This is a genomic window from Micromonospora echinospora (assembly GCF_900091495.1).
Classification (GTDB): domain Bacteria; phylum Actinomycetota; class Actinomycetes; order Mycobacteriales; family Micromonosporaceae; genus Micromonospora; species Micromonospora echinospora.
The window spans coordinates 7016968-7074638 of record NZ_LT607413.1 but is presented as its reverse complement, the minus strand read 5'-3'; the positions used below and the strand labels follow the sequence as shown (position 1 = coordinate 7074638).

At 72.2% G+C, this 57671-nt stretch carries 50 protein-coding genes and 1 pseudogene (2 of these 51 only partly in view); 28 read left to right on the top strand and 23 right to left on the bottom strand.

Translation table 11 applies throughout. The features are described from left to right. The 6 genes from GA0070618_RS30025 to aztA form a co-directional block, all read right to left on the bottom strand. Window positions 1–542, bottom strand: the 5' portion of a protein-coding gene (locus GA0070618_RS30025; RefSeq protein ID WP_088984640.1) for a helix-turn-helix domain-containing protein. Its footprint begins 349 nt before the window's first position; the window shows 542 of its 891 coding nt (coding positions 1–542); it begins with the start codon at window positions 540–542; its stop codon lies beyond the left edge, outside the window. A 131-nt stretch (window positions 543–673) separates the two neighbouring features. Next, window positions 674–4036 (bottom strand): ATP-binding protein, encoded by a 3363-nt coding sequence (locus tag GA0070618_RS30020; RefSeq protein ID WP_088984639.1) that lies wholly within the window; start codon window positions 4034–4036, stop codon window positions 674–676. Beyond that, window positions 4033–4800, bottom strand: a complete 768-nt coding sequence (locus tag GA0070618_RS30015) for a hypothetical protein (protein ID WP_088984638.1) — start codon at window positions 4798–4800, stop codon at window positions 4033–4035. Before GA0070618_RS30015 ends, GA0070618_RS30020 begins: the two co-directional genes overlap by 4 nt. Next, complete coding sequence (locus tag GA0070618_RS30010; RefSeq protein WP_157749040.1) at window positions 4787–5926, bottom strand: endonuclease domain-containing protein; 1140 nt, start codon at window positions 5924–5926, stop codon at window positions 4787–4789. Before GA0070618_RS30010 ends, GA0070618_RS30015 begins: the two co-directional genes overlap by 14 nt. A gap of 196 nt (window positions 5927–6122) precedes the next feature. Continuing rightward, entirely contained in the window at window positions 6123–7256 is a 1134-nt protein-coding gene (locus tag GA0070618_RS30005; RefSeq protein WP_088984636.1) for a peptidoglycan recognition protein family protein, read from the bottom strand. A 268-nt stretch (window positions 7257–7524) separates the two neighbouring features. After that, complete coding sequence (gene aztA / locus GA0070618_RS30000) at window positions 7525–8319, bottom strand: zinc ABC transporter ATP-binding protein AztA (protein ID WP_231931516.1); 795 nt, start codon at window positions 8317–8319, stop codon at window positions 7525–7527. On the opposite strand from aztA, the gene aztB reads away from it, so the two are divergent. From aztB to aztD, 4 genes are all read left to right on the top strand, one after another. After that, the gene (aztB, locus tag GA0070618_RS29995) at window positions 8294–9172 is read left to right on the top strand and encodes a zinc ABC transporter permease AztB (protein WP_088984634.1); all 879 of its coding nucleotides are present in this window, start codon (window positions 8294–8296) and stop codon (window positions 9170–9172) included. The genes aztA and aztB overlap by 26 nt on opposite strands. Further along, window positions 9169–10359 (top strand): PQQ-binding-like beta-propeller repeat protein, encoded by a 1191-nt coding sequence (locus GA0070618_RS29990; RefSeq protein WP_088984633.1) that lies wholly within the window; start codon window positions 9169–9171, stop codon window positions 10357–10359. The genes aztB and GA0070618_RS29990 overlap by 4 nt, the downstream gene beginning before the upstream one ends. Further along, window positions 10356–11270: a zinc ABC transporter substrate-binding protein AztC gene (gene aztC / locus GA0070618_RS29985; RefSeq protein WP_088984632.1), complete on the top strand. Its 915-nt coding sequence runs from the start codon at window positions 10356–10358 to the stop codon at window positions 11268–11270. Before GA0070618_RS29990 ends, aztC begins: the two co-directional genes overlap by 4 nt. A 77-nt stretch (window positions 11271–11347) precedes the next feature. Next, window positions 11348–12529: a zinc metallochaperone AztD gene (gene aztD / locus GA0070618_RS29980; protein WP_088985943.1), complete on the top strand. Its 1182-nt coding sequence runs from the start codon at window positions 11348–11350 to the stop codon at window positions 12527–12529. A gap of 156 nt (window positions 12530–12685) precedes the next feature. Here the strand turns inward: aztD and GA0070618_RS29975 are convergent, their stop codons facing one another. Further along, a complete protein-coding gene (locus GA0070618_RS29975) occupies window positions 12686–12991 on the bottom strand; it encodes a hypothetical protein (RefSeq protein WP_088984631.1) in 306 nt (101 codons plus the stop codon). Window positions 12992–13375: 384 nt separating this feature from the next. Between GA0070618_RS29975 and GA0070618_RS29970 the strand changes: the two genes are divergently transcribed. Together GA0070618_RS29970 and GA0070618_RS29965 are read left to right on the top strand one after the other, a co-directional pair. Beyond that, complete coding sequence (locus tag GA0070618_RS29970) at window positions 13376–14083, top strand: hypothetical protein (RefSeq protein WP_088984630.1); 708 nt, start codon at window positions 13376–13378, stop codon at window positions 14081–14083. 90 nt (window positions 14084–14173) lie between these two features. Next, window positions 14174–14758 (top strand): annotated as a pseudogene (locus GA0070618_RS29965) (SPFH domain-containing protein); the annotation flags it as partial. Window positions 14759–14812: 54 nt separating this feature from the next. On the opposite strand, the gene GA0070618_RS29960 reads toward GA0070618_RS29965, so the two are convergent. Continuing rightward, window positions 14813–15232 (bottom strand): YchJ family protein, encoded by a 420-nt coding sequence (locus GA0070618_RS29960; RefSeq protein WP_088984628.1) that lies wholly within the window; start codon window positions 15230–15232, stop codon window positions 14813–14815. 77 nt (window positions 15233–15309) lie between these two features. On the opposite strand from GA0070618_RS29960, the gene rnhA reads away from it, so the two are divergent. Beyond that, a complete protein-coding gene (gene rnhA / locus GA0070618_RS29955) occupies window positions 15310–15810 on the top strand; it encodes a ribonuclease HI (protein WP_088984627.1) in 501 nt (166 codons plus the stop codon). A 34-nt stretch (window positions 15811–15844) separates the two neighbouring features. Here rnhA and GA0070618_RS29950 read toward each other — a convergent pair whose 3' ends face one another. The 3 genes from GA0070618_RS29950 to GA0070618_RS29940 form a co-directional block, all read right to left on the bottom strand. Beyond that, on the bottom strand, window positions 15845–16075 hold the full coding sequence (locus GA0070618_RS29950; RefSeq protein ID WP_088984626.1) for a hypothetical protein: 231 nt from the start codon (window positions 16073–16075) through the stop codon (window positions 15845–15847). Between the two features lie 69 nt (window positions 16076–16144). After that, complete coding sequence (locus GA0070618_RS29945; RefSeq protein ID WP_088984625.1) at window positions 16145–16429, bottom strand: hypothetical protein; 285 nt, start codon at window positions 16427–16429, stop codon at window positions 16145–16147. A gap of 349 nt (window positions 16430–16778) precedes the next feature. Continuing rightward, window positions 16779–17588 carry an SDR family oxidoreductase gene (locus tag GA0070618_RS29940; RefSeq protein ID WP_088984624.1) on the bottom strand — a complete coding sequence of 270 codons (810 nt, stop codon included), beginning with the start codon at window positions 17586–17588 and terminating at the stop codon, window positions 16779–16781. A gap of 189 nt (window positions 17589–17777) precedes the next feature. Here GA0070618_RS29940 and GA0070618_RS29935 point away from each other — a divergent pair, with 189 nt between their 5' ends. The 5 genes from GA0070618_RS29935 to GA0070618_RS29915 are packed head-to-tail and all read left to right on the top strand — an operon-like array spanning window position 17778 to window position 24738. Continuing rightward, complete coding sequence (locus GA0070618_RS29935) at window positions 17778–20585, top strand: beta propeller repeat protein (RefSeq protein ID WP_088984623.1); 2808 nt, start codon at window positions 17778–17780, stop codon at window positions 20583–20585. 28 nt (window positions 20586–20613) lie between these two features. After that, on the top strand, window positions 20614–21465 hold the full coding sequence (locus GA0070618_RS29930; protein WP_088984622.1) for a carbohydrate ABC transporter permease: 852 nt from the start codon (window positions 20614–20616) through the stop codon (window positions 21463–21465). Next, window positions 21462–22787 (top strand): ABC transporter substrate-binding protein, encoded by a 1326-nt coding sequence (locus GA0070618_RS29925; protein WP_088984621.1) that lies wholly within the window; start codon window positions 21462–21464, stop codon window positions 22785–22787. Before GA0070618_RS29930 ends, GA0070618_RS29925 begins: the two co-directional genes overlap by 4 nt. After that, on the top strand, window positions 22784–23833 hold the full coding sequence (locus GA0070618_RS29920) for an ABC transporter ATP-binding protein (protein ID WP_088984620.1): 1050 nt from the start codon (window positions 22784–22786) through the stop codon (window positions 23831–23833). The genes GA0070618_RS29925 and GA0070618_RS29920 overlap by 4 nt, the downstream gene beginning before the upstream one ends. 35 nt (window positions 23834–23868) lie before the next feature. Further along, a complete protein-coding gene (locus GA0070618_RS29915; protein ID WP_088985942.1) occupies window positions 23869–24738 on the top strand; it encodes a carbohydrate ABC transporter permease in 870 nt (289 codons plus the stop codon). 105 nt (window positions 24739–24843) lie between these two features. On the opposite strand, the gene GA0070618_RS29910 is transcribed toward GA0070618_RS29915, so the two are convergent. Continuing rightward, complete coding sequence (locus GA0070618_RS29910) at window positions 24844–25404, bottom strand: MarR family winged helix-turn-helix transcriptional regulator (protein WP_088984619.1); 561 nt, start codon at window positions 25402–25404, stop codon at window positions 24844–24846. Window positions 25405–25511: 107 nt separating this feature from the next. Here GA0070618_RS29910 and GA0070618_RS29905 point away from each other — a divergent pair, with 107 nt between their 5' ends. The 4 genes from GA0070618_RS29905 (at window position 25512) to GA0070618_RS29890 (ending at window position 29636) form a co-directional block, all read left to right on the top strand. Continuing rightward, entirely contained in the window at window positions 25512–26075 is a 564-nt protein-coding gene (locus GA0070618_RS29905; RefSeq protein ID WP_088984618.1) for an NADPH-dependent FMN reductase, read from the top strand. A 376-nt stretch (window positions 26076–26451) separates the two neighbouring features. Continuing rightward, complete coding sequence (locus GA0070618_RS29900; protein ID WP_088984617.1) at window positions 26452–28710, top strand: EAL domain-containing protein; 2259 nt, start codon at window positions 26452–26454, stop codon at window positions 28708–28710. Then, window positions 28637–28963, top strand: coding sequence for a hypothetical protein (locus GA0070618_RS29895; RefSeq protein ID WP_088984616.1), 327 nt, complete (start codon window positions 28637–28639; stop codon window positions 28961–28963). Before GA0070618_RS29900 ends, GA0070618_RS29895 begins: the two co-directional genes overlap by 74 nt. Window positions 28964–29255: 292 nt before the next feature. Further along, on the top strand, window positions 29256–29636 hold the full coding sequence (locus tag GA0070618_RS29890) for a nuclear transport factor 2 family protein (protein WP_088984615.1): 381 nt from the start codon (window positions 29256–29258) through the stop codon (window positions 29634–29636). A gap of 31 nt (window positions 29637–29667) precedes the next feature. On the opposite strand, the gene GA0070618_RS29885 is transcribed toward GA0070618_RS29890, so the two are convergent. Further along, window positions 29668–30387 (bottom strand): TetR family transcriptional regulator, encoded by a 720-nt coding sequence (locus tag GA0070618_RS29885; protein WP_088984614.1) that lies wholly within the window; start codon window positions 30385–30387, stop codon window positions 29668–29670. A gap of 110 nt (window positions 30388–30497) precedes the next feature. On the opposite strand from GA0070618_RS29885, the gene GA0070618_RS29880 reads away from it, so the two are divergent. Then, window positions 30498–31415, top strand: a complete 918-nt coding sequence (locus GA0070618_RS29880) for an ABC transporter ATP-binding protein (RefSeq protein WP_088984613.1) — start codon at window positions 30498–30500, stop codon at window positions 31413–31415. After that, window positions 31412–33037, top strand: coding sequence for an ABC transporter permease (locus GA0070618_RS29875; RefSeq protein WP_088984612.1), 1626 nt, complete (start codon window positions 31412–31414; stop codon window positions 33035–33037). Before GA0070618_RS29880 ends, GA0070618_RS29875 begins: the two co-directional genes overlap by 4 nt. A 69-nt stretch (window positions 33038–33106) precedes the next feature. Here the strand turns inward: GA0070618_RS29875 and GA0070618_RS29870 are convergent, their stop codons facing one another. Then, entirely contained in the window at window positions 33107–33838 is a 732-nt protein-coding gene (locus GA0070618_RS29870) for an HD domain-containing protein (RefSeq protein WP_088984611.1), read from the bottom strand. Between the two features lie 438 nt (window positions 33839–34276). Here GA0070618_RS29870 and GA0070618_RS29865 point away from each other — a divergent pair, with 438 nt between their 5' ends. Continuing rightward, on the top strand, window positions 34277–34582 hold the full coding sequence (locus GA0070618_RS29865) for a hypothetical protein (RefSeq protein WP_088984610.1): 306 nt from the start codon (window positions 34277–34279) through the stop codon (window positions 34580–34582). A gap of 122 nt (window positions 34583–34704) precedes the next feature. Here the strand turns inward: GA0070618_RS29865 and GA0070618_RS35030 are convergent, their stop codons facing one another. From GA0070618_RS35030 to GA0070618_RS29825, 8 genes are all read right to left on the bottom strand, one after another. Beyond that, a complete protein-coding gene (locus GA0070618_RS35030) occupies window positions 34705–37233 on the bottom strand; it encodes a pectate lyase family protein (RefSeq protein WP_231931515.1) in 2529 nt (842 codons plus the stop codon). A 244-nt stretch (window positions 37234–37477) separates the two neighbouring features. Beyond that, window positions 37478–39103, bottom strand: a complete 1626-nt coding sequence (locus tag GA0070618_RS29855) for a pectate lyase family protein (protein WP_088984609.1) — start codon at window positions 39101–39103, stop codon at window positions 37478–37480. Between the two features lie 120 nt (window positions 39104–39223). Next, window positions 39224–40576 (bottom strand): pectate lyase family protein, encoded by a 1353-nt coding sequence (locus GA0070618_RS29850; protein WP_088984608.1) that lies wholly within the window; start codon window positions 40574–40576, stop codon window positions 39224–39226. Between the two features lie 253 nt (window positions 40577–40829). Then, on the bottom strand, window positions 40830–42038 hold the full coding sequence (locus GA0070618_RS29845; protein ID WP_088984607.1) for a Gfo/Idh/MocA family protein: 1209 nt from the start codon (window positions 42036–42038) through the stop codon (window positions 40830–40832). Continuing rightward, on the bottom strand, window positions 42035–43519 hold the full coding sequence (locus tag GA0070618_RS29840; RefSeq protein WP_088985941.1) for a mannitol dehydrogenase family protein: 1485 nt from the start codon (window positions 43517–43519) through the stop codon (window positions 42035–42037). Before GA0070618_RS29840 ends, GA0070618_RS29845 begins: the two co-directional genes overlap by 4 nt. Next, window positions 43516–44820 carry an enolase C-terminal domain-like protein gene (locus GA0070618_RS29835; RefSeq protein ID WP_088984606.1) on the bottom strand — a complete coding sequence of 435 codons (1305 nt, stop codon included), beginning with the start codon at window positions 44818–44820 and terminating at the stop codon, window positions 43516–43518. The genes GA0070618_RS29840 and GA0070618_RS29835 overlap by 4 nt, the downstream gene beginning before the upstream one ends. Beyond that, window positions 44817–46241, bottom strand: a complete 1425-nt coding sequence (uxaC, locus tag GA0070618_RS29830) for a glucuronate isomerase (RefSeq protein ID WP_088984605.1) — start codon at window positions 46239–46241, stop codon at window positions 44817–44819. Before uxaC ends, GA0070618_RS29835 begins: the two co-directional genes overlap by 4 nt. 32 nt (window positions 46242–46273) lie before the next feature. After that, complete coding sequence (locus GA0070618_RS29825; RefSeq protein WP_088984604.1) at window positions 46274–47602, bottom strand: Gfo/Idh/MocA family protein; 1329 nt, start codon at window positions 47600–47602, stop codon at window positions 46274–46276. 240 nt (window positions 47603–47842) lie between these two features. Between GA0070618_RS29825 and GA0070618_RS29820 the strand changes: the two genes are divergently transcribed. Genes GA0070618_RS29820 through GA0070618_RS29785 form a run of 8 tightly spaced genes read left to right on the top strand, consistent with a single transcriptional unit; the run spans window position 47843 to window position 55344 of the window. After that, window positions 47843–48961, top strand: a complete 1119-nt coding sequence (locus GA0070618_RS29820) for a LacI family DNA-binding transcriptional regulator (RefSeq protein WP_088984603.1) — start codon at window positions 47843–47845, stop codon at window positions 48959–48961. A 19-nt stretch (window positions 48962–48980) separates the two neighbouring features. Further along, complete coding sequence (locus GA0070618_RS29815) at window positions 48981–50321, top strand: ABC transporter substrate-binding protein (RefSeq protein ID WP_088984602.1); 1341 nt, start codon at window positions 48981–48983, stop codon at window positions 50319–50321. Window positions 50322–50349: 28 nt separating this feature from the next. Further along, entirely contained in the window at window positions 50350–51333 is a 984-nt protein-coding gene (locus GA0070618_RS29810; RefSeq protein ID WP_088984601.1) for a carbohydrate ABC transporter permease, read from the top strand. Then, window positions 51330–52208: a carbohydrate ABC transporter permease gene (locus GA0070618_RS29805; RefSeq protein WP_088984600.1), complete on the top strand. Its 879-nt coding sequence runs from the start codon at window positions 51330–51332 to the stop codon at window positions 52206–52208. The genes GA0070618_RS29810 and GA0070618_RS29805 overlap by 4 nt, the downstream gene beginning before the upstream one ends. Before the next feature lie 4 nt (window positions 52209–52212). After that, window positions 52213–52824, top strand: a complete 612-nt coding sequence (locus GA0070618_RS29800) for a hypothetical protein (protein WP_088985940.1) — start codon at window positions 52213–52215, stop codon at window positions 52822–52824. Then, a complete protein-coding gene (locus GA0070618_RS29795) occupies window positions 52821–53747 on the top strand; it encodes a DUF6807 domain-containing protein (protein WP_231931514.1) in 927 nt (308 codons plus the stop codon). The genes GA0070618_RS29800 and GA0070618_RS29795 overlap by 4 nt, the downstream gene beginning before the upstream one ends. Then, window positions 53744–54739: a sugar kinase gene (locus tag GA0070618_RS29790; protein WP_231931513.1), complete on the top strand. Its 996-nt coding sequence runs from the start codon at window positions 53744–53746 to the stop codon at window positions 54737–54739. Before GA0070618_RS29795 ends, GA0070618_RS29790 begins: the two co-directional genes overlap by 4 nt. Continuing rightward, complete coding sequence (locus tag GA0070618_RS29785) at window positions 54736–55344, top strand: bifunctional 4-hydroxy-2-oxoglutarate aldolase/2-dehydro-3-deoxy-phosphogluconate aldolase (protein WP_231931512.1); 609 nt, start codon at window positions 54736–54738, stop codon at window positions 55342–55344. The genes GA0070618_RS29790 and GA0070618_RS29785 overlap by 4 nt, the downstream gene beginning before the upstream one ends. Before the next feature lie 106 nt (window positions 55345–55450). On the opposite strand, the gene GA0070618_RS29780 is transcribed toward GA0070618_RS29785, so the two are convergent. Next, window positions 55451–56467, bottom strand: coding sequence for a LacI family DNA-binding transcriptional regulator (locus tag GA0070618_RS29780; RefSeq protein WP_088984597.1), 1017 nt, complete (start codon window positions 56465–56467; stop codon window positions 55451–55453). Window positions 56468–56660: 193 nt separating this feature from the next. Here GA0070618_RS29780 and GA0070618_RS29775 point away from each other — a divergent pair, with 193 nt between their 5' ends. After that, on the top strand, window positions 56661–57671 hold the 5' portion of the coding sequence (locus tag GA0070618_RS29775; protein ID WP_088984596.1) for a Gfo/Idh/MocA family protein. Its footprint extends 141 nt past the window's final position; the window shows 1011 of its 1152 coding nt (coding positions 1–1011); it begins with the start codon at window positions 56661–56663; the stop codon falls past the right edge of the window.

Below are 57671 nucleotides of genomic sequence, written 5' to 3'. Positions count from 1 at the left end.
CGCCGGAGCGCCGCCTCGGAGAGGATCTGGCACACCCGGGGTGCTTCGGGGGTGCGACGGTTCACCAGCGACTGCCGGTGCAGGCGGAACTCGACCGCGCGTGCCCGTTGTTCCTCGCTCGCCTGTGGTCGGTCGAGCCGGTGGACCTCCTGCGCGTACTGGCGGGTCTGGAACAGGTCGGGGATCAGCGACTCCTCGTGGCAGCGCAGGTGGGCGGCGGCGGACTCCAGGCCGACGTACAGCTCGAACCAGCTCGGCACCACGTCGCCGTACGTGTGCCACCAACCCTTGGATCGGGTCTCGACGGCCAGTTCGCGCATCGTCTCGGTCATCTCCGGCGACACTCCGTACAGTTCGCACATCGCCCTGACGTCGAGAACCCGGACCGATCCCATGCCGGACTCGATACGCCAGATCTTCTGCCGGCTGTATTCCAGTGCCTCGGCGGCGGCGTCGAGTGTCACGCCCGCCTCGGTACGGAACTGGCGCAGCAGTCGACCGAGCTGTCGACGCGGCACGGTCGACCCGATGTCTTCCGGCATCCGGATACTCCTTGATTCTGTCTGGCGACACTGCGTGACGTTGCCCTGCAACGTGTATAGGCTCGGGAAAGGTAAGTCAAGACGCGCTGCCACGACGCAGCGACGGAGTGTCGTGCTGCTGCGCCGAGCTGTCATCGCGCGCGGGCGACCACCTCCTCGTGTGTGAGTGGAGCCGGCGGATGGTGGGTGAGGCACATCGGCGTCCGCACCTTCACGAACGAGAAGCCCTCCCCGGCGGCGTAGAACTCCCCGCTGCCCAGCAGCCCGATGTCCGGTAACCGTCCGCCCTTGGCGTGGGCCAGTCCCCGGGCCGCCTCGATCTGCGCGGGAGAGTTCAGGAGCCCGAAGAACTGGGTGGTCGCGTTGCCGGAGATCTGGTTGTGCAGCCCCTTCGGCGCCTGGGTGGCGAAGACCAGCCCCAGCCCGTACTTACGGGCCTGCGAGGCGAGCGCGATCGAGCTGGCCGTGCACGGTGTGTGCCCGGTCGACGGGGCGAGCGTCTGCGCCTCGTCCATGACGAACAACCCACCCAGCGGCCGGTCCCCGGCCGGGTGGCGGCGGATCCACGCGAACAGCGCCATCTGGAGCTGGTTGACGAAGCTCTGCCGCTGCGCGTCCGAGACGAGCCCGACGAAGCTGATCACCGACACCCGGGCCCGCCGACCCGCCGACGGCGTGAGCAGCGTGCCCGGATCGGCCGGGGTACCGGCACCCCCGAACAGCGGGTCGGTCACCATGGCCGCCTTCAAGGTCTCGGCCACCTCGTGGGCCAGCTTGTCGGCCCGGGCCATCCGGCTCACCCCGTCGGGCAGGGCGGCGAGGAACTCGGTGAAGCCGGGCAACCCCACCAGACCGCTGCGCGCGTACGCCTGCAACGCCTCGGTCAGCACCGCCCTGCCCTGCTGGGCGAGCTTCGTCGTGCCGGCCACCCCGGCGCGGGGCGCGAGTGCCTCGACGGTCGAGCGGATCGCCTGGTCGAACTCGTCGGGGGAGTCCCGCAGCGGGGCGAAGTCGGGCAGCGGCTGGAAGCTCAACGGTCGCCCGGCGGTGACCCGGGGCGTCCAGACGACCACCTCGGTCTGCTCCAGGTAGTCCCGGGCCCGTTCCCGGTCACCGGGCAGCCAGCCGGCCGGCGGGTGCGGCCAGGGGTCACCCAGCCGGGCCAGGTCGTTGTTCGGGTCCAGCACGATCGCCGAGACCCCCTGCCGGGCACACTCCTCCACCAGGCGGCGGATCAGCACCGTCTTGCCGGATCCGGAGCCGGCGAAGACCACACTGTGCCGCCGCAGTGAGGCGAGGTCCACCTCGAACGGACGTGCGCCGTCCGTCGTGTGTCCGAGCCGGACGGCACGGGCAGCCCGGACGTGCGTCCCCGTCCGGCCGCTGTCGGCCGGCACCGGTCCGTCCCCGCCGGTGACCGGCCCGCCGGGGTCGGCCGCCTGCGCGGTGTCCGCCGGGCCGCCGCAGTCCGCCGGCTCTGCGGTGTCCGTCGACTCCGCGGTGTCCGTCGGCCGGTCGGGGTCGACCGGCCCGGCGGCATCCGACGTCGCCCCGGCAGCGTCCGGCGAACCGACGACATCCGGCGGCCCTGTCGCGTCGGCCGGCCCGCCGCCGTCCACCGACCGCTCGGGGGCGGGCGGTCCTTGCGGGTGGTCCGGTCGGCCGCCGCCCGGGTCGCCCAGCACCGCGCCGAACAGCGCCGTGCCGCTGGCCGGTCGCCGGGCGAGCAGCCAGTCCGGGTACGCCGGGTCCGCCTCGGCGGCCAGTGTCCGCAGCGCGGCCAGGACCCGCAGGTCGGCCTCACCGACCGGGTGCGTGACGCCACCGGCGGCGTGGAACGCGTCGAGCACCTCGCCGGTGCGCCGGCCGCTCGGCCACGGACCGTTGCGCAGCAGCACCAGTCGCCGCTGCGGCACCGCCCGGTCCAGCCCCGCCAGGGTGCAGGCGGCCCGGATCCGGCTGAGCACCGCGATCGCGTTGCCGCTGCCGATCGCCCGGAAACACCAGTGCGCCTCGTTCTCGGTGGCCTCGTCGAGCACCTCGACCAGCCGGCCGTGCAGCGCCGGTTTCCGTCCCGGTGGCGGGTCGTACCGGTACGTCGCGCCGGTCGTCGCCTGCTCGCCGATCCAGGCGGCGAGCCCGGCCCCCAGCAGCTCCGGCATCCGGATGTCCTCGGTGGCCGGGTCCAGCGCGCCGTCGACGCCGGCCGTCCGCACCAGCTCGGCGAAACGTTCGTCGAGCCGGTGCAGTCCGACACGGGCGACCCGCGTGGGGGCCGGCGGCGGAGTGGGTCCGGCCGCCGGCACGTCGATCAGCCGGGTCAGCTCGGTGACCTCGTCGCGGTCCCGGCAGGCGGTGACGTGCCGGTCCACCCGGCGCAGCAGGGCCCGTGGGGTGAGGTTCGGCGCGTCCGCGAACGCCTCCGGCGCGATCGGCCAGGTCGGGTGGGGCGGGGTGAAGCGCACGTCCCGGTACGCGGCGGTGAACCGCTTCTCGACCAACGCCCGCCCGATCTCCGGGCTGGGGATGCGGTCGGGCAGGACGGCGGTGCGGAACCGGTCGGCGACCGGGGTCGGCGCGCTGCGGGTCAGCAGTTCCCACGTGTCGGGCAGGCAGGAGAGCACGGTCAGGGTGCGACGGGTGACGTCGCGCAGGGTCAGCAGCCCGTCGGCGACCGGCCCGACCGTCCGGGCGTGCGCGTCCTCCAGCCCCTCGTGCCGGGCGAACAGCGAGGTGCTGGTCTGCGCGAAGAGCGTGTCGAGCTGGTCGACGGCGATGACCGTCGGCTCCAACGTCAGGGCGGCCAGCCGGGAGATGTCCTGCACGATCTGCTGGGGCGAGCGGACCGCTCCGCCGAACCCCCAGAACGCCCGCGCCGCCGGATCCCCGGGCTCGGAGATCAGGTGGGCGTACCCGACGTCCTGGGCCTCGTAGTCGAGGGAGCCGTGCAGCACCAGCGCCCGGGCGGTGTCCTGGGTGTCCCGACCCACCTCCCGGTCGTAGGCCCGCAGGGCCCGGACGAACGTGTCCAGGTCGGCGCGGGTGACCGGCCGCCGCCCAGCGACCGCGTCCCGCACCTCGGCCGGGATGCCGAACTGGGCGGTGAGTCGGCGCAGGAGGGTGGTGAGCTGGGTTCCCCAGCCGAAGGCGTCGCGGCCCATCCCCTCCACCAGGGCGAGCGCGACGCTCTCCCAGAACGTCCTTCCGTTGATCATGCTGACCAGGAAGAAGTAGCCGCCCCGGCGCTGGATCTGGTCGCGTACCGCACCGAGCAAATGGGTCTTGCCCGAGCCGGCGCGTCCCTGCATCGCCACGCCGAGGGGCTGGCCGACGTCGGCGGTGCGCGCCCGACCCACGCCGTGCAGGATTTCCCGGACCACCCGTTCGTGCAGTTCCGGCACGTCGTAGGGGGAGGGCCGCCAGACGTCGTCGGGGGTGGCCGCCGGATTGAAGCTCAGGGCCTCCAGGGCGGCCTGTTCCGCCGCGCCGATCATGCCGGCCCGATCGACAGCGCGTGGTTCGCCTCGTTCCCGATGAGCACGGCCGCCGCCCGGTCCCGGGCGGTCAGCGACTTGGAGTTGGCCACCGGGATGATCCGGACGTCGTCCTGGCGCACCAGGGCGCGCAGCGCGGCGTCCACCGTCTCCCGGTCGTACTCGTCGAGCAGCTCGCGCAGGTCGGCCAGGCCGACCCAGGCCCCCGGGGTGACCGCCAGCTCCCGGTAGGCCGTCCGGACCAGGGTCTGCGCGTCGTCGGCGGCCGACTCGGGCCCGGCGGTCGCGGCCGGGTCGGCGGCGTGCGGGGCCGGCACGGTGTCGGTCGACGTGGTGGTGCCCGCCGGTGGCGTCGTGGTGGAGTCGTCGCCCCGGGCCGGGTCGTCGGCGCCCACGTCGGGGGCGTCCTGGCGGAAGAAGTCGGCCTGGCTGGTCCGCAACCGGTTCAGCCCCCGGTCGACGTTGGCCAGGACGGTGAGCAGTGACCGGGTGGCCGACCCGCTCTGGCGGGGCGGACGTGCGGTGTGCAGCCGTCGGGCGACGTGCCAGCCGTGCTCGGTCAGCTCGTGGGAGAAGGGCCGCTGCGACCGGTCGGTGCTGACCAGGCCGAGCTTCACCAGTTTGGTGTTGTCCGCGCCGGTGAGCGGGAAGCCGGCCAGCTCCCGCAGCTCGGTGTTGGTCAGCTCGCGCGCCTCGACCATGAGCACGACCAGGGCGTTGATCTGGTTCGGCGTCAGGTGGGGCAGGGCGTCAGCGGTGGACATGGTGCCTCGTCTCCTCGTTTCGCACTCCGGCCGGGCGTCGTCCGGCCAGCAGGTCGCGGATGGTGCCCACGACGGCGTCCACGTCGGAGAGCACCTGGTCGTTGGTGAACCGGAGCACGTCGTGCCCGAGCAGTTGCAGCTGGGCGTCCCGGTGGCGGTCGTCGGCGTAGCGCAGTCGTTCCCGGTGCTCCGGGCCGTCCACCTCCACCACCAGGCCCTCCACCGGCCAGAACAGGTCGAGCCGGTACGGTCGGGCCAGGGTGTGCCAGGTCAGGGTGTGGTTCCAGCGGCGTCCACCCGCCCAGCGGTGCCGGGCCAGGGCACGCTCCAGCGCCTGTTCGGCGGCGCTGTCGGCGCGGGGCAGGCCGGAGGTCGGCGGCACCCGCAGCATGGGCGCCGACGGTGGGACGGTCGGGCCCGGCGGGTCCGACCACCGGCCGGCGGGGCCGGTCGGCGGGTCGACGGGCGCGGCGGCGAGCCGGGTCAGCACGTCGGGCAGGGTGATCCGCACCGTGCGGACCCGGTCCACCGTCCGCAGTGGTGCCCCGGTCAACCAGACCGCGCACCGGCCGTGCTGCGCGAACCACTCGGCGGCGGCGGTGACGGCCCGCTCGTCGGCGGGGGTGAGTCCGTCGGGCATCCGGGCCAGCAGGACGACCGACCGGCGGTGGTAGGCGTCGGCGAGGACCCGCACGAGCCCGGCGGCTCGCACCTCCGCCGGGAAGCGGGTGCCGGCGTCGAATCGCCGGTCGGTCGTCGCGCCGTCGAGGGCGCGCTCGGCCAGTTCGGTCAGGAACGGACCGAATCCGCGGGAGCGGGCGGCCACCCGGGCGGTCAGGGCGCGGACCGCCCCGGCCCCGAGCGCGCCGGGACCGTCGAGCCGGTCGGCCCCGGGCAGCCAACGGGGGAACAACGCGACGGCGGCCCGGTCGGCCGCGTCGAGCAGCGTCGCCACCTGCGCGGCGGCGGACACCCCGGTCACCGGACGGAACCGCAGGACCGCCGGGGCGTCGGCGGGCAGCGGGTCCAGGGCGAGGTCGACCAGTTGCGGGTCCGCCCCGGCCAACTGGCTGACCCGGTACGCCGGCAGCGCGGTCCACCATGGACCATCCACCGTGTACGTCATGTCGTGACGATACGTCCGCGTCCGGATGCGTGCGGTGGCACCCCGGTCGTCGGTGCGTGCCCGGCGGCGGACGTCTGCGTCCCGTCCACCGCCGGGCGTTCCCCCACCGCCGGACGGGCGCTCCAGGGCCGCCCGGCAGGACCGAGGCCGCCCCGGGCCGGTCATGCCGGTCCGGGACGGGTCGGGCGTCGGCCGGTCAGCCCTGCCGGAAGGACTGGCGGACGACGCCGCCGACCACCGCGCACCAGGTGCCGGTGTCGACCTTGCCGTGGCTGGGCAGGCCGTGCAGTCGCTGGAGGTCCTGGAGCGCCTTCTTGGTCACCCAGTCGTACTCGCCGGTGACGGTGACGTCGGCGTACCCCTTGACGTTGAGGATGTACTGCACCGCGCTGATCGGCAGGCCGGTCGCGTCCCGGCCCAGTTCCGGGGCGAGGGTCTCCCAGGTCGGGCCGGTCAGGGTGGCGTCGACGTCGACCGGGATGCCGTTGCGGGCCTGCCAGTCCTGCACGGCGGCCACGGTGGCGGCGTCGAAGGTGCCGGTGACCGTGACCGGGTAGCCCCGGTGGCCGAGCAGGTACTGCGCGACCCGGACCACCGGCCCGCCGACGAACCGCCAGATGTCCGGCCACCGCCGGGCCGGCACGTCGGCCAGGTCGGTGCCGAGCGCGGTGAAGACCCGCCGGCGCAGGGTGGGGAACTCGCGGTAGAACATCGCCCCGGGGCAGAGGGTGGCGCGGAAGTCCCAGTGGCCGAAGATGTCGTGGGCGTGCAGCCCGTACCGCTGGCAGATCGCGGTGCAGAGCTTCACGAGGGAGTCGAGCAGCGCCTGCGGGGGCGTCTCGGTGACGTAGGTGCCCTCGTTCTCGATGCCGATGGACCGGCCGTTCTCGCCCGGGCAGTGGGCGGAGACCATCTGTCGCTCACCGGCCCGCAGGGTGTCCAGGCTGCCGCGCCGTCCCTCCAGGACGTACCCGCCCCGGCTGACGGTGAAGTGCTGGCCGGTGTCGGACCAGCCGTTGCCGTCCATGTGCAGGTCCTGGCAGCTCTTGGCCAGCCGGATGGCCTGCTCCTGGGAGAAGTCCGGGGTGTTCGGGTAGGCCATGTGGTGGACGATGATCTTGTTGGTGGGGATGGCGCTGACCACCAGCGGGTCCTTGGGCGGGCGGGCGCCCCACTCGTCGCAGCCGAGGATCCAGTCCAGGTCGTCGCCGGGAGCGGCCTGCGCGGCGGCCGGCAGCGCGAGTTCGCTCCCGACCACGGCGACCGCTGCCGCGCCGAGGCCGGCCCGGAACAGTGTCCGGCGGTCCAGTTCGGGGTTGTCGAAGTACATGGGCATCTCCCTCGCAGCCGGTGACGGCACGAGGCATGTAAAGGAACTCCACAACCCTCGCGCGAGATGGAGAATATTGCCGGGCCGTCGGCAGCGCTAGTACCTGTTTCGAAGTGGAGATCGCCTGACCCGGCGTCGGCGTGTCGGGGATGGATGGACCGCGAGGTCTCCGGTGGGCGGCCCGACGACCAGCAGGAACCCTTCCGGAGACCTTCGGTGGCGAGTCGCGGGTCCAGTCGCCGGGCAGGGGCGATGACGAACCCGACGGTCACGCCCTGAGGTCCTGGACCCCCGCCCCTGCGGACGAGGGGGTCGATGACTCCGCTCGGCGCTCATCCGTGTCGACCGACAGCGTGGCGACGGCATTCGGCGTGGCGGCCTCGAGGCGTACGGTGCGCTCGGCGAGCGCGGCCTCGGCAGGGTCGTGGCTGGCGATGACCACCGCCGCACCGGTGAGGACGCGTTCGGCGAGCAGTTCGTGGACATGCTGCCGGTTGCGGGTGTCGAGGGCGGCTGTCGGCTCGTCCAGGACGTAGATGTCGGCGTCCTGGACGAGCGCCTGCGCGACGAGGGTGCGCTGCCGCTGGCCGCCGGACAGTTCGCGGAGCCGCCGGCGGGCCAGGTGGGCGATGTCCAGCCGTTGCATGATCCGCGCCACGGAGGCGCGATCGTCGCGGCTGAGGCGGCGGCGCAGCGTGAAGCGTCCGATCTGCACGCATTCGGCGACGGTCAGCGGAAGGGCGTCGATGTCGCTGGTGCGCTGGGGTAGCAGGGCGAGGCGAGCCCCCGGTCGGCGGCGGACGCTGCCTTCGGTCGGTTCCTCGACACCTGCCAGCAGGTGTAGGAGCGTGCTCTTGCCGGAGCCGTTCGCGCCGGTCAGGGCCAGCATGGACCCGGATTCGACGCGCAGGTTCACGTCGTGCAGTACGGGGATGCCGGCGTATCGGAAGCCGACGTGCTCGGCGGCCAGGACGTCGAGGCTCAACCCGCCCCCCTTAATGGTAGTCGTTTTCAGTTTCAGTATAGTCGGCCGAGTGATGCCGTCCCTGGTCGAACCGTTCACCGTGTCCTTCGTCGTCCGTGCGCTCGTCGGCGGCGTGCTGCTGGCCGCGGTGTGCGCGCTGGTCGGCGTGTGGGTGATCGCGCGTGGAATGACCTTCCTCGGGGAGGCGATGAGCCACGGCATGCTGCCGGGAGTCGCGATCGCGTCGATCCTCGGCGGCAACCTCGTCGTCGGGGCTGCCGCCAGCGCGTTCGCCATGGCGGTCGGTGTCAACGCCCTGCGGCACAGCCGCGAGTTCGGGCGGGACACCAGCATCGGGCTGCTGTTCGTCGGGATGCTGTCGGTCGGGGTCATCGTCGTGTCGCACTCGCGGTCGTTCGCGACCGACCTGACGGCCTTCCTCTTCGGCGACGTGCTGGCGATCCGCTGGCCCGACCTGCTGATGCTGGGCGCCGCCGTCGCCGTGGTCGCGGCGGTCTCCGCCGCGTGTCACCGGCCGTTCCTCGCCCTGACCTTCGACGCGCGCAAGGCCCGGACGCTCGGTCTGCGCCCGGGTCTCGCCAACGCGGTGATGCTGGCGCTGCTCACCATCACGATGGCGGTCGCCTTCAGCGTCGTCGGCACCCTGCTCGCCTTCGGCATGCTGATCGCACCGTCGGCGGCGGCCATGCTCGTGGCGCGACGGCTGCCCGCCCTGATGCTGACCAGCTTCGTGATCGGCTCGGCCGCCACCGTGATCGGCCTCTGGATCTCCTGGTACGCCGCGACCGCCGCCGGCGCCACGATCGCCGCTGTCGCCGTACTGATCTTCTTCGTGATCCTCGGGGTACGCCGGGTCACGACCGCGGTGCTGCGTCGGCGGTCGGCGGCTCCCTCGCCCCCCGCTGTCCCCTCGCTGGAAGGAAGTTCGTGATCATCACCAGCGTCAGGCGCCTCGCCTGCACTGCCGCCCTGAGCATCACGCTCGCGATGTCCGCGTGCGGTTCGACGAACGAACAACAAGCCGCCGAAGAGAAACCACACGGCTACGTCGCCGGCGCCGAGGAGTTGTCCGAGGCACAGCCGGCCATCGCGTACGCGACCCGCGGTGCACGGCGGCTGCACCTGCTCGACCTGGCCACCGCGTCGGAGCGGGAGATCAGCCTGTCGCATGGCGCCGAGCGGGTCACCGAGGACGGCCGTTTCGTGTACGTCGGCGACGGCCAGCGCAGACTCGACATCGTCGACGTCGGGGTGTGGACGGTGGACCACACCGACCACGTCCACTACTACCGTGCGCCGGCCCGCCCGGTCGGCGCCCTGACGCTCGACGCCCCGATCACGACGGTCGCGGGCTTCGAGGCCCACACCACCATCGGTACCGCCGACGGGAAAGTCACCGTGCTCGACCGCCGCGAACTCGAAGCGGGCAAGGTCGCCACCCTGGCCACGATCGACTCCAGCAGCTCGACGGCGCTGGCCGTGCCGTACGCGGGCCAGCTCCTCGTCGCCGTCGGCGACGATCCGGCCCGGCCGGCGAACCGCATCACCGCCATGAACGAGCGGGGCGAACCGACCGGTGCCTTGGAGGTTCCGTGCCCGGCGCCGCGCGGCTGGGCGGTCCTGCGCGGCGGCGCGGTCATCGCCTGCGAGGGCAATCTCGTACGCGTCAAGATCGAGGGCGAGAAACTCACCGCCACGGTACTGGGCAGCCCACGCACCCCGGTCTCGGCGGGCACGTTCGGGTACCGCCCGCGCAGCAACGAGGCCGCGGTCGCTGATCGCGCCGGAATCTGGTCCGTGAACGCCGCCAAGGCCACCCTGCGGTACCTCCCGGCCACCGGGCGCGCGCTGGTGGCGGCGGCGTCACCGGCGGACGGCAGCACGGTGCTCGCCATCGACACGTCCGGCACGCTGATCAGCTACGACCTCGCGACCGGAAAGCTCCTCGCGCAGAAATCCGTGTCGGCCTCGAACCTGACGCTCGATGCCGATCGTGCCTACCTGGCCGAGCCGGCCGCCCGGATCATCCATGAGATCGACTACCGCGACGGCCTGCGCACGGCCCGCACCCTACGGGTGGCCGGGCGACCGGATCTTGTCGTGGAGGTCGGCCGATGAGGGCACCGAAACTCCTGACGGCGCTCGCCGCCGCGGTTGTCCTGCTGGCCGGTGGAACCGCCTGCACCTCGCCGGACCGGGCGCGCATCGTGGTGACCACGAACATCCTCGGCGACGTCGTCGCGGAGATCGTCGGCGACCAGGCCGAGGTCAGCGTGCTCATGAAGCCGAACGCCGACCCGCACTCGTTCGCCGTCTCGGCACGGGAGGCGCACGCCATGCAGACGGCCGACCTGCTCGTCTACAACGGTCTCGGGCTTGAGGAGGGCGTGCTGCACCATGTGTCGGCCGCGAGATCCGAGGGCACCCCCACCGTCGAGGTGGGTGCGAGGATCGATCCGTTGACGTACCGGGACGGCGACGCCGTTGGGCTTCCCGATCCGCACTTCTGGACCGATCCGGCACGCGTCGTCACCGCCGTGCGGCTGCTGACCGACGAGATCATCACGCATGTCGACGGCGTGGACGCCGACGTCGTCCGTCAGCGTGCCGACTCGTACACGGGCGAAGTGAGCGAGTTCGACGCGAAGCTGGCCGAGCGCTTCGCCGGTATCCCGGCGAAGCGCCGGGTCCTGGTCACCAACCACCACGTCTTCGGCTACCTCGCCGAACGCTACGACCTCACGGTCGTCGGCGCGATCATCCCGAGCGGGACGACCCTGGCGTCGCCGAGCGCCTCCGACCTCGCCTCGCTGGTCACTGCCATCAAGACCCACCAGGTGCCGGCCATCTTCGCCGACACCGCCCAACCCGCGCGCATCGCCGAGGTCCTCGCCGCCGAGGCCGGCATCACGGTACGGGTCGTCGGGCTGTACTCGGAATCACTGAGCGACGTGGACGGCGACGCCTCCACCTACCTGGACATGATGCGCTTCAACTCTGAGGCGATCATCGGCGGCCTGAGCGGCTGACCCCCGGTGGCACCCGTCCGGGCATCCCCCCGTACCTTTATCGAAAATGATTTCCAGTTCTATGAGAGGAAGTAGTGGTGACTCGACGCAGAAGTCATGGTCTGGCCGCGCTGCTGGTCGCCTCGCTGGCGCTCACCGCCTGCGCGTCCGAGACGAAGGATGAGAGTGCGTCCCCCTCCGCGTCGTCCACCAGTGCCTCGGTGAAAAAGCCGGTGGCGGTCACCTACGAGGGCGGCATCTATGTGCTCGACGGCGAGACCTTGCAGGTGGCGCACACCGTCGCCCTCGACGGGTTCAACCGGGTGAACCCGGCCGGCAACGACACGGGTGTCTTCGTCTCGACCGAGGCCGGCTTCCAGGTGCTCGACGCCGTCGCCGGCAGGATGACCGACATCACCTACCCCGGCGCGAAGCCCGGCCACGTCGTGCTGCACGGCGACCGCACCATCCTGTTCACCGACGGAACCGGCGAGGTGCACAGCTTCGACCCGAAGGACCTCGTCGACGGCAAGCCCGCCGGACGCCAGTACAAGACCGCCCAGCCGCACCACGGCGTAGCGGTCGAGCTGGGCGACGGCACCCTCGTGGTCACTCTCGGCACCGAGGAGTCTCGTCCCGGCGCGATCGCGCTCGACCGGGACGGCAAGGAGATCGCCCGCAGCGAGGAGTGCCCCGGCGTCCACGGTGAAGCCGTCGCCCAGGGCGAGGTCGTCGGGTTCGGCTGCAAGGACGGGGTCCTGCTGTTCAAGGACGGGGCCTTCGTCAAGGTCAAGAGCGACCGCGCGTACGGTGCCGTCGGCACCCAGGTCGGCAGCGACGCCTCGGCCGTCCTGCTCGGCGACTACAAGATCGAACCGGACGCGGAGCGTGAGTTCCCCGAGCAGTTCGCGCTGATCGACACCGCCGCGAACTCGCTCAAGGTGGTGCCGATGCCTGAGGGCGTCAGCTACAGCTTCCGCTCACTGGCCCGCGGCCCCAAGGGTGAGGGCCTGATCCTCGGCACCGACGGCAAGTTGCACGTGATCGACCCCGTCGCCGGGAAGATCACCAACGCATGGCCCGTGGTCGCTGCCTGGAAGGAGCCGATGGACTGGCAGCAGCCGCGCCCGGCCCTGTTCGTCCGGGGTGACGCCGCCTACGTCACCGAGCCCGCCACCAAGAAGGTGCACCGGCTCGACCTCACCACCGGCAAGCTCGTCGGCTCGGTGGAACTGGCCGCGACTCCGAACGAGATCAGCGGAACGCTGGCGGCCCACTGAGTTCCCGGTTCCCCGGCGGCCGGGGCGGTCCTCACCCGGCCGCCGGGGAACCGGGCCGAATCAGTCTGTATCTGGTCACGAATGCCCCACGATCGCAGAGTCGTCTTCGGGTGCCCGGCGAACCGCCCCCGGGGCGGGGCAGGCCGCCCTGACAGGTCAGGCCGCCCGTAGTCCTGACCCCGGCACCCGCTGGGGCATCCGCACCTCGTCGGAGGAGGAGTCGTCGGCCGGGGAGGACTCCCGGAGGGTGTCCTGCTGGGCCAGCCGCATCGCCCGTTCCGCCTGACGCAGGGCCGGGCACGGTCCGGGCTCGTCGGGGCAGCCGAGGTTCCCGCACCGGCCGGACGCGTCGAGTTCGTGGGCACGCGCCACGTCGAAGCCGAGCCGCCACAGCAGCGGATCGGTCACGTTTTCGGGCAGGCCGACCTGCTGGCTGGGATAGTTGTGGGAGGCGCTGGGCACGGGTACCCCTCTCGTCGACGTCCACCTGATGGTTCACCACCTCCACCAAAGCTAAACCCCGCGCGCACCGGGGGTGTTGCGAGCTTGATCACCGGTCCGAGCGGGAGCGCGGCACAGCCGGCTACACCGCCACCAGCCGGGCGGCAGCTATACCCGCACCCGCCAACCTCTGGTCGCACCACCGAAGCCGCCCACCCACCGGGTCGGGCGGCTTCTCCACGTGGGAGAGCCGCGTGCCGGTCGCTGGACAGGGGGGACTGCCGGGGTGACCAGGAAGGCGCAGGCGCCCACGCCTGCTCGACGAGCTGGCGGAGACGTACAGGTGGTGTGATTCGGTGGTCACGGTCAGTATGTGTTTGTCGACAACGGGAAGGTGGCCGCCTGATGCCCGATCGTTCCGCCTCGACCGTCTCCGGTCAGCGTGACTGTGCCCTCTACAGGTTCTGGGTGCGCCATCCCGAGACCGGTGGACGTGCCCTCGGATACATCGGCGAAACCGGCCGGCTGCCGTTCCAGCGGCTGATGGAGCACATCTACCAGCAGCCGTGGGCCGACACCATCATGGCCTGGGAGGTCGACCCCGTCACCTTTTCGGACAAGACCTCCGTGCTGGCCGCCGAGCGCAGAGCCATCGAGACGGAGCTGCCGCTGTACAACGTCGACGGCAACCTGGCGAACCCGGGTCGGATTCCGCCCGGCCGGGCCGTCCTCCAACGGCAGGCCCGAGACCCAGGCTGGATGCAGCCTCAGCGCAACGTGCGAGTGCCCCGTCAACGGGCACCCCGAGCAGCCAGCCCACGGGCACCCCGAGCAGCCAGCCCACGTCCCGCTCGCCGCACCGCGCCCCCGTCGCAGCTCGTCCGCTGGTGGACGAGACACCGGACCACCGTCGCCGGGTGGGCCGGGCTGTGGCTGTCGCTGTGGGCCTTCCTGTGGTGGCTCGGCCGGAACGCCTGGGCGGGATGGGACGAGCCGCGTAACGCCGCCGCCCTCGCCTCCGTCGCCTGGGCTCTCGCGCTGTGGGGCCGTCTGCGCACCGGCAACCGCCGCCCCCGTCGCCGTACCCGATCCCGGAGCAGGAACCGCCGGTGACCCCCCGGCCGCCGGGCGGCAGGAGTGGCCGGCGGCGCACCGGGTAACCGCCGGCCCGGGGGAGTGGGGCCTGCCGGAACCGGAGGGGACATGGGAGTCGCCATCATCGGCCTGGTCGTCGTCGTCGGAGTGACGGTCCTGCTGGTGGCGAGCGTCCGGGTGGTGCAGCAGCACCAGCGGGGTGTCGTCTTCCGCTTCGGGCGGGTGCACGACCGGATCCGTCAGCCCGGCCTGCACCTGATCGTGCCGGTCGCCGACCAGATGGTCCGGGTGAGCGTGCAGACCGTGCTGACCCAGGTCCCCGCGCAAAGCGCGATCACCCGGGACAACGTGCCCCTCACCGTCGACGTGGTCGTGCGGCACCGGGTGGTCGACCCGGTGAAGGCGCTGGTGGACGTGTACGACTACCCGTCGGCTCTGCTCCAGGTGGTGCGGACCGCCCTGCGGTCGGTGCTCGGCGGGGTGGATCTCGACACCGTGATCGGCGACCGGGAGCGGGTCAACGCCGCACTGGGCGCGGCCGTCGACGGGCCGTCCGGGCGGCCCTGGGGCGTGCTGGTCGAGCGGGTCGAGGTGCGGGACGTGGTCCTGCCCGAGTCGTTGACCCGGGCCATGTGCCGCCAGGCCGAGGCGGAACGGGAGCGGTGGACCCGGGTGATCGCCGCCGACGGCGAGGTCCCCTTGTACCACCGGGGCGGCCCGGCCCGCTGAGCGCCGGTGCCGGTCGGGTCAGCCGTCGTCGGTCTGCCCGTCGAGGTAGACCCACGCCCCGTCCTCGCGGCGGAACCGGCTGCGTTCGTGCAGCGTGCCGGGGCGGCCCCGGTGCCGGTAGTGGGCCCGGAACTCCACCGTGCCGGTGGTGTCGAAGAGGCCGCCACCGTCGGTCGCGAGCACTTCGAGCCGGGTCCACCGCAGCCGGGGGTCGAGGTTCAGTTCGGCTGGCCGGGTGCGGGGATGCCAGCTGCGGAGCAGGTGGCCGACGTCGCCGACGGCGAAGGCGGAGAACCGGGACCGCATGAGGGCCTCGGCCGTCGCCGCGCTGGTCTCGGCGCGGTGCAGCGGTGCGCAGCACTCGCCGTAGCCGCGTCCCGTGCCGCACGGGCACGCCGAGGTGTCCGTCGTCTTCCGCTCCGCGCCACGCCCGCCCACCGGGCCATTCTGTCCGAGCGGCCCGTCCCGTCGGACACCGGGCGTCGGTCCGGCGGACGGACGGTAGGTTGCCGGGCATGGTGGAGACGACGGTCGACCCGGGCGGGGCGACGACCGGCCGGGTCGTGGAGATCTGGACCGACGGGGCGTGCAGCGGAAACCCGGGGCCGGGCGGCTGGGGCGCGGTGCTGCGCTACGGGGCGCACGAACGGGAGATCAGCGGGGGTGAGGCGACCGCGACGACCAACAACCGGATGGAGTTGATGGCCGCCATCCAGGCCCTGGAGAGTCTCACCCGCGCGGTCACCGTACGGATCCACACCGACAGCACCTACGTCCGGAACGGCATCACCGGCTGGCTGGCCTCGTGGAAGCGCAACGGGTGGCTTACCGCCGCCCGCCAGCCGGTCAAGAACGCCGACCTGTGGCAGCGGCTGGAAACCGCCTGCGGTCGACACGAGGTGACCTGGCACTGGGTGAAGGGGCACAGCGGGCACCCGGAGAACGAGCGGGCCGACGCGCTGGCCAACCGGGGCATGACCGAGGCCAGGGCGGCGTCGCGCGACGGTTCACGCTGAGCCCGCCCGGGATCCCGGTGCCGACCGTGGCCGGCTACTCGTACCGCGCCGGGTCGGCGCTGCCGGAGACGTCGTCGACGTCGTAGCCGGCCCGGCTGGTCGTGGTCGCCGGCTGCCCCTCGTCGGGCGCCGGCCCGCCGAGGTCGTCGCCGGTGTCGTCGGTGCTCCGCAGCGATTCGCCCGGCGGTCGGAGCGACGCCTCGTACGCGGTGGCGCCGTCCGGTTCGTCGGTGGCCGCGCGATCTGTGTGCTCATCGGTGCCCATACCGCACTCCTGCCCGCGCCGTCGCGGCGCAAACGTCGACCCACCGACCGGTCCGCCGGGCGGTCGCCGTCAGCGTTGCCGCCGGTCGTCGATCTCGGTGTGGTCCTCGCCGGGCCGGGCGCCGATCGCCTCCTCGGCGGCCCGACCGTCGGTCGCCTCGTCGCCCAGGTCGAGGTCGCTGCGGGGCATGTCCTCGACACCGGTCACCGTGCCGCTGCCGCGTCGGGGACCAGACTCGCGGGAGTCGCCGGTCCGGCCCGGTCGCACCCCCGTCGCGTCGACCCGGCCGCCGGCGGTCTCGCCGGGCAGGTGGTCGGCGCGGGACCGGGCCACCCGTGGTACGTCGTCGCTCATCTCACCCTCCGTCCACTCGACGGGTGCGTCGACCGTGCGACGCCACCCGTGACGGCCTTGCGGGGCGGGTTCCCGTCGGGCCGGCCCGGAAACCACCGGACGTGCCGCCGAAGGCGTCCCGTACGTCTGTCGTGCCGCGATAATTGACCATTCGGCTGACAACGGAATCGCATCGTAATTCGACGGTGCCGGCGGCGATATCGAATCGTTGCCGATATACGACAACCGATCCGGCCGTTACCGGAACGATTCATTCGCAAGCCGGAAAGAGCTTTATGGTCGGACCCGGGCGTCCCGATCCCCCGGGGCAGGCCGACAGAGGAGGCGTCGGCCTGCCCCGGGTCTCCGGTCACCCGGACCGCCACTCGTCCGAGGGCAGATGGGATCCGGCCTGTGGCCCCATCATCAGCATTCCGCCGTCCACCGGCCAGGACGCCCCGGTGACGTACGCCGCGGCCGGGGAGGCGAGCAGCGCCACCACCGCCGCGACCTCCCGGGCGTCCCCCGGCCGCCCCACCGGCACGCCGGGACGCTCCCGGGTGAACGGGTCGACGTCCTCCTGCCCGGTCATCGGAGTGGCGATCTCGCCCGGGGCGACCGCGTTGACGGTGATCCCGTCCGCTGCCAGTTCCTGCGCCATCACCTTCGTCAGCAACCCCAACCCGCCCTTGGCCGCGCAGTACGCCGCCGAGCCGACCCGGGGCGCGTGTTCGTGCACGCTGGTGATGTTGACGATCCGCCCACCGCGTCCGGCGGCCCGCATCCGCCGCGCCGCCCGTTGACCACAGAGGAACGGTCCGTCCAGGTCGACCGCGAGCACCTCCCGCCACTGTTCCCACGCGGTGTCCACGAAGGGTGTGGACGCACCGGTCCCGGCGTTGTTGACCAGCACCCCGATCCCACCGAGCCGGTCGGCCAACTCGTCGACGACCGACGCCGCCTGCGGTAACCGGGTGAGGTCCAGGTGGGCGGTCTCGGCCCGGCGGCCGGCCGCGCGTACCTCCTCGGCGGTGCGTTCCGCCCCCTCGGCGTCGGAGTACCAGGTGACGCCGATGTCGAAGCCGGCCCCGGCCAGGGCGGCGGCGCAGGCCCGACCGATGCCGGAGTCGCCGCCGGTGACGACCGCGATCCGGGGATAGTTTTCATAACGGTTTGGCATGCGCTACCCGTACCCCCGGCCACCACACCTACTCCCACCTGCGCGGGACGGATCGTCGACGGGCCGCCGGGGCAGGGCCACCGGCCGGGGGATTGTCTGCCGAGATCCGCTCTGAGATCCTCCACACCGGACGCTGCCAGTGGCGGTCGCCAATCCGGCGCCGGACCCGGGCGGCAGGAGGGACCCCTCGTGAAGCGCAGACGTCGCCACCTCTTCGTAGGACTCGCGGTCGCGGCCCTGGTAGCCACGACCGGCGCCGCGGGCATCCACCTCGCCGGCGCCGAGGTCGCACCGGCGGCCGCCCCGGTCGGTGGGGAGATGCCCGGCCGGCTGGGCGCCCACCTCCAGCGGCTGCACCAGTCCGTGCCGGGCAACACCGGCATGGCGCCCGAAGGCCCCGGGTACGCCGCCCAGCAGGAGTTCCTGGAGCGGGCCTACCCGGCCGCCGGGATCACCGTCGCCCAGATGGACCGCTCGCGGGACGCGTACGCCCGGGCCGAGCGGCGCGGCGGCGCGGCGCGGGGCGGTCCCACCAGCCGGTGGACCAACATCGGCCCCAGCGAGGCGCTCTACCCGTTCACCGAGTTCCGCAACGCGTGGAACTACGTGCCGAACGAGTACGTCGCCGGTGGCCGGGTCACCTCCATCGACATCGCCCCGGACTGCAAGCCGCTGCTGTGCCGCGCGTACGCCACCCCGGCCGGCGGCGGCGTGTGGGGCACGCTGAACATCCTCGCCCCCCAGCCCAACTGGATCTACCTCGGCGGCCCGCTCGGCATCAACGCCGCCGGCGCGGTCGTCATCGACCGCAACGACCCGACCGGTCTGACCGTCTACGTCGGCACCGGCGAGGCGAACACCTGCGCCTCCGGCTGCGTCGCGGGCGTCGGCCTGTACAAGTCCACCAACGGGGGTCTCACCTGGCAGGGCCCGTTCGGCAAGGACTCCCTCGCCGGCAAGGGCATCGGCGAGATCACCATCAAGCCGGGCGACCCGAAGACCCTCTACGTCGCCACCACCACCGCGCTGCGTGGCATGTCCAGCTCCTGCTGCACCGGGGTGACCCGTCCGGTGCCGGACGCCGCCAAGTGGGGCCTCTACAAGTCCACCGACGGCGGCAAACGGTGGACGTTCCTGCACAACGGCTCGGCCAACGCCACCGAGTGCACCGGCAACGCCGCCGAGTACAACAACACCACCGCCTGCTCGCCGCGCGGGGTCCGCTACGTCAAGCTCGACCCGCGTGACCCGCAGGTCGTCTACGCCTCCTCGTACGCCCGGGGCGTCTGGCGCTCGCCGGACGGCGGCACCACCTGGACGCAGATCAAGGAGTCGCTGAACCGGGCCGTCTTCCAGACGCGCGCCGCGATCGACGTCACCGCGCTGCCGAACGGCAAGACCCGGATGTACGTCTACGAAGGCAACATCGGCAACCCGTACTCGCGGCTGTTCCGCAGCGACGACGTGGCCGGCGCGACCCCGACCTTCACCGACCTGACCAGCTCCAACCCGGCCGACCCGGGCTACGCCACCTACAACCAGTGCACCGGCCAGTGCTGGTACGACGTCTTCGTGCACACCCCCAAGGGGCACCCGGACATCGTCTACACCGGCGGGTCGTACGTCTACGGCGAGACCGTGGCGAACAAGCGCGCGGTGGTCCTCTCCACCGACGCCGGGGTCAGCGGCACCGACATGACCTACGACGGCACCGACGAGCTGCACCCCAACGGCATGCACCCCGACCAGCACGCGCTCGTCACCAATCCGCGCAATCCGTACCAGTTCTTCGAGGCCGGCGACGGCGGCCTGGTGCGTTCCAGCGGCCAGTTCGTGGACCGTTCGGCGTGGTGCGACAACCCGGACCGTGGCCTGGTCACCGACGCGCAGAAGGCCCGGTGTCAGCAGATGCTCTCCCGGATTCCCACGAAGATCGAGGGGATCAACAAGGGCATGACGACGTTGCAGTACATCAGCCTCTCGGTGAGCCCGCACGACCACACCCTGTTGCAGGGCGGCACCCAAGACAACGGCACCTGGGAGAACAAGGGCCAGCGCAAGCAGTGGGTCAACACGATGATCGGTGACGGTGGCGCCTCCGGCTTCGACGTCGGCAAGCCCGAGTTCCGGTTCCACACCTTCTACGACGCCACCCCCGAGGTGAACTTCGCGGGCGGGGACATCGGTAGCTGGATCTCGGTCTCCGACCCGATCTTCGGCCACCCGGGCACGCTCTTCTACGCCCCGGTGATCAGCGACCCGAAGGTCAGCGGCACCATGTTCGCCGGCACCGGGCGCACGGTCTACCGCACCAAGACCTTCGGCCTGGGCGACCGGACCGTCGAGGAGGCGAACCGGATCTGCAACACCTGGACCGGCACGTACGAGGCGCAGTGCGGTGACTGGGCGGAGCTGGGCACCACCCGGCTCACCGACGCCGCCTGGGGCGACCGGGCCGGCGGCGCGGTCTCGGTAGTCGAGCGGGTCGCCGGCAACTCGTCGACCGCGTACGCGGCCACCAGCACCGGCCGGGTGTTCGTCAGCCACAACGTGGACGCCGAGCCGGCGTCGGCGGTGACCTGGACCCGGATCGACACGGCGAACACCCCGAACCGCTTCGTCACCAGCATCCACGTCGACCCGGCGAACCCGAACCGGATGTGGATCTCCTACAGCGGCTTCGGATCGAACACGCCGAGCACGCCGGGGCACCTGTTCGAGGTGACCGTGGCCGGTTCCGGGGCCACCTGGGCGGACCGGTCGTACGACTTCGGCGACCAGCCGGCCACCGACCTGGTTCGCGACGACGTGACCGGCGACCTGTACGCGTCCACCGACTTCGGTGTGCTGCGGCTGGCCCGGGGCGGCACGAGCTGGACCCCGGCCGCCGCCGGCATGCCGAACGTGGAGGTCGCCGGGCTGACCGTCGTGCCCGGCAAGCGGATCCTCTACGCCGCCTCGCACGGGCTCGGCGCCTGGCAGCTCACCCTCCGCTAGGCGGTGGACGATCATCGGTGACAACCGGGTGAGGGGCCGCGGACGCGGCCCCTCACCGCTGCCCGAGGGTGCGCTGCGTGTCTGGCGCACCCTCGGCGCCGCCTTCGTCCTCCTGGTCTTCGTGCCGCCCCTGGTGCTGCTGGTCTCGGGCTCGCTGACCCAGCCCGGCCTGCCCCCGTCGCCCACGCCCCAGTTGGTGCCGGACCCGCTGGCCACGGTCGGCTACGAGCAGGCCGTCGAGCTGGGCGGGTTGCTGCGGGCCTCGCTCAACTCGGTCCTGGTCGCGGTGGTCGCCGTGCCGCTGAGCGTGCTGGTGGCCTCGCTGGCCGGCTTCGCGATGGCCCGGCTCGCCCCGCGTACCACCGGTGCCGTGGTCGTCGCGTCCCTGGTGGCGCTGATGGTGCCCGCGACCGCGCTGCTGGTGCCCCGCTTCGCGATCTTCCGGGTGCTCGGGCTCACCGACACCCTGGTCCCGCTGGTCGCCCCGGCGCTCGTGGGCACCTCGCCGCTCTACGTCCTGGTCTACTACCTGGCGTTCCGGGCACTGCCGGCGGAGTTGTACGACGCCTGCCTGGTGGAGGACCTGAGCCCGGTACGGACCTGGTGGCGCGTCGCGTTGCCGCTGGTCCGCCCGGTGACCGCCGGCCTGACCGCGCTGACCTTCGTGCTCACCTGGTCCAACTTCCTCGACCCGCTGGTCTACGTCTACGACCGTGACCTGTTCACCCTGCCGCTGGCGTTGCGCTCGCTGTCGGTGCTGGACCCGACGAACTTCCCGGTCTTCCTGGCCGGCGCGGTCGTCGCCACGGTGCCGGCGCTTGTGGTGTTCGTGCTCGCCCAGCGGCGTTTCCTGCACACCCCCGACCGGAACGGACGATGATGCGACCGAAGGCGCTGCTCGCGCTGCTGCTGTCCGCCCTGCTGCTCACCACCGGGTGCGGCTCCGGCTCCGACCCGTCCGAGGGCGGGCCGGTGCGACTGCTCGTCTTCGGCGCGCCGGAGGAACTCGCCGCCTACCGCACCCTGATCGGGGCGTACGAGAAGAAGCACCCGGACGCGGATGTCCAGCTCGTCGAGGCCAGCGACCGCAAGGACCTGCTGGCGCGGCTCTCCACCTCGGTCGCCGGGGGCGCGCCGCCGGACCTGTTCCTGATGAACTACCGCTTCTACGGCCAGTTCGCCGCCAAGGGCGTCATCGAACCGCTCGACGACCGGATCGCCGGTTCCCAGGAGCTCGATCCGGCCGACTACTACCCGGTCGCGATGGACGCCTTCAAGTGGGACGGCAAGCAGCTCTGCCTGCCGCAGAACGTCTCCAGTCTCGCCGTCTACTACAACCGGACGCTGTTCACGAAGTACGGCGTGCCCGAGCCGAAGGCGGGCTGGACCTGGAACGACCTGGTCGGCACGGCCACCATGATGACCCGCGACGCCAACGGGACGGTGGTCAAGGGCACCGAGAGCGAGGGAGCGGCCCTGCGGCCGACGGTGCACGGGCTCGGCGTCGAACCGTCGATCATCCGGCTCGCCCCGTTCGTCTGGTCGGCCGGCGGCGAGATCGTCGACGACCCGGCGAAGCCGACCCGGCTGACCCTCGAAGGACCGGCCGCCCGGGAGGCGCTCAAGAACCTGGTCGACCTGCGCCAGGCGTACGGCGTGACGCCCACCGACGAGGAGGTGGAGGCCGAGGACGACGAGTCCCGCTTCGCCAACGGACGGCTCGCCATGCTGATGACCTCCCGGCGGGCGACCACGAACTTCCGTACCGTCACCGGCTTCGATTGGGACGTCGCCCCGCTGCCGGTGTACGGCAAACCGGTCGGCGTGCTGCACTCCGACGCGTACTGCATGCCGACCGGAGCGAAGAACAAGGCTGCCGCGTGGCGCTTCCTGGAGTTCGCCATCGCCGAGGAGGGGCAGCGGATCATCGCGGCGACCGGGCGTACCGTCCCGTCGCACGTCGAGGTGGCCAACTCGCCGGCGTTCCTCGACCCGACGAAGCCGCCACGCAACGCGAAGGTCTTCCTGGACGCCATTCCCACCGTCCGGGCCCTGCCCACCGTCTCCACCTGGCCGGAGATCGAGGACGTCAGCTACGGCATCCTGGAGAACGCCATGTTCCGGGGCGACCGCCTCGACGACGTGATCCGTCAGCTCGACACCGAGACCCGGCCGATCTTCGCCCGGGGCGAGCAGGGGTGAGCGCGACGGGTGTCGCCCTGGCCGGCGTCTCGGCCGCGTACCGGGGCACGGAGGTGCTGCACGCCGTCGACCTGGCGGTGGCGCGCGGGGAACTGCTGGTGGTGCTCGGCCCCTCCGGCGCGGGCAAGTCCACGGTGCTGCGGGTGGTGGCCGGACTGGAACCGGTCACCGGCGGGCGGGTGCTGATCGCCGGTCGGGACGTCACCGCCCTGCGGCCGGGGCGGCGCAACGTCTCCATGGTGTTCCAGTCCTATGCCCTCTTCCCGCACCTGACGGTCGCGGAGAACATCGCCTTCGGCCTGGAGGTGCGCGACGTGCCCCGGGCCGCCGCCCGGGACCGGGCCCGGGCGGCGGCCGAGACGGTGGGCTGTGCCGACCTGCTCGGCCGCCGTCCCGGGCAGCTCTCCGGCGGGGAACGGCAGCGGGTGGCGCTGGCCCGTGCCCTGGTCCGGGAACCGGACGTGTTCCTGCTCGACGAGCCGTTGTCCAACCTCGACCAGGCGCTGCGGGTGGAGATGCGGGCCGAGCTGCGGGCCCTGCACGACCGGCTCGGCGCGACCATGGTGCACGTCACCCACGACCAGACCGAGGCGTTGGTGCTCGCCGACCGGATCGCGGTGCTCCGGGACGGCCGGGTCGAGCAGGTGGGCACCCCGGACGAGATCTGGCACCGCCCGGCGAGCGTGTTCGTGGCCCGGTTCGTCGGCTCCCCGGCGATGAACCTGCTGCCCGCCGACGCGCTCACCCCGACCGGCGACCCGCCACCGGGAGTGGGCGGTGACACGCGGCTCGGCTTCCGTCCCGAGGCGGTCGGCCTGGCCGATCTGGCGTCGACCGGCGACGGTGGCGCGGCGGTGGTCGACCGGGTCGAGGTGATCGGCGAGGACGCCTACGCGTACCTGACCGTGCCGGGCGGACACCCGGTGGTGGCCCGCGTCCCGGCGGCCCGGCGTCCCGCGCCCGGCGCCGCCGTCCGGGTCACCGTGCGCTGGCCGGACGTGCACGTCTTCGACGCCACCTCCGGGCGACGGGTCGACCCGGCGTGAACCCCGACACCCGCTCCCGTCGGCAGTTGCGGCTGATGCTGGTGCCGTACCTGGTCGGTCTGGTCGGCCTGGTGCTGCTGCCCGCGGCGGTCACCCTGGTCCTCGCGTTCACCGAGTACGACCTGCTGCGCGCGCCGCGCTTCGTCGGGTGGGACAACTTCACCGAGTTGGTCGACGACCCGGTGTTCTGGGTCTCGCTGACCAACTCGCTGGTCTTCGCCCTGGTGGCGGTGCCGCTGCGGCTGGCGCTGGCGCTGGGGCTGGCGCTGCTGCTGCACCGGCGCGGCCCCGCCGTCGGCTCGGCCCGCACCGCGGCCGTGCTGCCCACGGCGGTGCCGGAGATCGCGTACGGGCTGCTCTGGCTCTGGCTGCTCAACCCGCTCTACGGCCCGATCAACCAGGTGCTCCGGCTCGGTGGGGAGAACGGGCTGACCGTGTTCGGCCGGACCCCGCCGCAGTGGCTCACCGACCCGACGGACGCGCGTGCGGCGATCGTCCTGATGAGCCTGTTCACCATCGGGGAGACCTTCGTGGTGCTGCTCGCCGCCCGCCGGGCGTTGCCCGCCGACGTGTACGAGATGGCCGCGATCGAGGACGCCACCGGCTGGGACGTGTTCCGCCGGATCACGCTGCCGCTGATGGCTCCGGTGCTGGGGCTGCTGCTGGTCCGGGACGCGATCGGCAGTCTCCAGTTCTCCTTCGTCCCCGCGTTCGTGGTGACTGACGGCGGACCGCCCCCGTACGCCACCACCTACCTGTCGCTCTTCGTCTACCGCAACGCCTTCGAGTACCTCCGGTACGGCTACGCGGCGGCGGCGACCCTGGTGATGATCATGCTGACCGTCGCCGCGGTGGTGCTCCAGTGGCGGCTGATCCGCCGCTACCGGGGCTTCTACCGAATCTGACGCCCACCCGCCCAGTCGTCCGGGGCCACCCCCGCTCCCGTCGATCATGGACTTCGGGCACCACCCAAAACTCGCAATCGCCACAAACGAGGCGCCACAACTCCATCATCGACGGAGTGGGCGGGGCGTCGGGCGGGGCGGGAGGGGCGGGGGAGAGGGGCAGGGGGTGGGGGTGCGGTTCGGGTGCGACGTCTCGGGGCAGGGGACGTCGGCCGCGAAGCGCTGGAGGGCGGCGGTGAAGGCGGGCAGGTCCGACGTGCGCAGGTGGTCGAAGACGTGCCGTCGTACGCTCGCCAGGTGGGCCGGCCAGGCCTGGCGCAGCCGGTCGAAGCCGGCGTCGGTGAGCACGGCGTGGTAGCCGCGCCGGTCGTTCGGGCAGCGTTGCCGGCGGACCAGGCCCTGTTCCTCCAGGCGGTCGACGATCCGGCTCATTCCGCTGAGCGACAGGGCGCCCGCGACGGCCAGGTCGTTCATCCGCAGCCGTCGGTCGGGTGCCTCGGAGAGGAGCCGGAGCGCGGTGTACTCGCTCATCGACATGCCCTGGTCGCGCAGCAGGTCCGCGTCGAGGGCCCGGGGGACGGTGAGGATCGTCCGGGCGAAGGCGCGGAGGAAGGCCTCCTCGTCGGCGGTCAGCGGGCCCTGCCGGGGCGGCTCCTCGGTCGTCACGGCCCCACCCTACTTGCTTGACAAAGCAAGTACCACCCTGTTTGCTTGTCGCGGCAAATACGAGGTCGGTTCCGGCCGGCCGCCACGAGTGTGCAGGAGACTTCCTCATGGCCCGCATCGGGATCATCATCGGCAGCACCCGCCCCGGCCGTAACGGCGAGCAGGTCGCCAAGTGGGTGTTCGACATCGCCGCGCGCCGCGACGACGCCGAGTTCGAGCTGGTCGACCTGGCCGACTACCCGCTGCCGCACCTGGACGAGGCGATCCCGGCGTCCCTCGGCCAGTACCAGCAGGAGCACACCAAGCGGTGGGCTGCCAAGATCGCGTCGTTCGACGGCTTCGTGATCGTCACGCCGGAGTACAACCACAGCACCTCCGGCGTGCTGAAGAACGCGATCGACTACCTCTTCGCCGAGTGGAACAACAAGGCCGTCGGCTTCGTCTCGTACGGCTCGGCCGGTGGCGCCCGCGCCGTCGAGCACCTGCGGCTGATCGCCGGCGAGCTCAAGATGGCCGACGTCCGCCAGCAGGTCGTGCTCTCGCTGATGACCGAGTTCGAGAACTTCAGCGTCTTCAAGCCGGGCGACTACAACCTTCCCGCGGTGAACACCCTCCTCGACGAGGTCGTCGCCTGGAGCAAGGCGCTCGCTCCGCTGCGCGCCACCGCCTGACCCCTTCCGTTCGGGCACGGGGCCGAACCGCAGGGAAGCCCCGGTGATCCGCACCAGGTCGCCGGGGGAGGGGGAGTGCCGGCCGCGGGACGGACGCGGTCACCGGTGACCGGTGACCGGTGACCGGTTGTCGGCCGGCGCTCCCCGATGCGGATCGTCCCCGCCCCGCGGGCCCTTCCCACCGCCCGTCACGTCTGCCGACGGCGGATCTCCCGCCCTGCGTCTTCCTTCCCTGGGCTCTCCTTCACCTGCGCCTTCCTCCACCTGACGGGTATCCGACTCGTCGAACAGGGGGCGGTCCGTCGACGATCCGATACCGTGACCGCCTGCCCTGTTCTGATTCCTTCTCGTAACGGTGGAGCCGTGGGGGTGCTGCATGGCGCCGAGCAGGCGTTGGGCTGTCGTTATCGGGGTCAACCAGTGCGGCTACGACGTCCAACTGCCCGCCCTGCGGTACGCCGAGAGCGACGCCGAAGCGGTCTGTGGCGTACTGCTCGACGAGCAGATCGGCACCTTCGACGACGGTGACGTCACCCTCTACACCGGCGCGAACGCCCGGTGGCGCGACGTCAAGGCCCGGCTGCGGGAGTTGGCGCTCGACTCGACCCCCTCCGACGTGCTGCTCGTCTACTTCGCCGGGCACACGCTCGTGCCGGAGTGGAGCAGCCAGCTGGACGCGTACCTCGTCACCGCGGACCTCGACGCGGAGGCACTGCGCCACGAACCGGACAACGGCCTGCGCATGACGTTCCTCAAGCGGGACGTCTTCGACGTGTTCGAGGGCACCTCCTTCCTCATCCTGGACTGTTGCCACGCCGGTCTCTACAAGGACTCGCACCTGCGGCACGTCGAGGCGATGCAGGCGTACCGGAAACCGGTCGACCGGCACAGCGCCCTGCTCGCCTGCCCCAAGGGCGCGCCCGCCCGGGAGAGCGAGGAGCACCGGCACGGGCTCCTGACCCACCACCTGCTGCGCGCGCTGCGGGGTGAGGCGGGTGACGGCGGTCGGGTGTCCTTCATGCAGATGGTCAACTTCGTCATGGAGCAGACGCTCCAGCCGGAGCCCGTCCCACTGCTGGGCACGTGGGGGCCGACCACCGCGCTGGTCCAGCCGCCGGTCTCCCGGCACGACCGGCGGTCCCTGGGCGCCCCGGCGAACCCGGGGGCCACGCGGCCGTGCAAGAACCCGCTCGACGACCACGCCAGCTCGATCACCCAGATGCTCGGTCGGGTCTTCCGCACCGACGCCCGGCTCGGGCGTCGGTCGCACCAGACCGACTCCGCCGAGCGCGTCGAGATCATCCGGTACGCCCTGGACGCGGGATCCGTCGCGGTGGTCGACCTGTCCAGCGAGGTGATCCGGGTGGTCAGCGCGACGGACCGGTTCAACAAGGAGGAACTGCGGCCCCTGCTGGAGCTCACCGCCGCCGACGCCGCGCACTCGCCGAACGCCATCCCGGGGCAGATCGTCACCAACGACACGGGACGTCGGCTGCTCTGCGTGCCGCTGCCCCACGAGGACGACCGGACCGTCCGGCTGATCGTGGTCGACCCCGCGCTCGCCCTGCTGGACATGGGCGAACCGCTGGCCGTCATGCTGCGCTCCATCTGGGAGTCCGACCCGCTCGACGACCCGCTCCAAGCCGAGATGCAGGTGTTGACCGCGCTGCGCAGCACCTTCGGCCGGCTGCCGATGACGCTCTACCAGCACGCCTTCAGCCTGTACCAGAAGCTGATCGGCTCGATGACCATGGTGTTCCAGCCGGTCGTGGAACTCGACCCGCGCCCCTCCGGGGTGAGCATCCACAGCTACGAGGCGCTCGCCCGACGCCGGGCGGACGAGGCCCGCGCGCCGGTCGCGGCGTTGCAGATGGCCCACGAGTGGGGTGACCGCTTCATCATCGAGCGGGACGCGCTCCTGCTCGACAACGCGATCCGGTCGTACGCCGAGGCGGACGAGGAGTCGGCCGTGCAGGGGACCAGGCCGCTCTCCGTCAACGTCGCCGTGCGCTCGCTGCTGAGCGACTCCTACATCAGCCAGGTGGGCAACACCCTCGCCGAGGCCAACCTGACGCCCCGGATCGTCACCCTGGAGATCTCCGAACAGGACGCGATCCAGCCCGGACCGGGCGAGCGGTGGCCGCAGAAACCCCTGGCGTACTTCCACCGCCGGCTCACCAGCCTCGCCCGCGACCTACGCATCAACTTCGCGGTGGACGACTTCGGCGTCGGCTACTCGTCTCTGGCCCGGATGGCGGAACTGCCGCTGACCCAGATCAAGGTGGACCGGGCCGTCCTGCACCACCCCCTGGCGGTGCGGGAACTCGAACTGGTGGTCCAGGTGGCCCGTTACGCGTGCGACCTGGGGCACGCGCCGAGCGCCCGGCCGGTCATCGTCGAGGGTTTCGACGACGAGGCCCCGGTGACGCTCAAGCAGCTCCACGATCTCGGCATCCATCACGTGCAGGGGCACTTCTTCGGCGACATCACGTCGACGTCGCTGCGTCCGTTGGATCCCGATTTACAGGCCCGGATCGCCACGTTGGTGAGAGGTGAGGTGCATGACGAGCGTCAGGCTGTTGCTGCCGGCGGAGGTCTTCGAGGAGGTGGACCTGCCGTACGAGGGCGTCCGTGACCTCTCCGCCCTGACGATCGCGATCGAGGGCGTCAGCGTGGTCGCGAACCTCGCCACGCTGGCCACGTTGCAACCGCACTGGAACGACATCGTCGCGGCGATCCGTAACTGGCGCCTGCGCGACCCGAGCCCCTCGGTGCTGCTCACCGTCCGGGGGCCGGGGATCGACCTGAAGCTCGACCTCCCGCGCAACGTCAGTCGGGCGCAGTTGCTGGACCAGTTGCGTCCCCTTCTCGACCACGACGACGTCTGACGGCTCGGCCCGGCCTCAGCGCGGCCAGCACGCCCATGGGCAGGTGGCCGGCGTGGAGCAGGCCGCATCCGCCTCGCCCACGGGTCGGCCGCCCGGCAGACCCGCGGCGAACCCCGCCACCGCGCCACCCCGCCACCGCGCCACCCCGCCACCGCGCCGCTGCACCGCCGCGCCGCCGCGCAGCGGCACCGGGCCAGGAGGCGACCCGGCCCGTGCCGGCGGCTTCCGGGCAGGGGCTGTCGAAGCGCCGGAAACCGCCGTGCCGGCCCTCGTGAGCCGCGATGATGGGGCCATGACCGTGGATCTCCGGGCGCGCTCCGCGCGTGAGGTGCTCGACGACCACCTGCGGCTCGCCGCCGAGGGTCGGTTCGCCGAGGACATCGAGCGCAATGTCGCGCCGTACTGCGTGGTCCTGGAGCGGCGGGGCGTGTTCCGGGGGCGCGACGGTGCGGGCACCCTGGCCCGGTGGCTGGCCGAGGAACTGCCGGACGCCCGCTACACCTACACGAACGTGCTGGTCGAGGGGCGGGTCGGCTTCCTGGAATGGACGGCCGAGGCCACCGGCTTCCAGGTGCGCGACGGCGCGGACTCCTTCCTCGTCGAGGACGGTTGGATCGTCGCGCAGACCATTCACTACACAGTGGAGCCGATGTCGCCCAGCGGCGTCTCGTAATCGTCTCAGAAGTGTCGCAGAATGTGGATCACTATTCGTTGCCCAGGTGCCGGTAGACGGTGGCCCGGGAGACGCCGAGGGCGGCGGCGATCTCCTCGACCGAGTGCCGGCCGGCTGTGTGCATCCGCCGGGCGGCGGCGATCTGGGCGCTGTTCATCGCCCGGGGCCGGCCGGGTCGACGGGGCGCGGCCGGCACCTCGGGGGCGGGCGGGCCGTCGAGCAGTCGGTGCACCCCGTCGAGCATGTCGGCACGCAGCACGGCCGGGGGGACGTCCAGGAAGAAGACCACCGGGTCGGAGCACATCGCGATCGCCTGGCTGGCCCGGATCCGGTCACGCCGGTCGCCGGCCGGTCCGGCGATGATCTCGTTCGCCCGCAGGGCGAACTGCACCAGTCGCTGGTACGTCGGGCCGCGGGCGACCAGCGTTATGTCGTTGAGGAGCATGCCCAGCGGCCGGCGGTGCGCGAGCATGGTGTCCACGAACCCCTCGATGAGCGCCCACCGACCCCGTTCCGGTGGAAGCCCGCCGGCCGTGGCCAGAAGCGCCTCCAGATCGGTCATGAGGGGTTCGACCAGGGCCGCGAGCAGGTCCTCCTTGGTGGGAAAGTGGTAGAGGATGGCCGCCTTGGTCAGCCCGAGCCGCTCGGCGATCTCGCGCAGCGAGGTCCGCTGGTAGCCGCGTGTCGAGAACAGGTCCAACGCGGCGCGCAGGATCCTGCCCCGGGTGTCGCCCGACTCCTCGTCATCCACGGTCGCCAGCGTAGCGGTGGCTGACCGATGCAGGGTGGCGGCGGGTGGATACGCTGACCGGCGGTCAGTACAGTGTGCACTGGCCGGCTCAATGAGCGACAGGAGGCGTCATGGCCGTCATCTCGGTCAACGACCTGGTCAAGACCTTCGGCAGCACCCGGGCCCTGGACGGGCTCGACCTGCGCGTCGAGGCGGGGGAGGTGCACGGGTTCCTCGGTCCGAACGGATCCGGCAAGTCCACCACCATCCGCGTCCTGCTCGGCCTGCTGCGGTGGGACTCCGGGGAGGTGCGGCTGCTCGACGGCGACCCGTGGCGCGACGCGGTGACGCTGCACCGCCGCCTCGCCTACGTCCCCGGCGACGTCAACCTCTGGCCGAACCTTTCCGGCGGCGAGGCGATCGACCTGCTCGGAACCCTGCGCGGCGGGCTCGACCGGCGTCGCCGCGACGAGTTGCTCCAGCGGTTCGACCTCGATCCGACGAAGAAGTGCCGCACCTACTCCAAGGGAAACCGGCAGAAGGTGGCGATCGTCGCGGCGTTCGCCGCCGACGTCGACCTGTACGTGCTCGACGAGCCGACCTCCGGCCTGGACCCGCTGATGGAGGCGGTGTTCCAGGACGAGGTCCGGCGGATCCGGCGCGACGGCGGCACCGTGCTGCTCTCCAGCCACGTGCTCGCCGAGGTCGAGGCGCTCTGCGACCGGGTCAGCATCATCCGCGACGGCCGCACCGTCGAGTCCGGCACGCTCGCCGAGCTTCGCCACCTCACCCGCCTGTCGGTCACCGTCGAGACCGCGCGCCCGGTGACCGGACTGGACCGCCTCGCCGGGACCCAGCTCGTCGGCGAGGCCGACAACCGGCTCCAGCTGGAGGTCGACCCCGCCCACCTGGACGACCTGCTCGGTCACCTGGTCCGGTTCGGCGTGCGGTCACTGACCAGCGCACCGCCCACCCTGGAAGAGCTGTTCCTGGCCCACTACGGCGACCGGGTCACCCCCGCCGCGACCGTGCCGGCAGGGCAGCGGTGAACGCCCTCACCGGCACCGGCAGCCTGGTCCGGCTGGTGCTGCGCCGCGACCGGGTCCGGCTGGCGTTCTGGGTGCTCGGCACGCCGCTGCTGACCGCCGCGCTGGCCGCCAGCGTCGCCGGCATCTACGCCGGGGAACGGGACCGGACCACGTACGCCACGACGGCGGCGGCCAGCCTGGTCGCCCGGGCGTTCAACGGGCCGGTCGCCGGACCCTCCATGGGCGCGGTGGTCTTCGCCGAGTCGTACCTGACCCTCGCGGTGCTCACCGCGTTGCTGAGCACCTTCACCGTGGTCCGGCACACCCGGCAGAACGAGGAGACCGGCCGGTCCGAGCTGCTCGGCGCGTCCGTGCTCGGCCGGTACGCCCCGCTCACCGCCGCCCTGCTGGTCACCGTCGCGGCCAACCTGCTCACCGCCGCGCTGCTCGCCCTCGCCCTGGCCGGCGCGGACCTGCCGTTCGGCGGATCGGTCGCCACCGGCGCCGCGGTCGCCACCGTCGGGATCTCCTTCGCGGCGGTCGCCGCGGTGACCGCCCAGCTCTCCGGCACCTCCCGGGGAGCGAACGCCCTGGCCGCCGCCGTCGTCGGGGTGGCGTTCGTGCTCCGCGCCGCCGGTGACGTCCTCGGCACGGCCACCCCGGACGGGCTGCGTGTGGTCAGCGCCTGGCCCGCCTGGCTCTCTCCGCTGGGCTGGGCCACCCAGATCCGCCCGTACGGCGGGGAGCGGTGGTGGGTGCTCCTGCTGCCCACCGCCCTGCTGGTCGCGGCGATCGCGGCCGCCCACCTGCTGACGAACCGGCGGGACCTCGGGGCCGGCCTCCTTGCCACCCGACGTGGTCCGGCCCGGGCCCCCCGGGGGCTGCTCAGTCCGTTCGGCCTGGCGTGGCGGTTGCAGCGCGCGGCCCTGCTCGGCTGGGCGGTCGGTGTCGCGGTGCTCGGCTTCGGCATGGGGCTCGCCGCCGACGAGGTCGAGAACATGATCGGGGAGAACGCGGCGGCGGCCGAGGCGATCAGCCAGCTCGGCGGCGGGGCGAACCTCGTCGACGCGTACCTGACCGCGATGATCGGCATCTTCGCGTTGACGATCGGCGCGTACGTGGTCCAGGCGGTGCTGCGCACCCGCACCGAGGAGACCGACGGAACCTTGGAGGCGCTGCTGGCCACCGCCGTCAGCCGGCCCCGCTGGCTGGTCGGTCACCTGGCCACCGCGGTGCTCGGCGCGGTCGGCCTGATGGTCCTGGCCGGGGTCACCACCGGGCTCGGGTACGCCACCGTCGCCGGTGACCCGGTCGGTCGGGTCACCGAGTTGACCGGTGCGGCGCTGGTCCGGACGCCGGCGTTGCTGGTGCTGGCCGGGGTGGTGGTGCTGTTCTTCGGGCTGCTGCCCCGGGTGGCGGTGCCGCTGTCCTGGGCGACGTTGACCGTGTTCCTGCTGTTCGGGCAGCTCGGCGCGGTGCTGGACCTGCCGTCGGCGGTGCTCGACCTCTCGCCGTACACCCACGTGCCGGCCCTGCCGTCGGCCGAGCTGACCGTGCTGCCGCTGGCCGTCCTGTCCGGGGTGGCGGTGGTGCTGCTCGCCGTCGGCGTGGCCGGGTTCCGCCGCCGCGACCTGGCCGGCTGAGCGGACGGCCGGCGGTGGACCGGCCCCGGCGGGGGTCGGCCCGCCGCCCCGGTGCCCCGTCCGGGCTGGTCAGTGCGTGTGGGCGGGGTCGTCGAGGATCGCCCGGAAACGTTCCTCGGCCAGGTCGAGCTGGGCGAAGATGTGCTCCTTGACCTCGGGCGCGAGCGGCGTGTCCGGCCGGGCGACCAGTTCCCGCAGCACCGGGACCAGCGGTCGGTACTTGCGGGCCGAGGAGAGGACCTTCGGCCCGGTCGTGTGGATCACCCCGACGCCGTTGTCGGTGAAGTCGGAGATCTTGATGACCCGCGCCCACGGGTCACGGTCGAGGCTGGCCGCCACGTGCTCCCGGTACTGCGCGTGGCGGTCGCGGTCCGGATCCCATGTCGGGTTGGTGACCGCCGCGACCAGCCCGGCGACCCGCTGACCGAACCGCGCGGCGAGCACGGCGAGCGCGGCCGGCACCGGGTCCGCGCCCTCGCCGACATCGCCGGCCAGCTCGGCGGGGTGGTCCTCCACCGCGTCGTGCAGCAGGCCGGCGACGATCACGTCCACGTCGCGGACCCGGTAGTGGTGCATCATCCGGATCGCCACCCGCAACAGGTGGTTCAGGTACGGCTCGCGGACCCGCCGGTCGTCGCGGTGCAGGTCGGCGGCGAGGTCGAGCGCCTCGGTGAGCCGGCTCCGTGCCTCGTCGTCGAACGTGGCGATCTCCAGGCGGAAGCGTTCCAGCAGGCCGGGCTCGCCATGGATCTCCGTGATCGCGTGCATCGGCATGCTGCCCAGGTACGGGGGGAAATCCATGGGTCACTTATAGCCGATCACCCGTCGTCTCCACCGTCCGGACCGGCTCCGGGAAGGGTCGAGCCCCCGACAGCCGGTCCCGGGCCGCGATCACGAGGGCGGTTCCACGTAGCGACAGCTTCCTATAGTTGGAATATCGACATTCGACGAAGGGTAGGCGGCCCCGACAGGGGCGCCGCGCGGATCGGACCGGACTGGGCCGCGGTCGGGGCGTTCGGTGCGGTCGCCGCTGCCGTCGTCGCCTTCCTCACCTACGCGTGGCCGCGCAGCCCCGCCCCGGCACCTCCGCTCCAGGCTCCGCCGGTGGTGTCATCCCCGGTGACCGAGCCGGCCGCGCCTGCCGTACCGGACACGACGTCACCGGAGACGACAGCGCCCGAGCTGGACGCGACGACTGCTCGACCGACCAGGACGACGCCGCCCGTCGCGAGGCCGTCGTTGTCGCTGGAGCCGCTGCTTCCCGCCGGGTGCCGGGAGGCGCTCGCGGTCGTCGACAGGTACTACCGGACGGCGGGGTCGACCGAGCTGAGTCAGCAGGCCGCCGCGACGGAGGCGTACCAGGGGATGATGCGGGCGAGCGTGAGCGCGGAGGGGGCCGTCCACGCGGTGGCGGTGGCCTTGTCGCAGGATTTCTCGCACATGCGTTTCATCCTGTCCGGCATGGTGTCCGGAGACTACGCGGCGGCACAGGCCCGGACGAACCGGGACGCCCAGACTCTCCGGGACGTCTGCGGCGGGAGCTGACGGGACACCGCCCACCGACACACCCACCGCCTCGAGAACGTGGCCGGGGCCACCGGCGAGCAATGCGCCGGTGGCCCCGGTTGGTGGGGCGGGGGACGGGAGACTCCACCCCACCGTCGTCGTCAGACGGTGATCCGTCCGGCGCCCGCGCCGGCCGTGACCGACGCCTTGACCCCGGTGGCGTTCTCCACGGCGTACGGGTACGGGATGGCCGCCACGTCGCCCGCGCTCTCCGGGGTGCCGGAGTTGACGAAGTGGTTGTTGCGCTGGACCAGGTCACCCGGGCCCGAGTCGGCGTAGCCCACCGCGGTCGGCCGGGTCACGTTCTCGAAGTAGTTCCCCTCGACCAGCACGCCGGCCCCCATGGTGGAGGCGACGCCGTAGTCCGCGCCGTTGTAGTAGTTGTTGAACACGTGCACCGGGTCGCCGAAGCGCACCCGGGGGTGGCGCTCCTTGCTTCCGTCGAACCAGTTGTGGTGGTAGGTCACCCGCAGGTGGCCCCGGTCGGCGGTGTGCCCGTCGTCGTGGCCGAGCAGCATGCTCTTGGTGTGGTTCATGACCCGGTTCCACGAGATGGTGACGAAGTCGGACTCCCGCTTCACGTCGACCGCGCCGTCGTAGCCGCCGTCGAAGGTGTTGTGGTCGACCCAGACGTTCGTCGAGCCCTGGATGTTGATCGCGTCGTCGTCCCAGCCCCGGAAGGTCAGGTTGCGGATGATGACGTTGTGCGCGCCGCTGACGTTGAACCCGTTGTCGACGACGGCGTTGCCGACCCCGAGCACCGTCTTGTTCGACCGGACGTCGTTCATCTTGTCCGGCATGGTGAGCGAGCCCTGCACCCGGATGACCAGCGGGGACGACGACTCCAGCGCGTCGGCCAGGGCCTGGCCGCTGGTGACCGTCACCGTCTGGCCGCCGGCCCCGCCGGTGGTCCCGCCGTTCTGGGTGGCCCAGCCGACCAGGTCACCGGTGGGCGGGTTGGTCGGCGGCGGCGTGGTGGCCGGGGGCGTGGTCGCCGGGGGAGTGGTCGGCGGGGTGGTGGTGGGCGGGTTGCCGGGCAGCCCGACCTTGCCCACGCCGGCCTGGGCGGTGACCACGGCCTTCTGGTCGCAGGCCGTGCCGACGGTGTACTGGTACGGCGGGTTGCTGACGCTGCCGCCGGTCTGGCCGGAGCCGGAGTTGACCAGGCAGTTGTTCCGGGCGACCAGTCGCCCGTCGCCGGAGGAGCCCTCGCCCAGGTGGTACGGGTCGTCGACGTTCTCGAAGTGGTTGCCCTCGACGATGACCCCGGCGTCCTCGGTGGAGGCGACGCCGTAGTTGCCGGTGTTCAGGTAGTAGTTGTTGTAGACGTGCACCTGGTCGCCGAAGCGGACCCGGGGGTTGCGCTGGTTGGTGTTGTCGAAGAAGTTGTGGTGGTAGGTGACCTTGAGCCGGCCGACGTCCTGGGCGGCGTTGCCGTCGTCGTGGCCGAGCAGCATGTTCTTGTCGGTGCCGTCGGCGTGGTTGTAGGAGATCGTCACGTACGACGAGCCCCGCTTGACGTCGACGCCGCCGTCGGCCCCGGTGGTCCAGGTGTTGTGGTCGATCCAGATGTGGTGGGAGAACATCTGCACGTTGATCGCGTCGTCCGCCCAGTTCCGGAAGTTCAGGTTCCGGACGATCACGTTGTGCACGGCGTTGGCCGGCGGCGAGGTGATCGCGTTGTCGATCGGCAGGCCGATGTTGAGACCGCCGCCGGTGAAGCCGGAGTTCGCCCCGACGCCGACGATGGTCTTGTCCGAGGTGACCTCGTGCATCGGGCCGGGGAGGGCGATCATCCCGTTGACCTGGATGATCTTCGGTCCGGCCGAGGCCGCCTCGGTGATGAACTGACTGGCGCTGGTCACCGTGACGGTCGGCCCGCCGGCTCCACCGGTGGTGCCGTTCTGGCCCCACGCGTCCACCGACGCCCAGCCGTCGGCGACGTTCGTGCCCGGGTTGCCGGTCGGGCCGGGGGTCGGCGTGGTGGGCGTCGGGCTCGGGGTGCCTCCGCCCGAGGTGACCTGTACGTTGTCGAACTCGGCGCTGGAGTAGAAGGTCGCCAGGCCGATCCGGCCGCTGGCGTACCGGCTGTCCGACGCCTCGGTGAGCAGGTTGCCGTCGACGTACCCCTTGAGGGAGCTGCCGGCGACGTCGAGCCGCAGGGTGTAGGTGGTGCCGGCGGAGACCGGGACGCTGGCGGTGTCCAGGGTGGTGGACGAGCCACCGGCCAGGCTCTTCAGCTCGACGGTGTTGTTGCTGCGCAGCGCCAGGTAGTAGTAGCTGGTGCTGCTCTGCGCGCGGGCCACCAGCGCGACGAAGCGGTTGCTGCCGTTGAAGGCGGTGGGCTTCACCGTGGCCTGCACCGAGTAGTCGGTCCAGCTCGACGTGCCGGCCAGCGAGCGGGCGTCGCTGCTGGTGCCGGTCTGCCGGTAGGTCTGCGACGCCACCGACCAGCTCCCGCCGGAGGGGGTCCAGCCGGAGGAGTTGCCGTCGGCGAAGTCGTCGGAGAAGAGGGTGTCGGCGTAGGCGGTGGCGCCCATGCCGAGGGCGAGGGTGACCGCGCCGAGCGCGGACCCGATCGCGAGCAGGAGACCGCGGCGTCGTCTGCGCCGCGTGTCGGTCCGGTTCACGGAACCTCCCAGTGGTGGAGTGATCGCCCGGTACGGGCTATTCATCGATCAAGATCGATGTCTTGGGGACGGGGCGGCCCCGGTTTCGGCAGGATCGCCGGGGGTGCGGCGGGGCCGGGTGCGCCGGGACGGGCGCGGTGGATCGGACTGCGCCGGGACGGGCGCGGTGGAGCCGGGTATGGCGGATCGGGTGCGCCCGGCGGGCGCGTGGAGCGGGTTGCGCCGGGACGGGCGCGCCCCGGCCCTAGAAGTTGATCTTTCCGGTGCCGGCGCCGGCCATGACCACGGACTTCACGCTGGCCGGGTCGGTGAGCTGGTACGGGTAGAAGGTGCGCGGCTCGGTGACCGTGCCTCCGGAGTCACCCGGCTCGCTGGTGCCGGACAGGACGTTGTCCCGGGCCACCAGGCGACCCCGGGAACCGGAGTAGCTGATCGACCAGGGCACCTCGACGTCCTCGAAGTGGTTGCCCTCGACCACGCAGCCCGAGTTCAGCTGGCAGGCCACCCCGACGTCGGTGTTGTAGACGAAGTAGTTGTTGAACACGTGCACCGGGTCGCCGAACCGTACCCGGGGGTTGCGCTGCGGGGTCCGGTCGTACCAGTTGTGGTGGTAGGTGACCCGGAGGTGGCCGGTGTCCTGCGCGCCGTTGTTGTCGTCGTGACCGAGCAGCATGTTCTTCGTGTGGTGGTGGGTGTGGTTCCACGACACCGTCACGTACGACGACCCGCGCTTGATGTCGATCAGCCCGTCGTAGCCGTTCGACAGGTCGTTGTGGTCGATCCAGACGTGGTGGGAGAACATCTGCACGTTGATCGCGTCGTCGACGGTGTTCCGGAAGTTCAGGTTCCGGATGATGACGTTGTGCACGGCGTTCGCCGGCGGCGTGGTCACGTTGCTGACCGGCAGACCGATGTTGAAGCCGCCGCCGGTGATCCCCGAGTTCGCGCCGACCCCGATGATGGTCTTGTCCGAGGTGACGTCGTGCATCGGGCCGGGCAGGGCGATCATCCCGCTCACCTTGACGGTCAACGGTCCGGGCGTGGCGATCGCGGTGAGCAGTTCGCTGGCGGTGTCCACGGTGACGGTCGGCCCACCCGCCCCGCCGGTGGTGCCGTTCTGCCCGAGGGCGTTGACCGAGGCGAAGCCGATGGGCGGCGCGCCCGGGTCGATCGGCGGCTCGGTCGGCGGCAGGGTCGGCGTCGGCCCGCCGGTCGGGGTGCCGGTCGGCGGGGCCCCGGTGGCGGTGGCCACCTCCACGTCGTCGAAGGTCGCGCTGGCGTACGAGGTGGCCAGCCCGGCCCGGCCGGCGGCGAACGCGGCGTCGGTGGCCTGCACCAGCAGCGCGCCGTTGACGTAGCCGCGCAGCGAGCTGCCGACCGCCTCCAGGCGCAGCGTGGCCCAGGAGCCGACGGTCACCCCGGCGGTGGCCGAGCCGAGCACCACCGGGTCGCCGCCGGCGCGCTTCACCAGCTGCACCCCGCCGCTGGCGGTGGCCACCAGGGCGTAGTAGCTGCTGCTGCTCTGCGCCCGCGCGACCACCCCGACGTGCCGGGCGGAGGTGGCGAACGCGGTCGGCTTGACCCGGGCCTGCACCCCGTAGTCGGTCCAGCTGCTCTGGCCGGTCAGGACACGGGCGTCGCTGCTGGTGCCGGACTGCCGGAACGCCAGCGAGCCGTCGGTGACCACCGACCAGCTGCCGCCCGAGCGCGACCAGCCGTTGGCGTCACCGTCCTCGAAGGTGTCGGTGAGCAACGTGTCCGCCCACGCCGAGGACGTGGTGACCAGCACCGTGCCGGCGACCAGGGCACCGGCCGCCAGCACGGCGGCGAGTCGTCCGGCGGGGCGACCCCGGATCGGGAGTCGGTTCATCGGAACCTCCTGTGGTGGTAGGGGGGTGAGGGTTGCGGTGGGCCGCCGCGTGAGCGCGGACGTGGCGACCCACCCTCCCCGGGCGGTACGTGGGGACGGGACACGCACCGCCCGTGGCTTCTACAGCGGCAGCCGGTCCGCCCCGGCCAGCACCCCGACCACGAGCGGGACCGCCGGGGCCGGCAACGGACGACCGGTGCGCAGCGTCGGCGTCCAGCCCGCGTCGGCGCCGAGGTCGGGGTCGTGGGTGGCGTTGTACGCCGCCACCAGGTCGACCGGGCGGGGCAGCGACCGGTGGGCGTGCACCCAGTTGCCGCGCGCGGTGATCGCGGTGCCGCCCCAGTCGTAGAGCAGGTCCTCGACGGCGATTCCGGCGCCGAGGGTGAAGTGGTTGTTCTCCGCGTACACCGCGGACTGCACGCCGACGCCGATCGCGTAGTCGAAGCCCGCGTCGAGGCGGTACCAGTTGTTGTAGATGTCGACCTGGCCGAACCGGACCCGGGGCAGTCGCTGGACCACCTGGTCGAAGAGGTTGTGGTGCAGGGTCACCTTGAGCCGGCCGACGTCCGGGCCGACCGTGTTCGACGAGCCGATCAGCATCAGCTTGTCCCGGCCGGTGAACCGGTTGTACGAGGCGGTCACCAGGCTGGCGGTGTGGGTGACGTCCAGCGACCCGTCGTGCACCTGGTACGGCCGGCCGAAGTGCACCGGCTGGGCGCTGTCCGGGTTGTCGCCGTCGGTGAACGTGTTGTGGTCGATCCACACGTTCTCGCTGCGGCGTACCGAGATCTGGTCGTACTGCGAGTTCCAGTTGCCGGCCGAGCCGTCCGTCGGCGACCAGGCCGGGAAGCAGTCCCGGGCGTCGTCGAAGGTCAGGTTCCGGACGATGACGTTGCTGGCCGTGTCGATCATCAGGGTCAGCCCGGTCAGCCGGGCCCCACGCATCCCGACGATGGTGGTGTTCGGGCCGACGTTGATCTGCGTGTACCGGGTCTGGTTGGTCACCGAGCGCGTCCGGGCCGCCTCCAGCGGTCCGCTCGGCGCGACCATGCCCCACACCGCCGGGTCGTACGCGGCCAGGTACGCCGGCAGCGAGTACTCCGGGTCGGCCAGGTCGGTGCAGTCGAGCAGGCTGCCGTCGGGGCCCTCGAACCCGTCGACGACCCCGTCGACCACGATCACCTTCGGGGTGGCGTTGGCGCGGTTGGTGGCGTTGTCCCCGCCGAGGGCGCGGATCAGGTCGGCGCGGCTGCGGACCAGGTGCACCTGGTCGGCGGTGGCGGACGAACCTCCGGTGGTGCCGGGGCCGGCGGCGGCCCAGCCGTCACCGGCCGCTAGGGGTTGGCGCGCGAAGCGCTCCACGTGCCGGGGGATGGAACCGTCGTCGCTCGCCGGCGCGGCGGTGACCGCCGCACCGGGGACGAGGAGTAGGGAAAGGGCGACCAGGGCCGCCCCGGTTATGCGAAGACGCATGGGACTCTCCGAAGTGGTCTGTCGTGCGGCGGACTCCGCATCCGAAGCGGAATACCGATGATTCGACAGTAAGGAAAATCACTCAAGAGAGTCAATGAACACAATATGCAGCTATTTTGCAGTTAATTGTGGCAGGCGGTATTCGCCCGACCGGTGGTCGTCGGGAACGTGGTGGTCACGTCCGTTTTCCGGGGAACGCTGTCACCCCTCGTTTGCAGTGGTTTGCCGGTGACCCCGCTTCGGGCCCTCCGCCTCAGCCGCCCTCCCTCTCCGCCAGCGCGGTCCGCACCGGCGGCACCGCCCACGGCACCGCCAACTCCGACAGGAGCGCACCCGTCTCGGCCGCCCTGCGGAGCACCTCGTTGATCCCCCGGATGGTGACCACCCGGTCCGGGCCCGCCCCGGTCGTGGTGACCAGGTCGCCGCCGAGCAACGTCGGCTCGGGCGCGTTCTGGATCACCTCCAGCACGGCGGTGAACGGCGCGGTCCGGGCCAGCGGCGCGATCAGCGGCGTGCCGGTCGCCCGGTGGTCGAGCAGGTTCTCCAACAACCCGACCCGGCCGGGCACGCTGCGCGGTTCGGCGTCGCCGGGGAGCAGCAGCCGGTCCGTCGGGTACTCCAGCACCGCCCGGCCGGCGGTGCCCTCCACCAGCACCTCGCCCCGCACGAAGTCCTCCCCGGCCAGGGTCACCGCCGCCACGACGGGCGGCGCGCCCCGGAACTCGACCCGCATCGCGGCGGTGTCGTCCACCTCGATCGGGCGTACCCGGTACCGCTCCAGTTCCACCACGGTCGGTGTCACCGGCCGCCCGGCGACCGCCTCGGCGACCGCCAGGCACTGCATCCACGCGTGCGCGATCGGGTTGGCCAGCACCCCGTCCAGCACCGGACGGCCGTCGAGCGTGCGCCTTCCGGCCCACGGCGCGCGAGCGTAGTAGCCGTCCGGGCGCTGCCAGGCCGCCACCGTCGAGATGCCGAGGACGGTGCCCAGCCGGCCCTCGGCAACGGCCGTCACCAGCTCGCCGAGCGCGGCCGACCCGAGCGCCTGGAACCCGACCTGGCAGGCCCGGCCGGTCTCGGCGAGCACCGCGCTCAACGCGTCGTGCTCGGCTAGGGAGAGCACCGGTGGCTTCTCCAGCAGGACGTCCGCCCCGGCGGTCAGCACGTCCCGGGCGATCGGCAGGTGGGTGTGCGGGGGCGTGCAGACCACCACCGCGTCCGGCCGGGTCGCCCGCAGCATCTCCCGGTGGTCGGTGAACACGCCCGTGCCGTCGGGCACCGGAGCGTCCGGGTCCGGCTCCACCGGGCGGACGTCGACTAGGGCGACCAACCGCAGCCGCCCCGTCGCGTGCAGCGGCGCGATCACCCGCCGGTGCCACCGGCCGTGCCCGTTGGCACCGATCACCGCGACCCGGGGGACCGGGCCGCCCGCCGTGGACACCGGCCGGTCCGCAGCGGTCACGCCGCGCCCGCCAGCGTCGCCGCGACGCCGTGCCGGTCGAGGTCGGTCAGCCAACCGGTCACCGCCGCCCGGACCTCCTCGTCGCCGCCCAGCTCGGCCGGGAACACCTCGGTCAGCCCGAACAGGGCCTCGGTGACCCCGGCGGGGGTGTCCGGGTGCGCGGCGAGGGCGGCCCGGATCCGCTCGGCCAGCGGATCGTCCAGCGGCAGCGCCGTACCGTCGTCGGCCCGGCCCCGGACGAAGCGCATCCAGGCAGCCACCACGAGCGTGGCCCACCGCGCGTCTCGGCCGGCGGCGCGCAGGTCGGCGATGGTGTGCAGGACGCGCTGCGGCAGCTTCTGCGAGCCGTCCATCGCCACCTGGATGGCGCGGTGCCGGATCGCCGGGTTGGCGAACCGGGCGAGCACCTGGTCACCGTAGTCGACCACGGAGACCCTGTCCGGTGGGGTGAAGCTCGCCGCGACGTCCTCGGCGACCAGCCGGCGTAGCACCGGCTCCAGATGCGGCAGGGCGAGCGCGTCGGCGATGGTCTCCCGCCCGGCCAGCGCGCCGAGGTACGCGGCGGCCGAGTGCACCCCGTTGAGCGCGCGCAGCTTCAGCCGTTCCCAGGACCCGGCGTCGTCGGTGAGCACCGCCCCGGCCGCTCCCCAGTCCGGCCGGCCGCCCGGGAAGACGTCCTCGATCACCCACTGCGTGTACGGCTCCGCCGCGACCGCCGCGAGGTCGGCCACGCCCAGTGCCCGGCGTGCCTCGGCGAGGGTCTCCTCGGTGCTGGCCGGCACGATCCGGTCCACCATCGTGCCCGGGAAGGTGACGCAGGCCGCGACCCAGGCCACCGCCCGGTCCGGCACCCGGGCGTACGTCAGTGACTGCTCGACCAGGCCGCGCAGCCGGCGGCCGTTGGCCGGCAGGTTGTCGCAGCTGACCAGGGCGACCGGTCCGGCGTCGGCGGCGGCGCGGGCGAGCAGGCCGCGCACCAGCAGCCCCGGCACGGTGCACGGCGGCCGGTCGGTGGTCAGGTCGGCGACGACCTCAGGGTCGGGCCGCAGACGCCCGCTGACCGGGTCGAGCTGGTACGCCTTCTCCGTCACGGTGAGCGTGACCACCCGGACACGCGGGTCGGCCAGCAGGGCGACCACCGCCGCCGGGTCGCTGGCCGCGTGCCGCACCCCGGCGAGCGCGCCGACCACCTGCGTGTGGCTGCCCTCGGCGGAGGTGGTCGTCACGCTGAACAGCCCGTCCTGCGCGGCGAGGGTGGTGACCAGCCCGGTGCTGCGTGGCGCGACCCCGACGATGCCCCAGTCGCCACCGGAGCGCGCCATGGCCGCCTCGGTGTAGACCGCCTGGTGGGCCCGGTGGAACGCGCCGAGTCCCAGGTGGACGATGCCGACGTCGACCGTGCCGGGACGCACCAGCGGCCGGCTCGCCTCGGGCAGTCGACGCAGCGCTCCCAGCCCGAGCTGGCCGGTGCCCACGGTCATCGCCACACCGGGCCGTCCGGGAAGCGGAACTCGGCGATCGACTCCGGCTTCATGGTGGCGCTGTAGCCGGCTTCGGTGGGCAGCAGGTAGCGCCCCTCGCGGGTGCGGACCGGGTCGACGAAGTGCTCGTGCAGGTGGTCGACGTACTCGACCATCCGGCCGTCCAGGCTGGTGCCCACCCGCAGGTAGTCGAAGATCGCCAGGTGCTGGACGTACTCGCAGAGGCCGACGCCGCCGGAGTGCGGGCAGATCGGCACGCCGAACTTCGCGGCCATCAGGATCTCGGCGAGCACCTCGTTGACCCCGCCGACCCGGCACGAGTCGATCTGCATCACGCCGATCGCCTCGGCCTGGAGGAGCTGCTTGAAGATGACCCGGTTGGCGGCCACCTCGCCGGTGGCCACCCGGCACCGGCCGCCGGTCAGCTCGGTCACCGCGCGCGCGATCCGGGCGTGGCCGAGGATGTCGTCGGCGTGCGTCGGCTCCTCGATCCAGTACGGGTCGACCTCGGCCAGGGCGGTCATGTTGGTGATCGCCTCGTCGACGTCCCAGACCTGGTTGGCGTCCATCATCAGCAGCGCGTCCGGGCCGATCTCCGCCCGGATGATCCGCGCGCGGCGCAGGTCGTCGGCGGGCGGGCCGCCGACCTTCATCTTCATCGCCCGCCAGCCGGCCGCGTACGCCTCGCGGGTCAGCGCCCGCACCTTCTCGTCCGGGTAGCCCAGCCAGCCGACCGAGGTGGTGTACGACGGGAAGCCGTCCCGCTCCAGCAGGGCGATCCGGTCGGCCATCCCGTCGCGCCCCTTGTCCAGGATGGTGGCCGCCTCGTCCGGGGTGAGCGCGTCGGTGATGTGGTGGAAGTCGACGCTGTCCACGAGTTCCTCGGTGGACATCTCCGCCAGGAACCGCCACATCGGCTTGCCGGCGAGCTTGGCCCGCAGGTCCCACACCGCGTTGACCACCGCGCCGGTGGCCATGTGGATCACGCCCTTCTCCGGGCCGAGCCAGCGCAGCTGCACGTCGGCGCTGAGCGACCGCCAGAACGTCACCTGGTCGGCGGCGATCTCCTCGACCGTCTTCCCCTCGACGTGGTGCGCCAGCGCGCGCACCGCCGCACAGGTGATCTCGTTGCCCCGGCCGTTGGTGAAGGTGAAACCCGCCCCGGTGACGCCGGCGTCGGTGCGCAGCTCCACGTAGGTGGCCGAGTAGTCGCCCTTGTTGATCGCGTCCGAGCCGTCGCCGGTGCGCGCGGTGGGGAACCGCACGTCGTGCACGTCGACGCCGGTGATGGTGACGGTCATTGCTGTACCCCGATCTTGAAGACCTTCTTCGGCAGCCGGTACGCGAGGTCGACGATGGTCTCGGCCGCCTCGTCCTCGGCCAGCCGGTGCTCGGCGACCAGCCGGGCCAGGAAGGCCGCGTCGACCCGACGGGCCACGTCGTGGCGTACCGGGATGGAACAGAACGCCCGGGTGTCGTCGACGAACCCGGCGGTGTTGTAGAAGCCGGCCGACTCGGTCACCGACTCGCGGAACCGGCGCAGCACCTCCGGGGAGTCCAGGAACCACCAGGGCGCGCCGAGGTAGAGGGCGGCGTAGCCACCGGCGAGTGGGGCCAGTTCCCGGGTGAAGGTGTACTCGTCCAGGGTGTAGACCACCACGGTCAGCCGGGGGTCGTTGCCGTACGCGTCCAGCAGCGGGGTGAGCGCGTGCAGGTACTCGGTGGCCTGTGGGATGTCACCGCCGACGTCCCGGCCGTGGGTGGCGTACAGCCACTTGTTGTGGTTGCGCACGGAACCCGGGTGCAGCTGCATGACCAGGCCGTCGTCCAGCGACATCCGGGCGAACTCCACCAGCATGTGGGCCCGGAACGCCTCCGCGTCGGCCGCGTCGGCCTGTCCGCGTCGGCCCCGGTCGTACAGCGCCGCCGCCTCCGACTCGCCGAGGTTCAGGGTCAGGGCGGTGGGGTGGCCGTGGTCGGAGGAGGTGGCCCCGGCGGCGACGAAGGCCGCCCGCCGTTGCCGCAGGGCGCGCAGGAACCCGGCGTACGTGCCGGTGTCCTCCCCGGAGATCTCGGCGAGCTGGTCGACGTTGGCCGACCAGTTGTCGAACTCCATGTCCACCACGTTGTCCGGGCGGAACGTCGTGATCACCCGGCCGCCCGGCCCGCCCCAGCCGTCGGCGGCGAGCTTGGCGTGCCGGCCCAGGTCGTCCAGGGGCGACTCGGTGGTGGCGAGCACCTCGATGCCGAACCGCTCGAACAGCGCCCGGGGGCGGAACTCCGGCCGGGTCAGCTTGGCCGCGACCGCGTCGTAGACCTCGTCGGCGGTGGCCGGGGAGAGGGCGGTGTGCACGTCGAAGACCTCGCGGAAGGTCTGCTCCAGCCAGAGCCGGGACGGGGTGCCCCGGAACAGGTGCCAGTGGTCGACGAAGCGCCGCCAGATCCGTCGGCCGTCGCTCTCCACCGGGCTGCCGTCGACCGTCGGGACGCCCAGCTCGGCCGGGCGGACCCCCTGGCTGAGCAGCATCCGGGTGAGGTAGTGGTCCGGGACGATCAGCAGCCGCGCCGGATCGGGGAACGGCTGGTCGTCGGCGAGCAACGCCGGGTCGACGTGCCCGTGCGGCGAGATGATCGGCTGGCGGGCCGCCAGGGCGTACAGCTCCCGGGCCAGGGCGCGTTGTCCCGGTTCGGCGGGGAAGAGCAGGTCGGGATTCGTCGGCACGGGTGTCGCTCCTCGGGCGTTCGGCGGGCGGATCAGGGCAGGGTCAGCAGGTCGGCGACCCGGACCGGCTGCCCGGTGTCGAAGGATCGGTTGGCGGCCAGGCCGGTGAGCAGCGCCAACGCGCCGTCCTGGGCGGTCGCCGCGCGACCCATCGGGTCGGCTTCGCCGCCGAAGAGCACCCGGGTCATCCGGGCGTCCGCGCCGCCGTGCCCCGCCCGGGTGTACCCCTCGACCGGCACGGTCTGCGGCGGGGACCAGAACGGCCGCAGGGTGATGGTCGCCGAGCCGGCCTCGGCCGCGGCCTCGTTGCCGTGCAGCGCGGCGCCCTTGAGCGCGCCGGCGGCCTGCGGGCTGACGAAGTCGCTCTCCACGACCTCCAGCTCCAGCCGGCCCCGGCTGCCGTTGACCATCACCCGGTAGCCCTCCCACGGGGCGTACGCGGTGAGGTGGTAGGTCATGGTCGCGCCGCTGGAGTAGCGGGTCAGCACCGCCATGTCGTCCTCGATGGTGACGCCCGGGGCGAACACGTTGCGGTCGCGGTGGTAGCCGTCCTCGCCCTCGGCGTCGAGGTACAACTCCCGCAGCCGGGGGTGCGCGGCCAGGTGCAGGGCGAACGGGTCGTCGGACGCGGCGGGGGAGCCGTGCACCCGGTCGTAGTCGCGGGCGTAGCCGTGGCGGCGGCCGTGCTCGCCGTAGAAGAAGAGCCGGCCGGCGGCGTAGACCTCGACCGGGGTGGCGTCCAGCCACCAGTTGACCAGGTCGAAATGGTGGCTGGCCTTGTGCACCATCAGCCCGCCCGAGTTGGCCCGGTCGCGGTGCCAGCGGCGGAAGTAGTCGGCCCCGTGCCGGACGTCGAGCAGCCACTCGAAGTGCACCGAGCCGATCTCGCCGACCGCCCCGTCCGCGAGCAGCTGCCGCACCTTCTCGTGCAAAGGGTTGTAGCGATAGTTGAACGCAACCCGCACCTGCCGGCCGGTTTCCGCCACCGCGTCGAGGATCCGCTGGCAGCGGGGGGCGTCGACGGTCATCGGCTTCTCGGTCACCACGTCGCAGCCGGCGCGCAGCGCGGCCACGATGTACTCGTCGTGGGTGACGTCGACGCTGGTCACCAGCACCACGTCGACCCGCTCCTTGGCGAGCATCGCGGTGAACTCGTCGGCCCGGTAGGTCGGCACGGCGGGGTGGCCGAGCTCGGCCAGCCAGCGGTTGTGCGCGTCCATCCTGGCCTGGTTGACGTCGGCGAAGGCGACCAGTTCGGCGGTTTCGGCGTGGTCGAGCACCAGGGCCCGGACGAACATCTCGGCCCGGGCTCCGGCGCCCACCAGGGCGTGCCGAACCCGCGGTCCGGTTCCGGATGACATCACGATCGCCTCCCGGCGGCTGCAAAGGTTTGCAGCGAAGTAACCATGCCGGTTACGCCTGCGTCAACGGTCGATGTCAAAGCGGCGGTATACATCCTGGTTTGCCCTAGTAGTTCCGGGCAATGGGAGCGCGGCCGAAACCGAACCGACATCGAAGAACCCGTTGACAGCAACACAACCGTTTGCATTAATTGGCGACACCCACGTGACCACAGCCACACCCGCAACCAAGGGGTCGCCGTGCCAGCCACCATCCGAGACGTCGCGCGGGCCTCCGGCGTGCACATCTCCACGGTTTCCCGCACGTTCTCGGCCCCGCACCTGGTCAATCCGGAGACCCGGGTCCGGGTCCTCGCCTGCGCCGAGGAACTCGGCTACCGGCCGAACCGGGCCGCCCGGGCCCTGATCACCGGACGGACGCACAACATCGGCCTGATCATCGCCGACATCGCCAACCCGTTCTTCCCGCCTCTGATCAAGGCGGCGGAGAGCCAGGCCCGACACCGCGACTACCACGTCTTCGTCGCCGACACGAACGAGGACCCGGTCGCCGAGGAGGAACTGGTCCACGCGCTGGCCAAGCAGGTGGACGGCGTCCTGCTCTGCAGCCCCCGGATGAGCAACAGCCTGATCGAACAGCTCAGCCGGGAGGTGCCGTTGGTGGTGATAAACCGCCAGGTCGCCGGCCTGCCCTGCGTGATGATGGACGTGGGTCAGGGCGCCCGGGCCGCGATCGAGCACCTGCTCGACCTCGGCCACCGGAAACTGGCCCTGCTCAGTGGCCCCCGTGGTTCCTGGACCAGCCGGGAGATCCGCCGGTCCGCCGTCGCGGCGGCCCGCAGCGGGGGCGCGGAGCTGACCGTGCTCGGCCCCAACCCGCCCACCGAGACCGGCGGCGCCGGACTGGCCGACCAGGTCCGCCGCAACGGGGTCTCGGCGGTGCTCGCCTACAACGACCTGATGGCGATCGGGCTCATCGAGGGCCTCGACGCGTACGGGATCCGGGTGCCGCAGGACGTCAGCGTCGTCGGGATCGACGACATCACGCTGAGCCGGCTCACCCGACCCAAGTTGACGACGGTGGCCACGCCTACCTCGGCCGCCGGCCGGACGGCCGTGGACATGCTCCTGCAACACGACACCGGCGTTCGCGCGCGCGGTGTCCGCAGCGGCACGTCCGACGACCGTCGCACCACCGCACAGGTAATGCTCCAGACCGAACTGGTCATCCGCGACTCGACCGCACCCGCAACCCCGGACGGTCGAAGCCGTTCCGGTGCCGTCGCCGACCCGGACCCGCACTGTCCTGCGGGCCCGGGTCACCCGGTGGCGGCCACCGGTGGCGTCGTCGCCTCCTAACGCCAAGGAGTGAGCGCACATGCACCCCGCAACCACCCCCACCGCCGGCCCGCCCCCCGGGCCTTCCCACCGTACTCCCCGCCGTCGCCTGCTTCGCGGCCTGCTCGCGGCGGTCGTCGCCGCGCCGCTGGTGCTCGGTGCCGCAGCCTGCGGCGACGACGAGGCGCCCAGCTCCGACCCGAACGCCCCGGTCAAGCTCTCCATCTTCTGGTGGGGCGGCGAGGCCCGGGCGAAGCTGACCGAGGAGGCGCTGGCCCTCTACACCAAGAAGCACCCGAACGTCACGTTCGAGAAGACCTGGCAGGCCAACCAGGGCTACTTCGACAAGCTGGCCACCCTCACCGCGGGCGGCAACCCGCCGGACATCTTCCAGATCGACGACAACTACCTGTCGGAGTACGCCGGCCGTAACACCACCCTCGACCTGACGAAGTACAAGGACGACGGGGACCTCGACGTGTCGAAGTTCCCGGAGAGCCTCTGGCAGTACGGCGTGGTGGACGGCAAGCTGGCCGGCATGGCCGCCGGGGAGAACACCCAGGGCCTGGTCTACAACAAGACCCTCCTCCAGAAGAACGGCCTGCCCGAGCCGACCACCGGCCAGAGCTGGGAGGAGCACATCGCCTGGGCCGAGCAGGTCGCGAAGAAGACCAAGCTCGGCACGCAGGACCCGAGCGCCGACTACAAGGCGTTCTGGGTGTGGCTGCGCCAGCAGGGCAAGGACCTCTACAACGGCTCCGACCTCGGCTTCACCGTCGAGGACGTGACCAAGTGGTTCGAGCTGTGGAAGGGCGCCCGGGACCGCAGGGCGACCCCCACCCCGGACGTCATCCACGAGGGCAACGCCACCGACATCACCAAGCAGCTCGTGGTGACCGGCAAGGCGGCGACCTCCTGGGTCTGGGTCAACCAGATGCCGGAGCTGAAGAAGAACACCAAGGACGAACTCGGCGTGATCGCGTACCCGGGCGACCCGAGCGCCCAGTGGGCCCGCGCCTCGATGTACTGGTCGGTGTTCCGGGGCAGCAAGCACAAGGACGTCGCCGTCGACGTGCTCAACTTCCTCGCCAACGACCCGGAGGCGGTCAAGATCCTCGGCACCGACCGGGGACTGCCCTCCAACCTCGACCTGCGCAAGCAGGTCAGCGACGCGGTCTCCGACCCGGCCATGAAGCAGTCCATCCAGGTCGAGTCGGACCTCGCGCAGAAGTTCGGCGCGGCACCGCAGGTGCCGATCAAGGGGCACAGCAAGGTCCGGTCCGAGCTGACCAAGGCCGCGGAGAACGCCCAGTACGGGCGGGCCACCCCGGCCGAGGCGGCGAAGCAGTTCGTCGACGCCTGCAAGTCCGCCATCGCCTGACCCGCCAACGTTCGGAAGGAGTCGGCCCGTGGCCCTGACCACCGCGCCCGACCCGACCCGCCGCGGCACCGGATCCGTCCGGCCCCACGCCAACCGGCGCGGGGCCGGCGGATTCCGGAACAGCGAAGGTCTGGCGGGTTACGTCTTCCTGTCGCCCTGGCTCATCGGTCTGATGGCCGTCACGGCGATCCCCATGCTCCTGTCGCTCTATCTGAGCTTCACCAACTACGACATCCTGACCCCCTGGTCAGAGGTCGAGTGGGTGGGGTTCGCCAACTACGAGCGCATGTTCACCAGCGACCCGTCCTACTGGCACGCGGTCCAGGTGACCCTGAAGTTCGCCCTGATCGCGGTCCCGCTCAAGCTGGCCGCCGCGCTCGGGGTGGCCCTGCTGCTCAACCACGCCTGGCGCGGGGTCGGGCTGTTCCGGGGCCTGTTCTACCTGCCGTCGCTGCTCGGCGGCAGTGTCGCGCTCGCCATCGTCTGGGTGAACATGTTCAACCGGGACGGCGCGTTCAATTCGCTGCTCGGCCTGTTCGGCATCGAGGGCAAGCCCTGGGTCAACGACCCCGACTGGGCGCTGGAGACCCTGATGGTCCTGGCGATCTGGCAGTTCGGCGCGCCCATGGTGATCTTCCTGGCCGGCCTCAAGCAGGTCCCGACCGAGCTGTACGAGGCGGCCTCGGTCGACGGGGCCAACAAGTGGCGGCAGTTCCGCAACGTCACCCTGCCCATGCTCTCCCCGGTGATCTTCTTCAACCTGGTGCTGGAGACCATCAACGGCTTCCAGGGCTTCACCGCCGCGTTCGTGCTCAGCAACGGCACCGGCGGGCCGGTGGACTCGACCCTGATGTACACGCTCAACCTCTACATCGCCGGGTTCACCGACCTGAGCATGGGCTACGCCTCGGCGATGGCCTGGGTCTTCCTCATCGCCATCGCCATCATCACCGTGGTCTTCTTCAGCACCGGTCGGTTCTGGGTGCACTATTCGGACGGGGAGGACCGGTGACGGCGATCGCAACCCCGGCGGCCGTCCGGCGGCGCGGTGGCGCCGGCCGGCAGACGGTACGCCTGCTCGTGCTGGTCGCGATCCTGGGCGTGGTGCTCTACCCGCTGTTCTGGATGCTCGGCACGTCGGTGAAGTCCCAGCAGGAGATCGTCAACAACATCGGCCTGCTGCCGGAGGTCTTCACCCCGGGCAACTACCGGGACGGGTGGACCAACTTCGACGTCAGCTTCGGTCGGTTCTTCCTGAACAGCGCCATGGTCAGCCTGCTGTCGGTGGTCGGCAACGCGGTCTCCTGCCTGCTGGCCGCGTACGCCTTCGCGCGGTTGCGGTTCAAGCTGCGGGGCGTCTGGTTCGCCGTGATGATCGGGACGCTGCTGCTCCCCGGTCACGTGCTGATCGTGCCGCAGTACATCCTCTTCCGGAGCATGGGCATGGTCGGCGGCGACTGGCCGTACCTGCCCCTGCTGGTGCCGCAGTTCCTGGCCACCGAGGCGTTCTTCGTATTCCTCATGGTGCAGTTCATGCGGGGCATCCCCCGCGAGCTGGACGAGGCTGCCAAGATCGACGGAGCCAGCTCCTTCGGCATCTTCCGGCACGTGATCCTGCCGCTGAGCCGACCGGCGCTGGTCACCACGGCGATCTTCTCGTTCATCTGGACCTGGAACGACTTCTTCCGGCAGTTGGTGTTCCTCTCCGAACTCCAGGACTACACCGTCCCGGTGGCGCTGACCCTGTTCATCGACTCCACCAGCCAGAGCGCGGTCGGGCCGATGTTCGCCATGTCGGTGCTCTCCCTGCTGCCGGTGTTCCTGTTCTTCGTCGCCTTCCAGCGGATGCTGGTCGAGGGCATCAACACCAGCGGTTTGAAGGGGTGAGGTGATGAGCGTCGACGCGCCCGCCCGGCGGGACTGGCGGGACACCGCCCGCGACGCCAGCGACCTGGCGGTGCTCGGCTTCGCCCTGGTCCTGGCCGCGCTGCCGGTGCTGACCGCCGGGGCGGCCGTCGCATGCGCCAGCGCGGCGGTGCACGACTGGCTGACCACGGGAACGTGGCCGTCGGCGCGCGACAACCTGCGCCGGTACGGCCGGGCGCTCCTGCCCGGCGTACCGGTGACCCTGCTGGCCCTGGCCGTCGCCGCGCTGGTGGTGCTGGACCTCACCGCCCTGGCCCGGGGCGCGGTGCCCGGGGGCCCGCCGATGATGCTGGTCACCGCCGTGGTGGTGGCCGCAGCCCTCGGGTACGCCGCGGTGGCCGTGGTCGAGGTCGGCCGGACCGGCGGTCGGGGCTGGCGGGCGGCGGCCCGGACCGCCGCCCGGTCCTGCCTCGACCGGCCGGCGCTCTGGGCCGGCACCGGGGCGGTGGCGGCGATCGTCCTGCTGCTCACCGTCCTGGTCCACCCGGTCGCGGTGCCGGTCCTCGCCGGGTACGCCGTGGCCGCCCTGCACGCCGTGAGCCGTCGTCTTCCGGCGACCCGATGGGAGCACCCGTGACCGGAACGACCAGAACGCCGCCCGGCGACCATCTGTCCGACCCGCGCCGGCCGACCCGGCCGGACGTCGACCCGGGGAACCCGGACGACCCCCGCCTGCTGGTGGGGGAGCGGGAGGTGGCCCGGTACGTCCTCGCCCCGGCCCTGGACGCCACCCACGGCCCCCGTCCCTACCTGCACCCGGTGCGGACCCTGGCCGGCACGGCGGTCACCGACGCGCTCCCCGCCGACCACGTCTGGCACCTCGGGGCCTCCCTGACCGTGCAGGACGTCAACGGCACCAACCTGTGGGGCGGGCGGACCTACGTCCGGGGCACCGGCTACACCTGGCGGGAGGACCACGGGCGGATCCGCCACGTCGACTGGGCGCTGCGGGACCCCGACCGGCTGGAGCACCGCCTGCAGTGGTGCGACCGCGACGGCGGGGTCCTGCTCACCGAGCGACGCCGGCTCGCCGCGCGGGCCCTCGACGACGGCTGGGTGCTGGGCCTCGACTACACCCTCACCGCTCCCGACGACACTGACGTCACCCTCGGTAGCCCGGCCACCAACGGTCGCCCCGGCGGGGCCGGCTACGGCGGGTTCTTCTGGCGGGCCGTCGCCGCCACCCCGCCCCGGGTCTTCACCGCGCTCGCCGAGGGGGAGGAACGGGTCAACGGCAGCGCCGAGCCCTGGGTCGCGCTGGCCGGCAGCACGGCGGAGGGCGCGGCGTACACCCTGCTCTTCGCCGGTCTCGCCGACGGCGACCGGTGGTTCGTCCGCAGCAGCATGTACCCGGGGGTGTGCGCGGCGTTCGCCTTCGACACGCCCCGGGTGATCCCGGCCGGCGCCTCCCGGTCGGGCCGGCACCGGATCGCGGTGCTCGACGGGCACCTCGACCGGGAGGCCGCGACCGCGCTGGCCGCCCGGCTGGACCGCCCGTGACCGGCGGCCCACCGGCCCCGGAGGTGGTCACCGTCGGGGAGACCATGGTGGTGTTCAGCCCCGACGGGCCGGTCCCGCTGGACCGGGCCGAGCGGGTGGCGGTGCACGTCGGCGGCGCGGAGTCCAACGTCGCCATGTACCTCGCCGCGCTCGGTCACCGGGTCGCCTGGGCGAGCCGGGTCGGGGACGACCCGTTCGGCCGGATGGTGCTGCGGCACGTCGCCGACGCCGGGGTCGACGTCACCGGGGTCACCGTCGACCCGGACGCGCCGACCGGCGTCTACGCCAAGGACCCGACCCCCGACGGGACCCGCGTCCACTACTACCGGGCCGGCTCGGCGGCGTCCCGGCTTGATCCGACGCTGCTCGACCACCCCGGTGTCGCCGGTGCCCGGCTGCTGCACCTCAGCGGCATCACGCCGGTGCTCTCCGCGTCCTGCCGGGCGCTGGTCGAGGCGGCGCTGGTGGCACGGGCGCTGCCCGGTGCCACGGTCAGCTTCGACGTCAACTACCGGCCCCGCCTGTGGCCGGTCGAACAGGCCGCGCCGGTCCTGCGGGACCTCGCCGACCACGCCGACGTGGTCTTCGTGGGGCTGGACGAGGCGTGGACGCTGTGGCGTACCCCCGACCCGGCGGCGGTGCGCCGGCTCCTGCCCGGACCGTCCGTGGTGGTGGTCAAGGACGGGGCGGTGGGCGCGACCGCGTTGGCCCGCGAGGGCCGGGTGAGCTTCGTGCCGGCGCTGCGCGTCCCGGTGGTCGAGCCGGTCGGCGCGGGCGACGCGTTCGCCGCCGGCTACCTGTCCGCGCTGCGGCGTGACCTCGACCCGGTGACCACCCTGCGCTGGGGCCACCTGGTCGCCGCGCACGCCCTGCGGGTGCCCGGGGACCAGGCCCCGCTGACCGCGCGGGCGCACCTCGACGACCTGGCCGGCGTGCCGGCCGACCGCTGGCCGACGGTGCGCCTGCCCGAACCCCGCCACGAGAGGACATGACCATGTCTCCGCACGACTTCGCCCCGGTCTTCGGCCGCGCGCGGGTGATGGTGATCCTGCGCGACCTGCCGGCGGAGGAGACCGTCCGGCTCGCCGGCCGGGCCTGGGACCTGGGCATCGACGTGGTGGAGGTGCCGGTGCGCACCCCGGACGCGCTGCCCGCCCTGCGGGCCGCGGTGAAGGCCGGCGCGGAGCGGGACCGCCGGGTGGGGGCGGGCACGGTCTACACCGTCGAGCAGGTACGCGAGGCCGCGGACGCCGGGGCGGCGTTCACCGTCGCGCCGGGTTTCGACCCGGCGGTGGTGGACGCCGCCACCGGGTGCGGCCTGCCACACCTGCCGGGGGTGGCCACCCCCACCGAGGCGCAGCGGGCCCGGGACCACGGGCTGCGGTGGCTCAAGGCGTTCCCCGCCGCCAGCCTCGGTCCGCAGTGGTTCCGCGCGGTCGCCGGGCCTCTGCCCGAACTGTCCTTCGTGGCCACGGGTGGGATCGACGCCGGCAACGCCGGTGACTTCCTCGCCGCCGGGGTACGGGTGGTGGCGGTCGGCTCCGCGTTGGCCGACCCGGCGCAGATCGACCGGCTCGCCGAACTGGCCCGTGGCTGAGCCGCCCCGGGGCCGGGGGAGCCGTCCGGACGCGGCGGCCGTGGACTGCTGCCCGACCACACCGGCCGGCCGTCGGTCGGCGAGCCCGCCGGTGCCGAGCGGCCGGTCAGGCGGGTGCCGGCGCGGTGCTGTCGCGCAGGACCACCCCGGCGTCGAGCACCTCGATCCGGTCGCCGACCTTGCCCGGCTCCAGCGCCAGGGTCATCGCCCGCGCGCCCATCTCGACCAGCGGAAGCCGGACGGTGGTCAGGGTCGGCGTGACGTCACGGGCGATCGGCATGTCGTCGAAGCCGGTGACCGAGACCTGGTCGGGCACGGCCACGCCCCGGACCCGCAGCAGCGACAGCGCGCCGACCGCCATGGAGTCGTTGAGCGCCACGATCGCCGTCACGTCGGGCACCGCGTCGAGGAGACTGGCGGTCGCCTCGGCTCCGCTGTCCCGGTCGAACTCGGCGTAGCGGATCTGCTCCTCGGGCAGGGACAGATCCTGTTCGGCGAGGGCGCGGCGCAACCCGACCAGCCGGTCGGTGGTCGTGGTGAGCAGCCGGGGGCCGGCCACCACCCCGATCCGCCGGTGACCGAGTGCGAGCAGTTCCCGGGCGAGCAGGTAGGCGCCGTTCTCGTTCGCCGGCATCACCGCGTCGCCGGCGTGCTCGTGTCGTCCGATCACCGCGACCCGGCCGCCGGTCGCCTCGTACGCGGCGAGCTGCTCGTTGAGGCGGGTGGTGAAGCTCGGATCGTGGTAGCCGGAGCCGGCCAGGATCATCGCCGCGACCTGCTGACCGCGTAGCAGGTCGACGTACTCCAGTTCCCGTTCCGGGTCGCGGTAGCTGTTGCAGATGATCAGCAGCTTGCCGCAGGCGGTCGCGACCCGTTGCAGGCCCCGGGTGATCTCGGCGAAGTACGGGTCGGAGACGTCGTGCACGATGACGCCGACCACGCTGCGCTGGGGACGGGCCAGGAGCTGGGCGTGGGCGTTCGGGACGTAGCGGAGGTCGGCGACCGCCCGCAGCACCCGGTCGCGCAGCTCCTCGGTGACGGTCTTGCTGCTGCCGTTGATAACCCGCGATGCGGTCGCGGGGGAGACCCCGGCCCGCCGGGCGACGTCGGCCAGCGTCGCCATGGCCACCCCCGAGTTGCTCTGCTGATGTGGTCGCGCCGTGAGGCGCGGCCCCAGGTTACCGCAGCGCCCGGGACGGTCCCAGCCGCGTGAGCTCCGGCACGCCGGGGCAACGGGCCGGGGAAAGGCCTTGCCCGGCGGGTCGGCGGCCCATACCCTGCTTGGGAAAGCGCTTGCCTGAGGTGGAAGGAAGATCATGACCCGCAGGCCGATCGGCATCATCCTCAACGGCGTCACCGGCCGGATGGGGTACCGCCAGCACCTCGTCCGCTCCCTGCTCGCCATCCGTGAGCAGGGCGGCGTCCCGCTGGACGACGGCACCACCGTCTGGCCGGAGCCGGTGCTCGTGGGCCGGAGCGAGACCCGGCTCCGCGAGATCGCGGAGCGCCACGGTCTGGCCGACTGGACCACCGACCTGAGCGCGGCGCTGGCCCGCGACGACGTCAAGATCTACTTCGACGCGCAGGTGACCCAGCAGAGGGAGAAGGCGATCCGGCAGGCCATCGACGCCGGTAAGCATATCTACACCGAGAAGCCCCTCGCCGAGACCAGCTCCGGCGCGCTGGAGCTGGCCCGCGCCGCGAGCGCCGCCGGGCTGCGCACCGGAGTGGTCCAGGACAAGCTCTTCCTGCCCGGCCTGCGCAAACTCAAGCGGCTCATCGACGGCGGCTTCTTCGGCCGGATCCTGTCGGTACGCGGCGAGTTCGGCTACTGGGTCTTCGAGGGCGACTGGCAGCCCGCCCAGCGTCCCTCCTGGAACTACCGCGCCGAGGACGGCGGCGGCATCGTCGTCGACATGTTCCCGCACTGGCAGTACGTGCTGGAGGAGCTCTTCGGCGAGGTCAAGGCGGTCACCACGGTCATCGCCACGCACATCCCGCGCCGGGTCGACGAGTCCGGCAACTCCTACCCGGCCACCGCCGACGACGCCGCGTACGGCATCTTCGAACTGGCCGGCGGGATCGTCGCCCAGCTCAACTCCTCCTGGTGCGTCCGGGTCAACCGCGACGAGCTCGTCGAGTTCCAGGTCGACGGCACCGAGGGCAGCGCGGTCGCCGGGCTGCGGGGCTGCAAGATCCAGCACCGGGCGGTCACCCCGAAGCCGGTCTGGAACCCGGACCTGCCGGTGACCGAGGACTTCCGGTCCCAGTGGACCGAGGTGCCGGACAACGAGGAGTTCGACAACGGCTTCAAGGTGCAGTGGGAG

Excerpts from the sequence above, each read along its gene's own strand:
- GA0070618_RS30020 (WP_088984639.1), bottom strand. The coding sequence starts at position 4,036 with ATGATCGGCGCGGCGGAACAGGCCGCCCTGGAGGCCCTGAGCTTCAAT.
- GA0070618_RS30015 (WP_088984638.1), bottom strand. The coding sequence starts at position 4,800 with ATGTCCACCGCTGACGCCCTGCCCCACCTGACGCCGAACCAGATCAAC.
- GA0070618_RS30010 (WP_157749040.1), bottom strand. The coding sequence starts at position 5,926 with ATGACGTACACGGTGGATGGTCCATGGTGGACCGCGCTGCCGGCGTAC.
- GA0070618_RS30005 (WP_088984636.1), bottom strand. The coding sequence starts at position 7,256 with ATGTACTTCGACAACCCCGAACTGGACCGCCGGACACTGTTCCGGGCC.
- aztB (WP_088984634.1), top strand. The coding sequence starts at position 8,294 with ATGCCGTCCCTGGTCGAACCGTTCACCGTGTCCTTCGTCGTCCGTGCG.
- aztC (WP_088984632.1), top strand. The coding sequence starts at position 10,356 with ATGAGGGCACCGAAACTCCTGACGGCGCTCGCCGCCGCGGTTGTCCTG.
- GA0070618_RS29970 (WP_088984630.1), top strand. The coding sequence starts at position 13,376 with ATGCCCGATCGTTCCGCCTCGACCGTCTCCGGTCAGCGTGACTGTGCC.
- rnhA (WP_088984627.1), top strand. The coding sequence starts at position 15,310 with ATGGTGGAGACGACGGTCGACCCGGGCGGGGCGACGACCGGCCGGGTC.
- GA0070618_RS29950 (WP_088984626.1), bottom strand. The coding sequence starts at position 16,075 with ATGGGCACCGATGAGCACACAGATCGCGCGGCCACCGACGAACCGGAC.
- GA0070618_RS29945 (WP_088984625.1), bottom strand. The coding sequence starts at position 16,429 with ATGAGCGACGACGTACCACGGGTGGCCCGGTCCCGCGCCGACCACCTG.
- GA0070618_RS29940 (WP_088984624.1), bottom strand. The coding sequence starts at position 17,588 with ATGCCAAACCGTTATGAAAACTATCCCCGGATCGCGGTCGTCACCGGC.
- GA0070618_RS29925 (WP_088984621.1), top strand. The coding sequence starts at position 21,462 with ATGATGCGACCGAAGGCGCTGCTCGCGCTGCTGCTGTCCGCCCTGCTG.
- GA0070618_RS29915 (WP_088985942.1), top strand. The coding sequence starts at position 23,869 with ATGCTGGTGCCGTACCTGGTCGGTCTGGTCGGCCTGGTGCTGCTGCCC.
- GA0070618_RS29905 (WP_088984618.1), top strand. The coding sequence starts at position 25,512 with ATGGCCCGCATCGGGATCATCATCGGCAGCACCCGCCCCGGCCGTAAC.
- GA0070618_RS29900 (WP_088984617.1), top strand. The coding sequence starts at position 26,452 with ATGGCGCCGAGCAGGCGTTGGGCTGTCGTTATCGGGGTCAACCAGTGC.
- GA0070618_RS29895 (WP_088984616.1), top strand. The coding sequence starts at position 28,637 with ATGACGAGCGTCAGGCTGTTGCTGCCGGCGGAGGTCTTCGAGGAGGTG.
- GA0070618_RS29890 (WP_088984615.1), top strand. The coding sequence starts at position 29,256 with ATGACCGTGGATCTCCGGGCGCGCTCCGCGCGTGAGGTGCTCGACGAC.
- GA0070618_RS29880 (WP_088984613.1), top strand. The coding sequence starts at position 30,498 with ATGGCCGTCATCTCGGTCAACGACCTGGTCAAGACCTTCGGCAGCACC.
- GA0070618_RS29870 (WP_088984611.1), bottom strand. The coding sequence starts at position 33,838 with ATGGATTTCCCCCCGTACCTGGGCAGCATGCCGATGCACGCGATCACG.
- GA0070618_RS29855 (WP_088984609.1), bottom strand. The coding sequence starts at position 39,103 with ATGAACCGACTCCCGATCCGGGGTCGCCCCGCCGGACGACTCGCCGCC.
- GA0070618_RS29850 (WP_088984608.1), bottom strand. The coding sequence starts at position 40,576 with ATGCGTCTTCGCATAACCGGGGCGGCCCTGGTCGCCCTTTCCCTACTC.
- GA0070618_RS29840 (WP_088985941.1), bottom strand. The coding sequence starts at position 43,519 with ATGACCGTGGGCACCGGCCAGCTCGGGCTGGGAGCGCTGCGTCGACTG.
- GA0070618_RS29835 (WP_088984606.1), bottom strand. The coding sequence starts at position 44,820 with ATGACCGTCACCATCACCGGCGTCGACGTGCACGACGTGCGGTTCCCC.
- GA0070618_RS29825 (WP_088984604.1), bottom strand. The coding sequence starts at position 47,602 with ATGTCATCCGGAACCGGACCGCGGGTTCGGCACGCCCTGGTGGGCGCC.
- GA0070618_RS29815 (WP_088984602.1), top strand. The coding sequence starts at position 48,981 with ATGCACCCCGCAACCACCCCCACCGCCGGCCCGCCCCCCGGGCCTTCC.
- GA0070618_RS29800 (WP_088985940.1), top strand. The coding sequence starts at position 52,213 with ATGAGCGTCGACGCGCCCGCCCGGCGGGACTGGCGGGACACCGCCCGC.
- GA0070618_RS29785 (WP_231931512.1), top strand. The coding sequence starts at position 54,736 with ATGACCATGTCTCCGCACGACTTCGCCCCGGTCTTCGGCCGCGCGCGG.
- GA0070618_RS29780 (WP_088984597.1), bottom strand. The coding sequence starts at position 56,467 with ATGGCGACGCTGGCCGACGTCGCCCGGCGGGCCGGGGTCTCCCCCGCG.